This window comes from Reinekea blandensis MED297 (genome assembly GCF_000153185.1).
Classification (GTDB): Bacteria; Pseudomonadota; Gammaproteobacteria; order Pseudomonadales; family Natronospirillaceae; genus Reinekea; species Reinekea blandensis.
In genome coordinates, this window is record NZ_CH724152.1 from 250566 (window position 1) to 307154 (window position 56589).

A 56589-nucleotide genomic window follows, 5' to 3' on the forward strand; every position below is an offset into this window, starting at 1 on the left:
GGTGTTGGATACACCGGGGATGCGTGAACTGCGGCTCAATGATGATGCCGAAGGGGTGTCGGAGCTGTTTGACGACATCGAAGCCGTGATGTTGAACTGCAAGTTCAGTAACTGTCACCATGCTGGTGATAAAGGCTGCGCCGTCGAGGCGGCCATTCAGGACGGTCAGTTGGACGAGCGCCGTTGGCGGAACTATCAGAAGCTGATCCGGGAAGCCGAACAGGCCTCATTGACGAAGGCGCAACGTAAAAAAGCGCGCGAGCAATGGGGTAAGGACATCGCGAAGTATTCCCGGGAAATTAAAAAAGGACGAGCCGGTGTATAGCCGGCCAAACCAAGCGGGGGCGTTCATTGCCCCCGCTTTTGCTTAGGAGAGATACTGTCTACTAGTGTCTGAAGAACAGGCTGAAAAATCGGTGATCGCCCCCATCAAGGGATGAAACCCGATGGAGACGCGTTAAATGCATTTGAAATTCAACGATCTGGATAAAGCTTCCGCTTATCGTTTACTAACCCACACGGTGACGCCCCGGCCGATTGCCTGGGTGCTTACGGAAAACGAAAACGGGTCCTATAACGTGGCACCCTTTTCCTACTTCACCGTCATCAGCAGCGACCCGGCATTACTCATGATCTCGGCGGGCCACAAAGCGGACGGCAGTAAAAAAGATACCTGGCGTAACATCGAGCGGACGGAACAGGCGGTCATCCACATCGCTGACCTGTCGCTGATTGATGCACTGAATGAAACCGCTCGTCCGTTACCGGCCGATGTGTCTGAACTGACCAATGTCGACTTACCGCTGTGCGACGAAGCCGGTTTCGAGTTGCCGCGAATTCAGGCTGCGCCGGTGGCCTTTCAAACCCGTCTGTACGACATTCATCTGGTTGGCAACGGCCCTCAGGGAGTGATCTACACCGAAGTGACCCACGCTTACGTGAACGATGAGCTTTGGTTACCGGACGAAAACCGGGTCGATGAAACCCGACTGAACCCGCTGTCACGTCTAGGGGGCGAACGTTACAGTGGGTTGGGACCCGTGCATTCGCGAGCCCGTCCAAACTGAGGCTGTTGTTATGTATATCGGTGAGTTCTGTAAGCAAACTCAGACGACGCCGAAAACCATTCGGTATTACGAATCGCTCGGGCTGTTGCCGCCGGCGAAGCGGCTCGGCAGCTACCGCGTGTATGACGATACCTATGTCGAAACGGTCCGGCGGATCAAGCAGGCACAGTCGTATGGGTTCACCCTGACTGAGCTGAAAAAGATCTTCACCGGTGTCGATATCCGGCGTGGCTTGCCGGCCGACGTGATGCGCCGGGCCATACAGGAAAAACGCCGGGCCATCGCGGCCCAGATTACTGAGTTACAACAAACCGATGCCGCGCTCGTCGACCTGGAAGGTTTTTTGAAACAGTCCGGGTGCGCGGTTGACTCTGACCTTAAGGGCAAGGTTTAAGGTTCGTTCTCCAAATAACCGGAGAACGACCATGACTCACTTTACAATGCTGGTGCGTGCCAGTGCCCTTTACGATCTTGTCTTAACCAGCGCCTTTGCGATTCCGATTGTCGCGGGGTTTAAAATTGATCTGTTACGATCGATTCACGTTGCCCTGTCATTGAGTGGCGACTTCCCCACTTTCACCGCTATGCATCTTTTATTTTTAAACCTGTTGGGCAGTGTTGTGATTGTCTGGTCGGTACTGAGAATCCGACGACCGGAACCGCTTTACGGGTTTTACGATGGCCTGTGCCGGCTGATGTTCAGCAGCGCCATGGGGTTTGCGCTGTTTGCCGGTAACGGGTCGGCCATTATCTGGGCGTTTTTAATCCCGGAAATGTGCTGGGGCGTTGTTCAGTTGCTGGGGTATGTCCGGCTGCGTTCGACAATGGCCCAGGCCTGAATAACAGGCTTTACTCGGTTGCGGAAGAGGATGACAATAATACATCAGGTGTGTCAGCAGCTGAGGAGAGAGCGTTATGGACAGCGCGTTAACACTGAGGATGGCAGTCGATCGGGGGGACGTTATTTCACCGGAACAGGCCCTGTCCTTGCTGAATCGTTCGGCACTGGTTCAAACCCTGACACAGTCTCTGGTGGATAAGCCGCTGTTTTATGTCTGGCGCCTCATTGCCTTAAGCGAACTTCCCTTTGCCCGACAGCTGCCCTATACCCAGGCGTTGATCGACCGAGTGTATGACCGCTTAGCCACGCCCTTTGGGTTTTCACTGAGCGGCGATCGGTCGCAGTTTCTGCCTTGTTACAACGCCATGATCATTACGGCCCTTTGCCGCTTGGGTGAAGCGAATACCGATGCCGTACGGCAGGGTGTCGAGTGGATTATTACCCACCAACCCATGAAACGAGGCGTTCCGGTATCGGCCCCCGGGTTCCGGTTTGATCGTTTCGGCGGCTGCTTCAACGACTCCCCCTGTTACATTGGATTGGCGAAGTCGGTGTTTGCCTTGTTGCATTACCAAAGGGCGACCGGCGATGCATCGGTGCAGGAAAAACTGAACGAAGGCACTGAGTATCTGTTGAATCATCATCTGATCTATCGGTTATCGACGCCCACACCAATCACCAATCATATCTTAGATCTGTCCTTTCCGGAGTCTTACCACTTAAATGCAGTTGAGTTGATTCGCTTTGTGGCGCTCGCCAACCGGATGCATGACTCTCGTACAGAGCCCTTAAAACAGGCGCTGTTGACTAAGAAGAACAACGACCATGGCTGGTACTGCAATTTCAGATACCGGGGTGACGGCTACGTGCCGTTTGACCAGGGCCGGAAATCCGGCGCCTGGGTCACGTATGTTATCCAGCAGGCGCTTGCGTCGTCTTTAGTTAATGACGGCAGCGCATCACACGCTCATTGAGCAAATGAGCATCACGTTCAGGGGCCGTTGACGCCGTCACAGCACTGACCACCGCGACCATGTCGACGTTCGTGTCCAGCACGTCTGCAAGGTTTTGGACATTGATGCCGCCAATGGCCACAACCGGTGTGCCTTTGGATAACCGCACATAGCGTCGCAACCGCCCGATGCCCTGTATCTGGCCGCTCATGTCTTTGGTTTGCGTTGGGAAAACCGCGCCCACGGCCAGATAACTGGGTTTGAGCGCCAGTGCGCGCAACAGCTCCGTATCGCCATGAGTGCTGATCCCCAATCGCAACCCGGCGTTGGCAATGGCAGCGAGGTCGGCCGTGTCGAGATCTTCCTGTCCGAGGTGCACACCGTAAGCGCCGAGCTCAATGGCCTGTTGCCAGTGATCGTTGATAAACAACTGAAGTTGATGGGCGTTGGCGATCTCAATGGCCTGACGGATCTGGTCACTGAGCACATCGGAACGGGCATGTTTGATGCGCAGTTGCAGGGTACGTATACCGGTGTTGGCGAGTCGTTGGACCCACTGTGCCGAGTCGACAACCGGATACAGCCCACTCGGCCAGTCGAGTGCGGGAAAGGTACGATCAGGCGATGTTGGATGCGTATCGGTACTGACAACCGGGTAGTCCGACAGCGTATCCGGCCAGCCCGGTGCAGTGGGTTTTGGCGCGAGTCGCCAGTATCGATGTAATACGGCACTACCCAGCACGCAGGCATCGGTCAGCGCATAGCCATCCGTTAATGCGCAGGCGATGGCCGTGCTCAATCGGCATCCGGTGCCGCGCAGCTTTGACAGACGCTTGGGTTGTTGCAGCTGCCAGCGGCGCGGATCATCCGGGACGAGCAGTTCGTCGGTCACCACGTCATCCTGTTCAGAGACCGAATGCCCACCTTTCAGTAACAGGGTGCCGCGGAAATCGTACTGAGCTTGCAGGACGCGCAAGATTTGCACGGACTCTGTTGTGCCTGCCAGTGCTTTAGCCTCGTCGGTATTGGGCGTGAGCAAACTGACCCAGGGCAGTAATGGGGCCAGCCGTTCTCCCAGGGTCATTGTGGATAAGGGCCGATGGTCACCGGAGCTGAGCCCGACCGGGTCCAGCACTACGGTGGGTCGATGAGGTAAGGTGCTTAACCAGTTCGCGATTACCTGCGCGGTTGCAACATCAAACACCGCGCCGATTTTTATCACCGACGGTGGTTGGTTCAGGCTGCTCAGTTGTTGCTGCATTACGTTCGGATCGGTCGCCGATGCATGCATCAGCGCACTTGCGGTTTGGGCCGTCTGACCGGTGGCGATCGCGGCGGCAGGGATGTTCAACCCGTTGGCGAGCCGGTCGTCCGCCAACAGTCCGGCCATGCCGTTGGCTTCAAAGCCGGACAAAATCAGCAGGCTCATGAGGTTCTCCGAAAGGGCATACCCAGCACCGGTGTACTGGGGTTGGCATGGTCTTGGGCCAGCATCGGTCCGGCTTGTGCGCCCAGCAGGCCGGCTTCGGTGGCCAGACGACAGGCTTGCGCCATCGCGACCGGGTCGTGCGCTTTGGCGATGGCGGTGTTGAGCAGTACCGCATCGGCGCCCAGTTCCATGGCCTCAGTGACATGAGACGGTTTGCCGAGACCGGCGTCCACAATCAAGGTCACGTCCGGCAAACGTTCCCGCAGCGTTCTGAGCCGATACGGATCACTGAGGCCACGTCCGGTGCCGATGGGGGCACCCCACGGCATAATCACCTCGCAGCCGGCTTCAACCAGAGCCCGGCAAAACATCAGGTCATCGGTGCAGTAAGGCAGCACCTGAAACCCGTCATCGAGTAACCGGCGGGCGCACGCCAGGGTTTGAACCATATCCGGTTGCAGCGTTTGATCGTCGCCGATCACTTCCAGTTTGATAAGCGGTGTGTCAAACAGCTCACGGCTCATCTGGGCCAGCGTAAAGGCTTCATCGGCTGTTCGGCAGCCGGCGGTGTTGGGCAGCAGGTCGACGTTTAGTTTTCTCAACAGCGTCCAGAACGGTTGGGCGCTTTCCGGTGCCGACTGTTGCCGACGTAACGAGACGGTGACCAGCTCGGCGCCGGAGCCGGTGACCGCCTGCTGCAGAATCGCCGGCGATGGGTAGCGGGCCGTGCCGAGCAGTAATCGTGTTTGGTAGGTTCGGTCATAGATGCGAAATGGGGTCATATCAGCCTCCCTGTATGGGGGTCAGTACTTCGATGACGTCACCCGCAGTCAGTTGATGGTGTGAATGGTGATGCCTTGGGATAAACACCTGGTTAACGGCCACCGTCATCGGCGGTTTTGCACCCCATTCGCTGAGCACTTCACTTAAGATGTCGTGCGTGCTTTGGTAAGGACTATCGTTGATGATCAGTTCCACCTCAGGCCACCTCCAGCCGTCGCAGGGTCTGTTCGGCCAGCGCCGGACCGGTCAGCCAACCGTGCCGGTACGCACCGTTTACCTGAATCAGATTGTCGTGCTGAGACACTTTGGGTTGGTTGTCGGCGTAGGCGCTGCGAATGCCAACGCGGGCTTCCAGAATGCTGGCTTCGGCAAAACCGGGGTGTACGCAGTAGAGGGTGCTGAGCAACTCCAACGTGCTTTGCACAGTAATGGGATGCTCGCTGTGACTCTCAATTTCCGTCGCGCCAACCACAAACTCATGGTTGGGCTTCGGGACAATGTAAATGGATGCCTGTGGATGCAGCACGCGCACCGGACGTTGCAACGTCACCTCGTTGCAGCGAACACGAATGACCTCGCCGCGAACGCCGCGTAAATCCACCGACGATTCAGGCCAGTCCGAGCCGATGGCGCCGGCGCCGCGACAATCGATGACCCAATCGAAGTGTGTTTGTAAGTCATCGAGATGGGCGCGGGTGACGTCCTGTTCAACGATCGTCGCCTGCCGCCGGAGTTTGTCCGCGGACGCGAGTATAAAACTTCGGTTACACAACTGGCCTTCGGCTTTTAATAGAGCGGCCTGACGGAAACCGGACAACGCCGGCTCTTGGTTGTGGACCGCTTCGCTTTGCAGCCATGCGACCTGATCGGCCGACACATGCGGATTGTTCAGAAACTGCTGTTGCCATTGGGCGAAGCATTGGCGGTCCTGATCAAACGCGACGACCCAGGAACCGTTCTGCTGAAAGTAAACATCCGCTTCATCGGACAGACCCGCGAGAATGTCCGGCCACAATGACAGGCTGTGCCAACCCATCTGCACCACCTCGCGCGGAGCATGAATGATTTCGCCGAGCGGGCACAGCATGCCTGCGGAAACCCAGGCGGCGTTATCCGGTTGATGCAGTGGCTGACGATCAATCAGTGTGACCTGGTGAGGCTGCTCGGTGAGACGCAGTGCAATTAACCGACCGAGCACGCCCGCACCGATAATCGCGATCTTCATTCCAGCTCCTCTTCTTTGATGTACAGTCGGGAGCCGAGTTCGCGGAACTTGTCGGACATCGCCTGCATATCTTTACGGGTGTCGTCTTTGCGGAACTGTCGTTGTACATCCTGACTGATTTTCATCGAACAGAATTTCGGACCGCACATGGAGCAGAAGTGCGCTTTTTTGGCGGCAGCTTTCGGTAGCGTCTGGTCATGAAACGCTCGTGCGGTTTCCGGGTCCAGCGACAGGTTGAACTGGTCTTCCCAGCGGAACTCAAAGCGCGCTTTCGACAACGCATTGTCGCGCACCTGTGCCCCGGGATGTCCCTTCGCAAGGTCGGCCGCATGCGCCGCAATCTTGTAAGTGATCAAGCCGGTTTTTACATCGTTTTTGTCCGGCAGACCCAGATGTTCTTTCGGCGTGACATAACAGAGCATGGCACAGCCGTACCAACCGATGTTGGTCGCCCCAATGCCCGAAGTAATGTGATCGTAGCCGGGAGCAATGTCGGTGGTCAGCGGGCCCAGCGTGTAAAATGGCGCTTCGTAACAGTGCTGCAGTTCCTGCTCCATATTTTCTTTGATCAGGTGCAGGGGGACGTGCCCCGGGCCTTCGATCATCACCTGAACATCATGTGCCCAGGCAATCTTGGTCAGTTCACCAAGTGTACGCAGTTCGGCAAACTGAGCATCGTCGTTGGCGTCGTAAACGGAGCCCGGGCGTAAGCCATCGCCAAGCGAAATTGACACATCGTATTGTTTGAGAATCTCGCACAGCTCATCGAAATGCGTGTAGATGAAGTTTTCCTGATGGTGCGCCAGGCACCAGCCAGCCATGATCGACCCGCCGCGTGAGACAATGCCAGTCAGACGTTCAGCGGCGAGCGGTACATAACGCAGCAGCACGCCAGCGTGCAGGGTCATGTAATCCACACCCTGTTCGGCCTGCTCGATGATGGTGTCGCGGAACAGTTCCCAGGTCAGATCTTCCGCGACACCGTTTACTTTTTCCAACGCCTGATAAATCGGCACGGTACCAACCGGTACCGGCGCATTGCGCAGTATCCATTCCCGGGTTTGATGGATGTTATCGCCCGTCGATAAATCCATGATGGTATCCGCCCCCCAGCGTGTCGCCCAAACCAGTTTTTCAACTTCGGTTTGAATATCGGAACAGACGGGGGAGTTACCGATGTTGGCATTAACCTTCACCAGAAAGTTGCGCCCGATGATCATCGGTTCGCTTTCCGGATGGTTGATGTTAGCCGGAATGATGGCACGACCTTCGGCCACTTCCTGCCGGACAAACTCCGGTGTGATGGTGTCCGGAAGGTTGGCGCCAAAGTGTTGCCCGGGGTGTTGACGTTTCAGCAGCTCGCTTTTTATCGCGTCACGATTCATGTTTTCCCGGATCGCAATAAATTCCATTTCCGGCGTAATGATACCGGCGCGGGCATAGTGCATTTGCGTGACGTTTCTTCCGGGTTGGCTACGTCGGCACTCGGTGCGAGCCAAGCTTGGGGTGTCCGTTTTCAGTGCTCGGAACTGCTCGTTTTGCGGGATGGTTTCGGTATCGCCCCGTTCGTCGATCCAGGTCTGACGAAGCGCCGTTAAGCCTTTTTCGATGTCGACCGGCTGATTCGTATCGGTAAAAGGGCCGGAGGTGTCATAAACAAAAATGGGTTCATTGGTTTCGGTGCGGGTATCACCATCGTCTTCGGCCAACAGGGTGTCGCTTTGCGTGATTTTACGCATGGGCACTCGCACGTCGTATCGTTCACCGGGCACAAAGACTTTCTCAGAGGCTGGGTACGGCTGGCGATTAAACTCTTCGGTCAGGTTGCGTTCAAACGGAACGGCTTGGATGCGCTGTTGTGATGGGGTTTCTTGCGTTGACATGATTTCTCTCCAGTGATGAATCGAAATCTTGTCGGGTATCAGGACACGAAACGGCCGTGTCTGATCAGAGAAAAGCACACCCTGAATGGGGGCTGAGCAGAATCTTGATTCCTACGCCAGTATTAACCGGATCAGGTTCTGCGGATTTCGCAATTGCGATCTCAGCCGTGGGTCGATGACCGTTGGCACTCCGACAAGATGAATAACGCGGCGGAGTATAGTCAGGTCAAAATCGAAAATGCAACTGCTTTTGACAATTCGCACGGCCTGTTAAGGGTTGGCCGAATGGTCGAAAACCACTAAGTGCGGGCTTCTTCAATCACCGCATCCAGCTTCTGAAAAAACGCATTCATGGCGCGGCGTTGAGGTGTGTCGATGCGGTAAGTGTTGTGAAACATAACCGTCAATGAGGTTTCATCGTCACTGACGACTACGGTATAGCCATCGGCATCGGTCTGAACTTTCAAACCACGATAGCGATACGCACCATCGCTGTGGTCGCCTTTTTGTGTGATCAGACTGACCGCCAGCAGGACATCGGTCACGTTCACTTTTCCATCATCCATACTTGGCTCCGATTGGTTTTCAGCAGAGGATTTGTGGGGTGCCCTCTAATTACGCGACCATGGCTGAATCAGACGACTGTTTTCAACCTTGGCGCGTCATCAAACCGATTTTAGTGAAGACCCAGGGCGCTCCGGCGGTTAACCAGAATCCAATCAGACCGTAGCGTATTAAATCGCCCCACGGCAAGGGCAGCGGCATTACCGCTTTGACCAGAATGCGAATGGCCATCAGAATTACCAGACCGAGTACAAAGCGGCCGATTTTCTGTGGCCAGGTGCCTGTCACAGATACGTTGAGCCAGCGCTGTTCAACCTGCATACCGGCAAGAAAGCCCACGGCGGCGCCGGCCACAATGACCAGATCTTTGTAGTCAGGGTAAATGAAAACCGCGATTAAAAATGGCGTCACCAGTAACCACAGCCAGCCGAGTTGCTTACGCCGCTCACACCAGCCAATAAAGGCATTGGCGGCGAGAACCCAGATCAGCGCAAAGCCGATACCGGCGATGACATCTACGGGCCAGTGTACGCCCAGGTACAGCCGAGACAACCCGACCGACAGGATCATAAACAAACCCAATGCCCATACACCGGGTCGACGAACCTGTAGCATGAGCGCCAACCAGAAAGACGCCGCGCCCTGAGTATGGCCGGATGGAAAAGAATGCCCGGTGGCCGTATCCAGGCGTTGCGATTCTATGCCGTCAACGCCAATCGGACGGCTCATGGCAAACAGGTTTTTCAGAACTCCGTTGAAGGCCGTTCCCGTCAGAAAAATTAACCCGACGCGGTAGCTCAGCCGCTTGTTGTAACACCACAGCAACCAGGCGGCGATCAGGATGTAAACGGTTTCTTCGCCCGCCCACGACGCGAAGTTAAAAAAGGCATCGAGAACCGGGTGGTGTATCTGCTGTAGGGTTTTTAGGAAATTGGTTTGCCAGTCCATGGTCGGCCTCTGTTTGACGGAAGCGCGCTAGTATTGCGCAGTCGAATGGGGCTGTACAGGTTGAGCCCCAGAGCTCGCGCTCCATCGTTCTTGTTTGATCCGTTTCCGATCAAATGGTCACGGACAGGCCCCGGTTTGTTCCCCGTTGAGAATCTTAGGGTGACGTGATTCTTATGATGCCAAACGGGGATGAGTTCAAGCCAGTATTGGTGTGAGTTTCTCAACCAGCGCCGGTGCCGTCATCCACCCCTGGCGACTTAAGCCGTTGATGCTGATGATGTTTTCGTTTACCAGTATTTCAGGTTTGCGATGCTCATAAGTAGCACGCTGTCCGGCAATGGCTTCCACAATTTCGGCGTCGGCAAACCCCGGATGCAATGCGTAAACGGCGGCTAATAAATCAAGCGAGCTGCGCACGGTCACGGCATGTGAGTCGCTCTTGTCGAGATCGGTTGCGCCGATGACAAAGATGTTGTTTTTTTTCGGTGCAATAAAGATGGTGCAGCGTTTCTGAATGATTCGGATTGGGCGCGTGAGCGGTACGGCATCGGTGCGTATGCGAATGGCTTCACCGCGCACGGAAAACAGACGCTGATCGGAGTCGTTCGCATGGGTGGGGTTCTGCACGGCACCAGGTCCGCGACAGTCGATGACCCAGTTGTACTCTTTGGACAGTTCCGAACCATCGCCTTTCATGGCCCAATGGTCAATGATGGAGGCGTGTCGGCGAAGGGCTCGCGAACTGGCGGCCAGAAACTCGGCGTTGCACAGGTTGCCTTCATTGTGTATGTGCAGAGCGGTTTCGAAGCGCATCAGTTCCGGTTCGAGTTCGGTGACTTCATCGTTATACAGCATTCGGATGCTATCACGATGCTCGGGAACTGCGCGGTACAGTGCGTCGCGATGCGCCAGCAGACAGTCCTGTTCACCGGTAAACGACAATACAACGGTGCCTCGGGTTTCGTAGGAGACGGACTGATGTTGTGGATCAATGTCGCTGAGCGAGGTCAGGATGTCCGGCCACAACGACTGGCTGGTTAAACCGAGTTTTACGACTTCAGGGCAGGTGTGTACCGATTCGGACAGCGGGGCAATCAAGGCCGCTGAAATGGCGGCGGCGTTATGCGGGTGATCGAAGGAGTGGGCTTCCAGCAAGGTGACCTTATGGCCCAGTTGAATCAGACGCAGTGCCGCCAGACGTCCGAGCAGGCCGGCACCGATGATTGCTGTTTTCATGGTGCATTTCCTCTGTGCTTGCCGACAGCCAACTGGCAGGTTGGAATGGTAGACAGTGTAGCAGGGCAAATCGTCACCATCGGTTTAGTATCGATGCGCGCCCTGAATCTGTGAGCCAGATCAATTGCGCCGGTTCTGTCCCCTGCCCATAATGAAAGTTCAACACAACCCATGGATCGACATGACAGCATTGCTCAAGCATTTGTTTGGCAGCCTGCGGGATCTGTTGCCCATTGTACTGGTGATTCTTTTCTTTCAGTTTCTGGTACTGCGTCAGCCATTGCCGGATGTACTGGATATTCTCATCGGCACCCTGCTTGTGGTGCTTGGCCTGACCTTGTTTATTCAGGGACTTGAGTTGGGCCTGTTCCCGATTGGCGAGTCGATGGCTTACGCCTTTGCTAACAAAGGCAGCCTGTTCTGGCTGCTCGTATTTGCGTTCTCACTGGGTTTCAGCACCACCGTGGCGGAACCCGCGCTCATCGCGGTGGCCGCCGAGGCGGCTCAGGTAGCGGGCATCGGCGGGATGATTGAAAATAACACAGCGGCGCGCGATAGCTACGCGTTTGGGTTACGTTTGACGGTCGCCATCAGCGTGGGCATTGCTTTGGTCATTGGTGTGTTACGCATCCTGAAAGGCTGGCCGATTCACGTCATCATTATTGGTGGTTATGTGCTGGTGGTCCTGGTGACGCTGATCGCGCCGGAAGAAATCATCGGGATTGCCTATGACAGTGGTGGTGTGACCACGTCAACCATAACGGTGCCGCTGGTAACGGCTCTGGGGATCGGGCTGGCGTCCGCGATTAAAGGTCGCAACCCGATGATCGATGGCTTTGGCCTGATCGCCTTGGCCTCATTAACACCGATGATTTTTGTCATGCTGTACGGCATTGCCTTAAACGGAGGTCCGGCATGACGTTGCTTGTCGATCTTTGGCAGACCCTGCTCTCGACTATCACCGATGTCGTTCCCATCGCGGTTATTATTTTCGGCTTTCAACTGTTCGTCATACGCAAGCGCATTCCCAAGCTCAGTCGGGTACTTGCAGGCTTTGTGCTGGTACTGATTGGCCTGAGTTTGTTTCTGGCGGGCCTGGAACGAGCGCTGTTCCCGATTGGCCGATTGATGGCCGAACAATTGACTGATCCGGCGTTTATCGGTGCAGTGGGCGATGCGGTGCACTGGCAGGACTATATCTGGGTCTATCTTTTTGCGTTTGCCATTGGTGCCAGCACCACCGTTGCCGAACCGTCGTTGATCGCGGTCGCCATTAAAGCCCAACAGGTGTCTGGTGGTGCCATTGGCGTCTGGGGGTTGCGTTTGGCTGTTGCGCTGGGCGTTGCGGTTGGCATCTCATTGGGCAGTTGGCGGATTGTGATGGGCTACCCCATTCACTGGTTCATCATTGCCGGCTATGTGGTGGTGATCATCCAGACGTTAACGTCGCCGAAACTGATCATCCCACTGGCCTATGATTCCGGAGGCGTGACCACCTCAACGGTGACCGTTCCGCTGGTTGCGGCGTTGGGGCTTGGGTTGGCCGAAACCATCCCCGGACGAAATCCGCTCATCGACGGCTTTGGCCTGATAGCCTTTGCCAGTCTGTTCCCGATGATGACGGTCATGGCTTATGCACAGATTTCTGAATGGCGGGCAAAACGCGGCCACGCCAAATCACTGCAGGAAGGATAAAACCTATGCGATTCAAACTGCTGATTGCTTTTGTTGAAGACTCAAAAACCGACGCGGTGATGAAAGCCGCCCGCGAAGCCGGCGCCACCGGTGCCACCATCATTAACAATGCCCGCGGGGAAGGCATCAAAGCCAAGAAGACCTTTCTCGGGCTGTCACTGGAGACGCAACGCGATGTGCTGTTGTTTCTGGTTGAACAGAACCTGTCCAGAACCATTCTGGAAAAGGTCGCCGATGTTGGGGAGTTTGATACCAGCCCCGGCACCGGGATTGTGTTTCAGGTGGATGTGGAAGACGCCCTCGGCGTTACTCACCAGATGAAAGAACTGGCTGTCACCGTGGAGGAAAAAATATGAGCGCACACCGATTAACTTGCCGCGATGTTATGAACCAGCGTTATGAAATCGTCGATGGTCTGATGACCGTGGCCGATGCGCTGAAACTGATGAAACAGAAAGAGCACCGGAAGGTCATCATTAAAAAACGTGATGACCATGATGAGTACGGTATGGTTCAGCTGTCCGACATTTCACAGCAGGTCATCGCGAAAAACCGGGCACCGGAGCGGGTGAACCTGTATGAAATTATGATCAAACCGTTCATCTGCGTGCGTCCGGAAATGGACATCAAATACTGCGCGCGTCTGTTTGAACGTTACGGGCTGATATCCGCACCGGTGGTTGAGCACGATGAGGTGATTGGCGTGGTCAGTCATAACGACATCGTGTTGAACTGGCCGGATTCAGAGTAGTCTGTAGCAGACTTTCAAAAGTTTGACCTGCGTCCGGGTGATCTTCGCAGGCAGCTTGGTATGATGAAGATCTTCTGAACGTGGATAACTCGAATGCTTGTACGGCTTAACCTGACAACCCGCTGGCTGGTAGCACTCCTGATGAGTGTAGCGGTGCTGTGGTTGCCGGTCGCCGCTCAAACGATGTCTTTATCTGCGCCGATGTCGGATTCGGGTTGTGCGATGATGCTCGACGTCGACACCCATGACGGTTCGCATGAGACGATATGCCTGCCGGATACTGCCAGCCATACCGACTGTGCCGACTGCGACACCGGCAGTTGTCCGTGTCCACAACTGACCCTGGTTCAATCTTCTGAGTTCCCCGGTGCGATCGACTGGTCGCCTGGTTTTTCTCAGCCGGTTCCCGGCTTCCTCCCCCAACCGCTGCTCAGCGGCCTGGAACGTCCACCCCGATTCTGATTGCAGTTCCGTGATGACCGCCAATCGTGCGGTGTTCGAACCAATCTTCTGAATCTGTGGAGTTCTTATGAAACTGTTTAAATCGTTAGCGTTAGTTATTGTCTCATTGTCTGGCTTTGTCTGGGCCGAATCCATTGCGGTCTATAAATCTCCGACCTGTGGCTGTTGTACTGAATGGGTCAAGATCATGGAAAAAGCCGGTCACACGGTCGATGTGTATCATCCGGCGGATCTGATGTCGCTGAAACAAGAGTTGGGTGTTCCGCGACAGCTCGGGTCCTGTCATACCGCGGTCATTAACGACTTTGTTTTTGAGGGTCACATTCCGGAAGCTGACATTCTGGCGTTCCTGGAAAACCCACCGGAAGGCGCAAAAGGTCTGGCGGTACCGGGTATGCCAGGGCAATCACCGGGTATGGCGCGACCGGGTGAAACCTATTCCGGTTTTAACGTCATTGAGTTCAATGACCAGCATCAGTTGAAACTGTTTAACCGGTACTGATGATGAGACGCACATTGTTGTTGTGCCTCGCGCTGGTCTCGATGGCCAGTGCGGACGTTTGGGTGGACATCAGCGAAGGCGAGCGTCTCTATCGCGAAGCGGGTGGCTACGGCTGCGCCGTCTGTCATGGACAGGTCGGTGATGGCGGTGGTCAGGCCGGTGGTTACATCCGTGGCGCCGGTCTGGATCAGCTCAATGAAAGCCTGCTGACGAATGCCCCGATGCAGCCGTTGAGCACGGTGTTGAGTGAGCAGGATCGCCTCAATATCAGCGCGTATCTGGCGGATCTGGCCGAACGGCCGTTAATCACAGCCCGGTTCGAAAACGGGCAGTGGGTGGGGCAAGCCGAACCGGTCTCGGCCGGTCAGACCGTGGATTTGGTGCTCTATAACGCCACCTTCGAGCCGCTCGCCGTGGATTTTCCGGTGCTGAAACAGCCATTGACGCTGCCGGCGCTGGGAACAGACGTCTGGACCGGTGTGATTCAGGATCCGACCTTGGATTTACCGGGCTTGACCTTAGAGAGACTCTAAACTCTATAGTAAGCTCGAATGTTAAATCAGGAGCGACTCATGGCTACAGAACAGAACGCGCATGTCATTGTCCCGGTCACCGGGATGACCTGTGCTTCCTGTGTGTCTCGGTTGGAAAAGGCAATGTCCAAGCGCTCGCCCGTGCAACGGGCCAGCGTGAACCTCGCGCTGGAAACGCTGGACATTGCCGTTGACGACCCTAAAGCGCTGGCTGATCTGCCGGCTTGGGTGGATGCGGCCGGCTTTGGCGTCGAATCCGCCAGCGCCACGCTGACCGTGCAGAACATTACCTGTGCGTCTTGTGTGAACCGCATTGAAAAGGTGCTCGGCAAGGTACCCGGGATTCAGGAAGCGTCCGTCAACCTGGCGACGTCGCAACTGCGGGTGACATGGGTTCGCGGACTGGTGACGTTGAACGATATTCGTCGTCGATTGGATCAGATCGGCTATCCGGTCGCGGACGACAGCGCCGAAGACGAAGACGGAGCCGAAGATGATCAACATAAACTGTTGCGTCAGTCGTTGATCGGTCTTGGCCTGTCCGCGCCGATGGTACTGACCATGTTTGCCAGTCTGTTCGGATTAAACTGGATGCTGCCGGGCTGGGTGCAGTTTCTGCTGACAACCCCCATTCAGCTTTGGCTCGGGTTGCGGTTTTACCGGGGTGCCTGGCACGCCCTGCGTGGCGGGTCAGCAAACATGGATGTCCTGGTCGCGCTTGGCACCAGTGCGGCCTATATCTACAGTCTTTATCTGTGGCTGGTCAGTGGTTCGTCACATTTGTATTTCGAAGCCGCTGCAGTGGTCATCAGTCTGGTCATGCTCGGTAAATGGATGGAAGCGCGGGCGAAAAACCTCACCGGTGACGCCATTCGCAAACTGATGAATCTACAGCCACCAACCGCCAAGCAATGGCAGGGCGACGAGTTGGTGACCGTGAATGTTGCCGACCTGAAAGTTGGCGATGAGTTGCAGATTCAACCGGGCGATACCGTCCCGGCGGATGCCATCGTCTTGCGCGGCGAATCGACCATCAACGAAGCCATGCTGACCGGGGAAAGTGAGCCGGTGGCGAAAACCATTGATGATGCCGTGATGGCGGGCACGCAGAATGCCAATGGCAGCTTGCGGGTGAGTGTGCACCGCGCTCCGGATGATTTCCGGCTGAAGCAGATCGTTGAACTGGTCAACGACGCGCAAATGCAGAAGCCGGACATTCAGAAGCTGGTGGATAAAATTTCCTCGGTGTTTGTACCGGCGGTCATTGCGATCGCGTTGCTGACTTTAGGGTTGCAGTGGTGGCTGAATGGCTTTGAGCCGGCACTGGTGGCGGCCGTCAGTGTGCTGGTGATTGCCTGTCCTTGCGCGCTGGGACTGGCCACGCCAACCGCGATTATGGCGGCCAGTGGTGTCGGGGCGCGTCGTGGTGTGCTGATTCGTGACATCAACCAGCTGCATCAGTTAGCCAACGCCAAAACGATTGCCTTCGACAAAACCGGAACGCTGACGCAAGGGGCGCCGGAAGTGGTGCAGCGGGAACTGTGGAGCGATGACGCGTCATTGCTCGGCTGGATTAAGAGTGTGCAGCAACAGAGTCAGCACCCGCTGGCCGAAGCCATGGTGCGTTCATTGGAAGACGCTCAAGCTTCGGATACCGATTTTCAGGTCGAGAACCGTTCTGGTCGCGGCGTGGTGGCGCAGGCGGGTCAAGACCGGTTGCTGATCGGCAATGCCCGGCTGCTCGATGAGTTTGAACTTACGATTGATGACCAATACCAGGCGTCCGTAACCGAAGGTGCCAGTACCGTCTGGGTGGCACTGAACGACACCATCGTGGCCCGCTTTGATCTGACCGATCCGGTTCGTGAAGAGGCAGCCTGGACCATCCAATGGCTGAAAAAGCGTGGCTGGCAGACCTGGCTGTTAACCGGTGACCACGCGGCGGCGGCGAAAACGGTGCAGGACAAGCTGGGCTTGGATGATGTCTTTGCCGACCTGTTACCGGAACATAAATCCCAGACCATTGAACAGCTGAAGAAAAAGTCAGGGTCCGTGGTTATGGTCGGCGACGGCATCAACGATGCCCCGGCCCTGGCCCTGGCGGATGTCAGCGTGGCCATGGGCAGCGGCACCGATGTCGCGATGGAAGCCGCCGGACTGACGCTGATGCGACCGCAGATTTCACTGGTGGTTGAGGCGATTCAGATCGCCGAAAAAACTCAGAGTAAGATTCGTCAGAACCTGTTCTGGGCGTTTATTTATAACTGCATCGGTATTCCGCTGGCGGCGTTTGGTCTGCTCAGTCCGGTCATTGCCGGTGCGGCCATGGCGTTTTCCAGCGTCAGTGTGGTGACCAGTTCGCTGTTGTTGCTGCGCTGGAATCCCGATCAATCCCATTCCTGAAGGAGATAAACATGTTAACGTTAAAAGTCGACGGAGCCACCTGTGGCGGTTGCGTAAAATCAATTGAAAAAGCCGTGTCTCAAGTGGCCGGTGTCGAGTCTGTGTCGTTTGATCTGGACACCAAACTGGCACAGGTTGACGGTCAGGCCGATAAAGCTCAGGTGGTGGATGCCATCGAAATGGCCGGTTTTGATGTCGTTGGAGACGGCGACGAATGAGAGCGATACTCCTTGGTCTTGGCGTGTTAGCCGTCACGGCCTGTTCGGATGCAGAACGCGCAGCCGAGACGGCGGAGCCGGCCGTTTCGCCTTCGGAAATATCTTTGGCAGCGAACGATCAGACCGGACGTTGGTACACCGAAGCTCAGGTTGAAACGGGGCGGGAGCTGTATGGGCGATTCTGCGCGGCCTGTCATGGTGCTGAGGCCGAGGCCACCGCCGATTGGAAAACTCCGGATCGCTTCGGAAACTACCCACCGCCACCGCTGAATGGCAGTGCGCATGCCTGGCACCATCCGCTGGTGGTGCTCGATCAGGTGATTCGCGATGGTACTGGGGATCTGGGTGGCAACATGCCGCCCTGGGGTCATGCGCTTAATGCGTCTCAGCGCCTTGAGGTTATTGCTGGCTTCCAGGCCTATTGGTCCGATGAGACCTATGATATCTGGCTGCAGCGGGAACAGGCGTCGCGTCAATAAGTGACCACCAGACCTCATGTTGTCTGGTCAGCCGCGGAGCGCTTCTTGGTACAGCGTTGTGATTTTTATCACATATTGAACGTCATTCGAAATGGTCGTAGACTCGAGGACTTTCTTCGACTAATTGAGAACTGATGTCAGTTAAATCGGGTTCATCGACGTCTTCTGTCACGCCGGCCTGGCGTGAACAGGCGATGAAGACCATTTTGTTGCATGGGCTGCTGCTGTGTTTGCTGGTGGGAGCCCTGGCGTTGCTCTGGCACTTTCTGTTCCAGGCGCCGTTGTTTCATGCGCTGATGGCCTTTGCTTTTGCCGGTACGGTTTTGGTCGCCCGACGGGTTCTGATGCGCAATGTTCAGATCAGTGTGGTGCTGTTCCTGCTGTTGATGTACTTAGGTGCACTGGCCATTAAGTTACTGGCCAGCCCGGTCCACCTGAGTAATCTCGGTGTGATTTTTCTCTACAGTATTCCGCTGATGGCGATGGCGCTGCACAGTTTGGCGCTGTCACGCTGGCTGATGTATTTCAACCTCATCCCCTTCGGCGCCATTATTTTCGGTGAGCTGATCGCGATGCTGGACACCCGCAACTACAGCAATGTGAACTTCCTGTACCTGCATCTGACCGTCTTTGTGTTTTTTAACTTTATAGTGCCTTTTGCGATGCGCGGCATGATTCTCGATGCTTGGAGGATGCCCGAAGTTCGTCAATCCATGAATAAGGATCGGTCGTCGAGAAAACGGCTGTATCGCATGTTGTTTGAGCACTCGACGCAACCCTACCTGATCGTTCGTCATGCCGAGCAACGGGTGATTGATATGAATGAGGCCTTGCGTCGTCTCTTGCCTGCCAATGCCCTGTCTCAGTTGCAGGCCACCATTCTGAATGCGCCCGTTCCGATCACGCGTGCACAGCGGCTCGAGTTCGATGGCCGTACTTTTATTATCCGGGGTCAGGCCATTGAACAGTCGCAGAATCATCTGTATGTGGTTGAGGATGTTTCCCACGTGCAACGGTTGCAACGTGACGTCGATGAAATGAATGATCGCTTCAACCGCCAGATGTTTTTGGATCCGCACTCCGGGTTACCGAATCGACAGGCCTTTGTGCAAGCCATGGAACGGCTGAAAAACACCGACGCTCCGATTTATCTGGTGTGTGTTAAGCAGGAAATGTCTGAATACATTGCCGAACGACTCGGCCCGACAGAGCACGCCCGGAAACAAAAGACATTTGCCCGGGACCTGAAAGCGCGGTTAAACGCTCAGCACGTTGGTAAACTTTCGCAGCATCATTTTGGTTTGTTGGTGACGGGGTTAAGCGAAGCGGAATTGCGTCAGAAGCTGACCGATCTTTATTTGCATCTGAGCCACGCAAAATACGACAACGTGGAAAACGTCAGCCTGTTGAGCAAGTTTGTGTTTGCCCCGATCGACGGGCAAATCAGCAGCATGTCGTACCTGCTGGATCAGACTGAAAAAAGTCTGGTTTTGATCCAATCCGGGGAGTTCGTGGTGGCATTCCGGCCAGACACTGAGGAAAGCCGGATTGAACAGATGAACATACGCAGCCAGTTGGAGCTGGCCGTGGATCGGGACGAGCTGTCTTTTGTCTTGCAACCGAAGGTCAATGCGCAGGGTGAGTTAATCGAGTTTGAGGCTCTGATGCGTTGGGAACACCGAGATGGCCATGTCTCGCCCGCGAGTTTCATCCCGATGGCGGAAGAGTTTGGTCTGGTCACCCAGTTAACCGATTGGTTGTTGGATGCCGTTGCTGAATTTCAGTCGCAACCACTGCGTCCGGGACAGTCGATTGTCCCGGTGTCGGTCAATGTGTCCGCGCGCGATCTGGAACGAGGCGACCTGGTTGAGCGGGTGTTGAAAGCGCTGAGCCGACATGGTGTACAGCCCGACTGCCTGGGTATTGAGTTGACGGAAACCGCATTGCTCGGTGACTGGGATGGCGCCATGGAGCAACTGCATCAGTTACGTTTCTGGGGCATCCGGGTGTCGGTGGATGACTTCGGTATCGGCCATTCCTCACTCAGCCGAATGGTTGATCTGCCGGTAGATTGCTTAAAGCTGGATCGCAGTTTCATGCAGGGCGTCACCTCGGATCGGCGCCGGTTAATGTTGGTGCGCGCCATGGTGGATCTGTGTCGATCGCTCAACATGCAGGTGGTGGCTGAAGGCGTTGAAACGGAAGCGGAGGTTACCCGGCTCAGCGAGTTCGATGGCCTGTTGTTTCAGGGGTTTTACTTCTCGCAGCCGCTGAGCCGTATTGCCTGTCGTCGTTTGCTGGGCTCTGCGGCTTCCTCGTCACTGCGTTTCCCGCTCGACGGCTGACTCCCGGGCGTAATAAACATGGTGTATTGGCTACTCAGCCCCTATACTGCGCGCCTTCATTCTGATGGACGCGTAATTTTTGATGCAATTTTCCGAACTGGCACTGGCCGACCCGATTCTGAAAGCGGTCACTGAACAGGGCTACACCACCCCCACGCCAATTCAGGCGCAAGGCATCCCGGCGGTACTTTCCGGCCGCGATCTGCTGGCCGCTGCCCAGACTGGTACCGGTAAAACTGCTGGATTTACGCTGCCCATCATTCAACACCTGATTACCGAGAACCGACCGGTTAAAGCCAACCGTTGCCGGGTGTTGGTTCTGACACCGACCCGGGAGCTGGCTGCGCAGGTGGAGGACAATGTCACCGCCTATGCCAAGTACACTGATGTTCGCTCTGAAGTCGTGTTCGGCGGGGTAAAAATTAACCCGCAAATGCAGAAACTGCGTCGCGGTGTGGACATTCTGGTGGCAACGCCGGGCCGTTTGCTGGACCTGCACAGTCAGAACGCCATCGATTTCCGGGATCTGGAAGTCCTGGTTCTGGACGAAGCCGACCGTATGTTGGACATGGGGTTCATCCATGACATCCGCCGCATCATGCGTCTGTTGCCAACCCAGCGTCAGAACCTGATGTTTTCAGCGACGTTCTCTGATGAGATCCGCGCGCTGGCAAAAACCATTGTCGAGAACCCGGTTGAAGTGTCGGTAACACCGAAAAACACCACAGCCGAGCGGGTACGGCAACAGGTGATTCCGGTCGACAAAGCGAAGAAAACCGCCTTATTGATCGATCTGCTTAAAAAAGAGACCTGGCATCAGGTGCTGGTGTTTAGCCGCACGAAGCATGGCGCCAACCGCATTGCGGAAAAGCTGAATAAAGCCAAAATCCCTGCGGCCGCGATTCATGGCAATAAGAGTCAGGGTGCTCGAACCCGCGCGCTGAGTGAGTTCAAAAGCAATGACATCCGCGTTCTGGTCGCCACAGACATCGCCGCCCGCGGCATCGACATTGACCAGCTTCCGCACGTTATTAACTTCGATCTGCCCAATGTGGCTGAAGATTACGTACATCGCATCGGAAGAACCGGCCGGGCCGGCAGCGATGGCGATGCCATTTCATTTGCCTCACGCGATGAGGCCGATCTGCTGGCGGCCGTGCAGAACTTTATCGGTCAGGTGATTGAGCGGGTGGACTATCCGGGTTTTAAACCACAGGAAGCGCTGCCGGAACTGCCGCTGAATGTGAAACCAAAGAAACCCAAAAAGCCGAAAAAACCAAAGCCAGCGCCAGCGGCCGGGTCGGAGCACCGCGACGGTCAGAAACCGCCCGCGCGTCGCCGTCGGCGACGTCGTTCCGGTGGCCAGGGCGCAGCAAAAAGCTGAGCCCTGTTCAGCGTCTGGCCTATTCACTGCATGTTCTCACTGGCAATTAATGGTGTTGTCGACACGCCAAAATGCCTCATCGCCGCTCAGCCCAGAAAAAACTGACCGGCGTCAAATGACAAACCACGAAAAAACGCCACACTGAAGACGTTCCTTGCGACACAGGAAGTCTGCTTATGTCAGCTTCCCCGCACGTTTACAGCGCATCCGCGGCTCCATGGCGAGCTAACTGTACCGTGCGGCCGTTTTACGGGCGAAAACACGGTTGGCCCTGACCTCACTCCTCTCCTCAGACTGTCTGCATCAGACATCCGGTAAGACAACAATAAATACCAACAGGAGATGACATTATGTCTGTGAACAACATTCGCAACATAGCCTTTGCAGGGCAAGCCGGCGCCGGAAAAACCACCCTAATTGAGCGCCTGCTGTTTCACACCGGCCAGATTCCACAGATGGGCGAGATAAATCGGGGCAGCACCGTCTGTGATTACGATACTCAATCGAAAGACCGACAGCATTCACTGAACCCGACCGTCGTTAACTTCACCTGGCAGGACCATCAGGTCAATGTCATCGACACCCCCGGAATGCCGGACTTTATCGGCCGGTCCATCAGTGTGTTACCCGCTGTTGAATCGGTCGCGATGGTGATCGATGCCGCCGACGGTCCCGGCATTGTCTCTGAACGGCTCTTTAAAATGGCCAGCAAGCGGCAAAAATGCCGCCTCATCGTCGTCAACCGAATGGACGCCGATGAACTGGATCTGCCAGCCCTGTTAACCGAATTGCAGGATGAGTTTGGCACGGAAGTGCTGCCTATTAATCTGCCCGATGATCTGGGTGAGAGCGTAGTGGACTGCTATTTCGAACCGGACTATCAACAACCCACGCTGTTCAGTTCGGTTCAGGACGCGCACGATGCTCTGATCGATCAGGTGGTTGAAGTCGATGAAGCGTTGATGGAGGTGTATCTGGAGCAGGGGCAGGAGCTGGATCCGGAGCAGTTACACGACCCGTTCGAGCAGGCTCTGCGCAGTGAACACCTGATCCCGTTGTGCTTTGTTTCAGCCCGCACCGGTGCCGGTATCGATCAGTTGTTACGGGTAATCACCGAACTGATGCCAACGCCGTTGGAAGGCAATCCTCCACTGTTCATGAATCACGATCAGCCGGTGACACTGCAGCCCGCCGAAGACGCCCACGTGTTGGCTCATGTGTTTAAGGTGGAAGTCGATCCGTTCATGGGACGTCTGGCTTTTCTGAGGGTGCATCAGGGGGTGCTGACAGCGGACAGCGCGCTTTACATCGGCGAAGAGAAAAAACCGGTTCGGGCCGCTCATCTGTTTCGCATTCAGGGCAAAGAACGTGAAGAGATCCCGCGTGCCGTTGCCGGTGATATCTGCGCCATCGCCAAGTTGGAGGAACTGGATTTCGATTGTGTGCTGCACGACTCACACGACGAAGATCATTTCCATCTGCAGTCGCTCGAACTGCCACCGCCGATGTTCAGCGTAGCGATTCAACCAACGCGTCGCGGTGATGAACAGAAGTTGTCTGACACGTTGCGCAAAATCACCGCCGAAGATCCGAGTCTGGTCATCAGCCATCGGGTTAACCTCAATGAAACCTTGCTGACCGGTGTTGGCGAGTTGCATCTGCAGGTTGCGATCGATCGTATGGAGGAGCAGTTTAAGTTGTCGGTGAAAACCTCCGAGCCTTCGATCGATTACCGCGAAACCATCACCAAGGCGGCTGAAGGCCACTATCGGCATAAAAAGCAGACCGGTGGTGCCGGGCAGTTTGGCGAAGTCTATCTGCGCATTCGCCCGTTAGGCCGTGGTGAAGGCTTCCGCTTTGTCGATAAGGTCGTTGGCGGTGCTATTCCTGGTGGCTTTATCCCGGCGGTTGAAAAGGGTGTGCGTCAGATAATGAACGAAGGCGCCATTGCCGGCTTTACCATGCAGGACATTGAAGTCGAAGTGTACGATGGCAAGCATCACGCCGTGGACTCGAAAGAAATTGCGTTCGTTCAAGCCGGGCGAAAGGCGTTTCTGGAGGCAGTCGGTAAGGCGTCGCCGATCATTCTTGAGCCGGTTGTCGACGTTCAGGTGGCGATTCCCAGCGATTGCATGGGCGATGTTTCCGGCGATATGGCAAGTCACCGGGGCGTCATCACCGACACTCGCATCGAAGGCAAAAACAAGACACTGCTGCGCTGTAAAGCGCCGTTGTCCGAGATGAGCGATTACTCACATCGGTTGAAGTCGCTCGCCAGTGGCGATGGCAGTTTTACGATGGAGCTGTCGCACTTTGATCCGGTGCCGGCTAAAACTCAGGAGTCCTTGTCTCAGGGTTATCAGGTGAAAGAACTGGCCTGATGTCATCGGCCGCCATCCTTCGCATAAGTGACAGGATGGCGGCGTCTGTGCCGGTCAAAGGTCACAAATCCAGACTTCGTCCATGACAATTGGCGTGAAGCATCATACATTGGCCTCAGAATCGTTCGCCGGGTCATGCAGATATGCGCATTTTTCAAACCATAGGAATAGGCTTTAGCCTCTTACTGAGCTGTGCCGGTTTTGCCGACGAGCACAGCGATTTTCAACGTCTGGTTGAAACCACAGTGATCGACTATCGGGCGCAGGGTGACCTGGTGGGGCTCGGTGCGGTAGTCGTTCATCAGGGTGACATTCAGGCGATGGCCGTCGATGGTGAACGTAAGGTGCGCAGTGGTGTTGCCCTGTCGGTGAACGATTACTGGCACATCGGTTCGGTGACCAAGTCTTTCACCGCGACCATGATTGCGCGTCTGGTCGAGCAGGGGCGACTGGATTGGCAAATGAGCGTCGGCGATGTGTTTGCTGACGTCACCGAGGTGCATCCCGGCTGGCAAAACGTCACGCTCTATCAACTGTTGACACACACCTCAGGTGCCGACACGAACTTCTCTCTCTTTGTTCACGCACAATCGCCTGCGCCTGGTTTGGAGCGAATGGCCGCCCGGGAACGGGCCGTGGTCAGCGAAATTCGAAAAGCGCCGGCCAAAACACCCGGTCGCCAGTTTGCCTATTCCAATGTTGGCTATACCGTGGCCGGCGTGATGGCCGAGAAAGTCACCGGCCAGCCCTGGGAAGCGCTGATGAAACAGGAGCTGCTGCGGCCGCTTGGGTTGAACAGCGCGGGCTTTGGCGCACCTGCGGACAATGGCACGCCGCTCAGTCAGCCACGCGGGCACCGTTCTGTGTTTGGTGTACGTATCGCCTCGGCGATGGATGCCGACAACACGCCCATCATCGGACCAGCCGGAACGCTGCACATGTCGATGACCGATCTGGCCACTTACGCCACGGAGCATTTAAAGGGTCGTAAGGGTGAGGGCGTCTTACTGCCGGCGCCGGTATACGATCAACTGCACCAGCCGCATCTGGATAACTACGCAATGGGGTGGCTCGTAAACAGCGATGACCCATACGGGCTTGGTGACATGATCTGGCACAATGGCTCCAACACCCGTTGGTACACGTTGCTTGTGCTGTTTCCCGAACAGGATCTGGCCATTGCTGTGGTGGCGAATGACGGGCGCATCAGTCATGTGCAGTCGTACGCCTGGCAGGTGATTGAGTCCATCGCTGAGGCTTGGTCGTCATCATAAAACGGTCACCGCGCCGACACGGTTTTGTCATTCCTAAGCGGTTCAATAGCGCCGGAATTTCTGAACAAGGTGCAGCACCGTGATCGAAGAATATCGAGTATTACAGGACGATGGCGTTAACCGTCAGCGACATTATCGTGTCGGTTCGCCGGGCCTTGTCGTTCCGGGCGAGATTCGTCAGCTGATCGGCCAGCGCATGCGTCAGTTCCTGCGCCCGACACAACGTTGGAGCCGCTCACGCCGCATTCGCTGAGGCTCGTTAAGGGGTGTTACACTGCCGCTTCTGTTTGCATCATAGAGCCGGACCGACATGTACATCCCAAAACATTTTCGTGCGACCGATCGTGCTGTCATCGAGGCGTTTATCCAGCAGCATGCCTTTGGTCAATTGGTCAGTCAGGTGAATGATCGACCCTATGTGACCCATCTGCCCTTTCTGCTCAGCGACGATGGCCAAACGCTATATGCTCATTTGGCGCGTCAGAATCCACAGTTGGATAATCTCGGTGAACAGACAGTGATGGTTACTTTTCAGGGCCCTCACGATTACATCTCACCCAGCTGGTACGAACAGCCGGGTGTACCGACCTGGAATTATCAGGCGGTGCATGTATACGGCACTGTTCGTCGTATCGAAGACGCGGCGGAGTTGTCCGCGTTGGTGAACCAGTTGTCGGTGCAGTACGAGCAGGCACAACCGGTGCCCTGGTCACCACAATACAAAGCGGCGATGCTCAACGCCATTGTCGGTATCGCGATCGACATTAACGACATTGAGGCCAAGTTTAAGCTGAGTCAGAACCGTTCCGATGCGGATCGTCAGGCGGTCATCGCCAGGCTTCAGGAACGATCGTCGTCGGCTTTGGCAGAGGCTATGCAACAGTCGTTGAACGCAGAAAGGGATTTGTCATGACGTATTTTTCGACCGATCAGGCGGCGGTTCGTTATGCCCGGTTTCGCCCAAAGGTTCACGATGTTGTCCGTGAGTGGTTAGCCGGTTTTATTGACCTGCCGGTGCCTCGTGCATTGGATGTTGCCTGCGGCACGGGCGACTCGACTCAGGCGCTGATCCCGATCGTCGATGACGTCATTGGTATTGACCAATCGAACGACATGCTGGCCCAAGCACGCGCGCAAAATCTGACCGTGCATTGCTTACCTTATCAGCAGGCCTCTTCGCTTGGTCGCTTTCAATTGATTACCACCTGCATGGCATTTCACTGGTTTGATCGGGACGAAGCCATTGAAGCCTACAAACAGGCATCAGAGCCGGGGGCATTGTGGCTGAACTACAACTTCGCGTTTGCCGGCAGTGAGCATTGTGAGGCTTTTAACCGATGGTTCGAGCAGACCTATTTAACGATGTTCCCGACACCAAAACGTAACCCACCGATGGCCGCCATCGACCAGGACGCAGAACTGGAAAAGCTGTCCGAAGGTGAGGGCGAACTACCGATACGTTTAAGTCGTGATGCCCTGGTTGGCTATCTGACCACGCAATCGAACATCGAGGCTGCCGTTGTCGCCGGGCAAACCTATGAACAGATCGAAAGCACCTTGCATCAGGCGTTTGCCGAGATGCCGATGGATGAACACTTTCGCTACCGGTTTCACTATGAACTGTATCGGTACCAGCCATGTTAAATCTGTCCTTTCGCGAGGCGCAGCCGGCGGACAAAGCCTGGGCTTTTGATATTAAAAGTGAAGCGGAATACCCCTATGTTCAGGCGGTTTTTGGCTGGGAACCGAAGGTTCAGCAAACCTTACACGAACAGGAATGGCAACGAACGACGCCCACTGTGATTGAGGCCGACGGCGAACGAATTGGCTTTTTTTCTCTGGAAACCGAAGGTGAGCGATGTTATCTGCGACGGTTTTTTCTGGATGCACGTTATCGACAACGCGGTGTGGGTGGCTGGGTGCTGCAGCAGATACGCAACGCTGAGTCCATCCGGCAGTCAGGGTTGTGGGTGGTCGTGTTTAGTGCAAACCCGGCGGTGATGTTTTACGAGCGCCTGGGCTTTCAGCGGGTGGACGGTGATGAACGGTTTGTCACTTTGTATTGGTCTGCACCAGACCCTCAATACGATTGAGAATGGCCACTAAGGCGTCCGCTTGCGGGTGCGAACTGTTGACGTACATGACCAGTGGATCAAACGTCTGCATAGGAACCGGGGCCGGTGTGAGTTCATCGGCGACACCTAAACGTCGGGCGGCATCCATGACGGCCTCTTCGACGCCCAACACAAAGTCCACCCGTTCGGCCACCAACATCCGCACGGCCGATTCAAAATTCGGCACTGAAATCGGGATGCCCCCTAAAATGACGGTCGTGTCGTTTTCAGCGTTCTGAAATAAAAACCCGAGCCGGGCCACGGTCGCGCCATCGATCGCTGAAAACGCCCGGGTACTGTTGACGTGTCGGAACAGTCGGCGATAGATGGGCTCCCCCACAAAACGGAACTCGAGAATGGCTTCATCGACGTATTCCGGTGATACCAGAGATGCCAGAAACTCATGGCGGTTGAGCGTGGCTTGCAAGCGTGCTGGCGGGAGCAGGTTCATGTCAGCCTCGGCGTCGAAGTCCTCGAGCAACCTGTTCAGGAACGCAACGGTAACCCCGGGCCGCGATGAGTCCTCAGTGACAAAGGGCGGGTAGGCGATGCCATGGACCGGATATGACGTCTTCCCCCAGACCGACTGAGCGAAAAGCAGGAGTATGGCGGGTACGGCAATCCTGAGGTTTAACACCAACTTGTTCATGCCCAATCTATAGTACAGGCCGGTTTGCATTGCCAACTTGAATAGGTAAATATGGCCCGATCACTGTATGAGTCATGGGTAGGGACCGATCAATGTTACAGCTTCAAATGGATGCATTAACTGACGGAGCGGTGATTGCATTGCTCAATGAACATCGACAGCAGATGCAGCGTTACTCACCTGCCGAGAGTATTCACGCGTTGGATGAAGCGGCCATCCGGCAACCGGAGGTGACCTTCTGGTCGGTTCGTGATGGCGACACCATTGCCGGCTGCGGCGCCCTGAAAGCGCTGAACGACAAGCACGGCGAAATTAAATCCATGAAAACCTCCGAGCACTTTCTGCGTCAGGGCGTGGCCGCGCAGATACTGGATGCCATCATCGCAGAGGCCCGGCAACGGGGGTATCAACGGCTCAGTCTGGAAACCGGCACGCATGAGGCCTTTTTACCGGCGATTCGGCTCTATCAGCGAGCCGGTTTTATCGACTGTGAGCCCTTTGCGGACTATCAACCGGACCCTCACAGTCGCTTTCTCTCCCTGACGCTGTCATGACGGCCGCGCAGCGTTCATCAGTATCGGTGCCCGAGCGTATTGTTATCGTCGGTTCCAGTTGCGCGGGGAAAACCACCTTTGCCGCGCGGGTCGGTAGCGGCCTGGGGCTGCAACATACCCAACTGGATGAACTGCACTGGCTACCCGATTGGGTCGCGCGGGACCCGGACGACTTTCTGGCCCGCGTCATCGACGCTGCGGCCGAAGAACGCTGGGTGATGGATGGCAATTACCAGAAAGTTCGCCCGCATCTGTGGTCTCGCGCCACCACCATTATCTGGCTCAACTACTCATTTCCCCGTGTGCTGTGGCGCTGCCTGAAGCGATCGGTTTGGCGCAGCCTGACCGGGGAAACACTCTATGCCGGCAATGTCGAATCGTTTCGGCGCACCTTCCTGTCTAAGGACTCGATCCTGTTGTGGGTGATGACGAACTTCGGTGAAAAACGCCGGCGCTACGAAACGCTGCTGTCGTCTGAGCTGACCAACCATTGCACGGTCATTGAATGTCGTCGGCCTGCAGATGCCGAACAATGGTTGAAGCAGCAGACCCTTAATGATGTGTTGCCCGCGTCATAGCCGGGATCAATGGTATAGTTAAATAAATATGTGTATTTATTTAACTGCGGAGTCCTTATCATGCTGGCTGTGATTCAATTTTCGCGGGAGCTGCCATCATGCCATCAACAAGCCTTACTCACCCCGAGCTGCGCAACGGCCTGTCCAACCACGAACCGATGGTGATCAGCGCCCTGCGTGAACTGGGTGCGACCAAGGCACACCTGCAGCGTTATCAGGCGCTGATGGCCCCAAAGATACGTCCGATGGATGCCCCCGAATGCCCGATTGCCAATGATGCCCAGCTGTTGGACTGGCGGGGTCGGCGGGAAAACTACGGTGGTGTGTTTGAGTACCTGTCCGGACAATATCAGACGTTAGGATTGCAACCGTTTCTGAATCATTATCTGCCAATGCTGGCAGAAGGCATCAGCGGTGGCGCGTTCCATCCGTTGATTCGTCTTGGGCACGCAGTTCACGATCGCAATGACCGCGAAGTCGTGGCAGCCACAGCCTATTGGGTTTGGGCTTATCAGGCATTGGCGTACCCATCGTCCGATAAGCCGATAGCTGCGGATCCAGGCGATGTGCTGGAGAGCTTGCTGAATGATCAGAACTGGCCCGAGCACCCGTTTGAGATGCCGACCATTACCGAAGCGTTTGAGCAGGTGGTGAATCATCCGGACTACGCAGCACTGCGCTTTCAGATCACCCCCGACTCATTAAGTTTTCAGCGCTTAAACCAACTCGCGATAGACCTGTTCTGGATGCACGATGACTTTACCCTGTTGCATGGCGTGACCGGCATGTTGGCCATTGGGCGAGTGCGGCGCTGGTTAGCGGACGAGCGTTTATTGCTCGAGCCGATGTGGCGGGCGCTGGTGGTGGCGTGGTTATCGACCGGGTTGCGCTGGCAGCCTGCCGAGGAACCTTCCAGCTTACCTTCGCTATCGCTGATGCAGTTAAGAACTCTGGCGGCGCATGGCACTCGGGATCACACCGTGAAGCTTGTGGCGGCTTGCCTGGCGAATTTTCGGAAGACCGAACGCGCGCTGTACTTACATGCCGCCGAACGCGAAGTGCTGAACGACACGCAGTTGCAGGCGATGATCTGAACCTGGCGGATCCTGGGTTAGCGGGTCAGTTGCAGGACCCAGTCTGCCAACGGTGAGACCGGTAGGATAAACGCGCTGAACACACCGGTCAGGCTCATGGCCAAGCCGGCAAAGGCACCGCAGGTGACGGATTTTTCAAACGCTTGGGCAGTGCCGAAGCCGTGGGCGGTCAAGCCGAGCACAAACCCATGAATCGCATCGTCCTGAACGCGCAGCAACTTGAGCGTATATGGGATCAGCAAGCATCCAACCGCACCGGTAATCAGTACAATGCCCGCTGTCAGTGAGGGGCTGCCGCCGGAAACGGCCGAGATGTCCATGGCAATGGGCGTGGTAATCGACTTGGCGATCAGACTGAGGCTGAGCACACTGTCACCGGTCCAGACGGCGCTCAGCAGTGCCGCACTGAAGGCCGCAATAATCGCCCCAACCAAACAGGACACCAGCAGCGGAAACGCCATTTTGCGGATCAGGCTCATCTGCTCATAGAGGGGAATGGCCAACGCCACGGTGGCGGGCCCGAGCAGGAAATGAATGAAGGCCGTGTCTTGCTGATAGGTTGGATAATCCCAGCCGAGCAGTGTCATGATGCCCATCAACGTGAAAATGCTCACCAACACCGGGTGCACCAGAGGGGATCGCTTCAGTCGAATATAGAGTTGTTCGGCAAGCAGATAGACACCCATCGTCAGTGCGATGGCCGAGAGCATGCGGATGCTGAACGTCATGAGCCCCTCTGCGTGATTTTGAAGATGCCCACCATGGCAACAGCGGCCAGCAGGGTGCTGACGGCAATGATCGCAACCATCGCCAGACCAGAGGTCATCAGCCGATCCCAGTGATTGATCAGACCGACTCCTGCCGGCACGAATAACAAGGTCAGGTAACGAATCAGCAGGTTAGCCGGTGGTTTCAGCCATTGTGGAACGCCCCGGTTGATCACCAGCACCAACCACAAGCCGAGCAGGCCAACCACACTCCCGGGAATCGGCCAGCCGAGCCAATCCACCAGAACGGTGCCGCCCAACCAAAATGCAATGAGTACAAACAGTCCTAACAAAAACAGATCCACCGGAAGGAGTCACAGACGCGGCGGTCAGAGTAATGCGCGTCCATGAACAATTCAAACAGGCGCCCAGAATACTGGAAATCGTTCTTCCTGATAGCCCTTCATTCGTCGCAACCGGCTATCTCTGACATTTGTTCGAAAATAAGTTAACAGCCCCGGCCACGCTGGGTATAATCGCGCGCCATGAGCAAATCAAAGAAAAAGCACACCTCGACTGCCGGTGGCAGCATCGCCCAGAACAAAAAAGCCCGTCACGATTATCACATTGTTGATAAATACGAGGCCGGTTTGTCCCTGCTTGGCTGGGAAGTGAAAAGCCTGCGCGCAGGCAAGCTTCAGTTGGTCGACAGCTACATCATTTTTAAAGATGGCGAAGCCTATTTGATCGGGGCGCACATCACACCCTTGAACACGGCCTCGACGCACGTCATTGCTGACCCGTCCCGCAGCCGCAAGTTGCTGCTGCATCGCAATGAAATTGATCGCATCGAACGTCAGGCTCAGCAAACCGGGTACACCTCGGTGTGTTTGGCGGTTTACTGGAAAGGCAATAAAATCAAAGCCGAAGTGGCGTTGGTGAAAGGCAAACAGCTGCACGACAAACGCGCCGCCTCGAAAGAAAAAGACTGGGGCCGTGAGAAGCAGCGCGTCCTGAAACAATTCAACCGCTGATCAACCCGGCCGGGCGGTAATGACGCATCGCCTGGCCTTAATGCACCGAAATGTCCCCAAGCCCGGCCGCTGCGCCGCTCTCGCTTTAAATCCTTACCGAAAATTTTACCGCTGCTCAGATTGCAAACCTGCCAACCCTGTGCCAAGGTGAAGTCATGATTGGAATCGGTCATTGTCATCTCGCAAAGGCACGGGTCTTGCGTGTATGACTGCAGACTGACCCGATGTCGACTGACGACTTACTCGAGCCACGTCTCCCAGAAAAAGCAGTGAACTGCTTTAACGAAGGAGGATCAGACAATGATGACAACGCACTGGACTCAGGTCTATCTCGCCCCTCATGGCGGCCTCGTCAGCGGCAGCAACCCCTCGTTTATGTCTCCGCATTACAACGGCAACTGACCGTTCGTAACGTCGGTACCACCACCGACGCTCTCTGAAATTCTATGGCTCACCATTAAGGTCTGAGCCCGAATTATTCTCTCTTACGATTGGAGTAACGCGCTTCATGGCTTTGCATCAGCAATGGCAGGATACGTTGTCCTTTACAGAGACGTTGCGTCGTCAACTGCATGCTCATCCTGAGCTGACCTGGCAGGAAGAACAGACGGCACAACGGGTACGCGAAACCTTGTCGGAACTTGGTTTCGAATGGCGCCCCTGTGCGCGCTACGGCACGCTGGTGACGTTAAATAAAAATGCCAGCGGAAAGCACATTGCCCTGCGCGCGGACATGGATGCCTTACCCATTGAAGAACAGTCCGGTGCGTCCTGGACGTCGGAAAACCCGGGCGTCATGCACGCTTGCGGTCACGACGGCCATACCGCTGCGCTGTTGGGCACAGCGCGGTGGCTCAAGCTGCATGAAGATCAGCTTTCACACCCGGTGACCTTACTGTTCCAGCCTGCGGAAGAGGGCGGCCACGGTGCCCGCGAAATGATTGCCGATGGCGCCTTGGAAGGCATTGACGAAATTTACGGTTGGCATAACTGGCCGGCCATTCCGTTCGGCAAGCTGCTCTGTCCTGCGGGTACGGTCATGGCAGGCAATGGCACCTTCGCCATTACGCTGACCGGTAAAGGTGGTCACGCCAGTCAGCCGGACCAGTGTCGGGACCCGGTACTGGCGGCGGCGGCCTTAACCCTGAACCTTCAACAGGTGATTGCACGGCGTTTGCCGCCCCAGTCTTCCGCAGTGCTCAGTGTTACGTCCATCGAAGCGCCCAGCGGCCTGACGGTGATTCCGGAAACCGCCAAACTGGCCGGATCAATCCGGATCTCAGACATGGCCGACAAAGATGTGATCGAAAGCCTGATTGTGCAGATCAGCGAAGATACGGCACGAACCTATGGCGTTGAATGTGAGGTGGAGCTGCACCCGCGTTATCAACCCACCGTTAATCATCCTGCCCAGGCCGAGAACGCCCGGCGTTGCTGGCAGCGGGTTGCCGGTGACGATGCACTCGATCAGGCCAGTGCTTTACCCATCATGGCCTCAGAAGATTTCAGCTATTACCTGCAGGAAATTCCCGGGGCCTTCGCCCTCATCGGGGCCGATGACGGTCCGGATAACCAACACCCCTGCCACAGTGCCTTTTACGATTTTAATGACCGGCTGCTGAGCCAGGTCATCCGCTGGTACAGCGAGCTGGTGGGTATCCAGGTGCCGGATACCTCCTAGGAGCCCACTCCTTTTTGCTGTACGGCCAAACCATAACAACAACGAAAACAATGTGTATTTAGATATGCCAGGAGTTGAATCATGAGCATTTTTGAACAGAGAGAATCCAACATTCGCGGCTACAGCCGTGTTTACCCAACGGTTTTTGACAAAGCCCTGAACGCCAAACAGATCGATGAAAATGGTAAAGAATATCTCGACTTCTTTGCCGGTGCCGGCGTTCTGAACTTTGGACATAACAACGAAAACATGACCAAAGCGGTCATCGAATACATCCAGAGCAATGGTGTGCTGCACAGCCTGGACATGAGTACGACCATTAAACGCAAGTTCATGCAGAAGTTCGTCGATACGGTGTTGGAACCACGCAACATGCCGCATCGGTTGCAGTTCATTGGCCCAACCGGCACCAATGCGGTTGAAGCCGCCATGAAACTGGCGCGCCGCGTTACCGGTCGACAGAGCATTGTTGCCTTTAACCATGCGTTCCATGGGATGACGTTGGGCTCGTTGGCGGCGACGGCCAACTCCTATTTCCGAGGCGCTGCCGGTGTCCCCCTGAACCATGTCCGTCATCAGTCTTTCGGTTGCGAAACACCGTGCATGGGTTGTGAGTTGGGCTGTGGTGAAAACAGCCTTCAGCAGTTGCGGGCGCAGTATCTGGATTCGTCTTCCGGCCTTGAAAAACCGGCCGCGTTTTTAGTCGAAGTGATTCAGGCCGAAGGCGGCGTTAATGTGGCGGATAAAGCCTGGTTAAAAGGCGTCGAACAGCTCGCCAAAGAACTGGGTGCGTTGTTTATTGTGGACGACATTCAGGTCGGCATGGGCCGAACCGGTTCGTTCTTCAGCTTCGATGACTACAACATCGATCCGGACATCGTCTGCCTGGCCAAAGGGCTTGGCGGTCTGGGTACCCCCATCGCCATGAACCTGATCAAACCGGAACACGACGATCATTGGTCGCCAGGCGAACACACCGGCACGTTCCGGGGCCAGAGTGTGTCGTTTGTTGCCGGTATTGAAGCGTTGAAATACTTCGACGATACCGTGTTGATGAAAGACGTTGCCCGCAAAGGCAATGAGATGCGCGAAATGCTCAGCGATCTTGACGCCCGATCCGACGTGCAGATTCGCGGTAAAGGCATGATCCTCGGCATCGACGTCGGCGATGGCGACGTTGCGAAAAAGATTGTCGCCACCTGTTTCGAAAACGGCGTACTGCTCGGTGCCTGTGGTACTGGTGGTCGGGTGATTAAACTGATTCCGCCGCTGACCATCGACGATGACGATCTGAACAAAGGCATGAGCATTGTGATTAAAGCCACCCAAGACGCATTGGAGGCTGGATGAAACGACGTGAGGACATGACCTTTCCACCGGAAGAGTACGAGAACCGGATTGCCGCATTGCGCAGTCGGATTCAGGAACGCTGCATGGACGCGGTGGTTATTACCGACCCCGAGAACATCATGTACCTGACCGATTATCAGACCACCGGGTACTCGTTTTTCCAGGCACTGATTGTGCCGTTGGAACAGGAACCGTTCATGATCACCCGGGCAATGGAGGAGTCGAATGTCATCGAACGGACCTGGGTGGAACGCACCCGGCCGTACCCGGACACCGGCGATGCGATTCAGATGCTGGTGGAAACACTGCGCGAGTTTAACCTGGCGGATAAACGCATTGGTTATGAACGTAACAGCTATTTCTTTCCGGCGTATCAGCAGGACTTCATTCACACCACGTTGACCGGTGCCAAGTTGCTCGACTGTTTCGGCATTGTTGAAGAAGGTCGCATCTGTAAATCGGCGGCGGAAATTGAGCTGATGAAACGCGCGGCTCAAGCGACGCAGGCCGGCATGAAAGCCGGCTTGGACGCGGCCGTTGCCGGTGTCAGTGAAAACGAAATTGGTGCCGAAATCAGTTCGGCCATGTTCAAAGCCGGTGGCGAACCGCCGGCCGTGATGCCATACGTAACGTCGGGCCCGCGCTCGATGATCGGCCACGCCACCTGGGAAGGTCGCATTGTGGAACCGAACGATCATGTGTTCCTGGAAGTGGGTGGCTGTTATCGACGCTACCACACCGCCATGATGCGCACGGCCGTGAATGGCGAACTGACCGACTCGATGTTCAAAGCGCAGGAACTGATGAAAACCGCGCTGGATACGCTGCACAGTTACGTGCAGCCCGGCATGACGGTATCGGATGTCGATAACCTGGTGCGTAACATTATTTCCAACAACGATGTTGGCGCGCGACTGGTCACGCGTTCAGGCTACTCCATCGGCATTGCCTTTCCGCCAAGCTGGGACGAAGGCTACATTTGTAGTCTGAAACAGGGTGACTCAGCCACGCTGCGCGAAGGCATGACCTTTCACATCATTCCGTGGATGTGGGGTGTCGATGGCAATAAGACCTGTGGCATATCCGACACGATCTACGTGACGGACACCGGTATTAAATCCTTTTTCGATCTCGATCGGGACTTCGTGGTGCACCCTCACAAGGCCAACCACTCCGTGCGAGATCTGAAAGTGGAAACCAAAAAAGATAAGTCGCTGGTGCAGGTCAAAGAAAAAGCCAAAGCAAAAAAATCGGTGGCCAACATGGCTGAACAGTAAGACGATTCGCAGGAGAGCATGTGTATGTTGAAATCCATTAACCCAACCACCGGTGAAGACATCAAAAGCTGGCCGGTGCTGAATGAAAGTGACATTGATGCGGCGATTTCCCGAGCGCAGGCCGCATACCAGAAATGGAAACAGTTCAGTTACAGCGAGCGCGCAACGGTACTGCAGAATGTCGCCCGTCAACTGCGGGCTGATAAAGACAAACTCGGCAAGTTGATGACCGATGAGATGGGCAAACCGGTCAAAGAAGCCGGCCCCGAAGTCGAAAAGGCCGCCTGGTGTTCGGACCATTACGCCGAACATGCACAAAGCTATCTGGCCGATGAAGTGCTGGAGTCCGACGCGTCTCGCAGCTATGTACGGCATGAACCGCTTGGCGTTTTGCTGGGCGTTTTACCCTGGAATGCGCCGCTGTGGATTGCCTTTCGGTACCTGGCACCGGCGCTGATGGCCGGGAATACCTGTGTGATGAAACATGACCCGCACGTGGCCGGCTGCGCTGAAGGGATTGCGCAAGCGTTTGTCGATGCCGGTGCGCCAGCCGACATTGTGGTGAACCTGCCGATCGAAACCGAGCAGGTGGCCCATGCCATTCGCCATCCGGCGGTGCAGGCGGTGTCCTTCACCGGCTCTGCGAAAGCGGGCGGCATCGTGGCTTCTGTTGCAGCGGCAGAAATCAAACACGCGGTCTTGGAACTGGGCGGCTCTGACCCGTTTATCGTATTGGCCGATGCCGATCTGGATACCGCAGCCGATGTCGCCACGTTGTCGAGGATCATCAATGCCGGACAGTCGTGCATTGCCGCCAAACGCATCATCGTCGAAGACCCTGTGTACGATACTTTTGTGCAGAAGTTGCATGAGCGGTTATCGAAACTGAAAGTGGGCGACCCGAACGACCCGGGTACCGATGTCGGTCCGATCGCCCGTGCTGACCTGCGCGAAAATCTGCATCGACAGATTACCGATACGGTAAAGCAGGGCGCGAAGTGTTTGATGGGCGGTGATATGCCCGCAGGCGAAGGTTTTTTCTATCCGGTCACCTTGCTGGTGGATGTGGAGCCGGGCATGTGTGGCGTCAGCGAAGAAACCTTTGGTCCGGTTGCAGTGGTTACGCGTGCGCGTGATGAAGCCCATGCCATTGCCATAGCCAACGACACCGAATACGGATTGGGGGCCGGTGTTTGGACCGGTGATACCGCACGAGGGGTTCGCATTGCCGAACAGATTGAGTCCGGACAGGTGGCCGTGAATGGCATTGTGAAAACCGATCCGCGCTTGCCGAGTGGCGGTATTAAAAAGTCCGGTTACGGTCGGGAGCTCGGTCCGCATGGCATCAAAGAGTTTGTGAACGCCAAGCAGATTTGGGTGAAGTAAAAAACAAACGCCCTTCGGAATGACCGAAGGGCGTTTGCCTCGCTGCTAACGACTTTTCGCTGATGAATTTAACTCAGCGTGGTACGGGGAAGTAGAGCCCCTGTTCCGTTTGGATTTCTACTGTGCCTTCAAAGGTGCCGTCAGTTAGATGGAAACTATGCGTGTTTGCAAGGAGCGGATCATTGACAAAAATACCGGTGCGATTTGGCCCTGAGCTTAGGTCTGTTACTTCTTTTTGAGTATAAAAAAGTTCAAGATCATTGGGCTCGCCTTGACTCAACCACAGTCCTTTCTCTCCATTAGTGATTGCAGAAATAACAAGTCCATTGTCTGTTGACATCATGCCTCCCCAGCTTAGGTAATCGGCAATCTCGATTGTACCTTCAGATGTACCATCGGTTTTCCAAAGAATATCATTTGCCTTCTCTGCAAAATAGATCTCACCCTGCCACTCCACGACCGAGTCTAGACCATACCCATTCCCCTCATTGAGCTCGGTAATCATGACCGTACCTTCGGCCGTCCCATCGCTGATCCAGGGTTGAGTACCATGCTCGCCATCATCGGCAGTAAAGAAAAGACGACCATTGAACGCGAGCATATCGTCAACGTTGAGGTCGTGTCTTCCTTTGGCAGCGTTATCCACATCGCTCACAAGAGTGATGGTCTCACCATCGGTTTTGAACAGAGCGTCACCGTTTTCATCGTCGGTGGCTTGGAAAAAGAGTTGATCGCCGACAAGTTGGAAAGGACCCGGTGCAGAGCCTTCAGCGCCTTCGTTTAAATCGTCCAACATGGTTGCGCCTTCATCCGTCAGGACATACAGCTCAACACCCGTTGCCTCTTCATAGGCGGAAAACACCAGGTGACCATTAACGACATTCAGGTTTCTGAGTTCACTGTACTCAACAACGGCCTCGAGGTTATCAGCTGAACCATTGGTCTTCCACAGAGTGTTAATACCTTCGGATTGGGTAGTAAAGAAAAGAAGATCATCGTGAACGGTGAAATTCTCTGGCTTACTGCTGATGGGGCCTTCAACGATGTCGGCAAACAGTTTGGTGTAGCTTGGTGTTCCATCGGTCACCCAAACTTCCCGGCCTTCGGCATCGGTCTCGGCGCTGAAGTAGTACAGGTCTTTGTATCGTACGGTTGGAACGGATGGGTCGCTGCTGTCCGTTGGGTGGATATCCGCAACCTGAAAAGCCTTACCGTCTTCACCCCACGCCCACAGTTCCGTGTCGCAGTCTGCTTCAACACATTGTTCCGTGGTAGAACGAAATACGGTTTGATAATCGTGATTGGTGGTAAAAGTCCAATCCTGCGCGGGCAGCAGTGATTTCTGCTCGTCGGTTAACCCGGCCGCAAACTGAACCTGATATTCTGTATCGCTGGCCAGAATAAAATCGGGTGTGAACGTCAGGGTTCGTGAGTCGGCGTCGTAGGTCAGTAAACCCGGAATCTCTTTACCGGTGACGCTTGAAAGCAGTTGGATATGATCGTCGAGCAGTGTGTCGGTATCGATGTCCTGTGAAAACTGTACCGAGAGTTCCGCTCGAACATCAACGTCCGTAGAGTCTTGTGCGGGTGAAATGGATTGAATGGTGAGGTCTGTGGTGTTGTCCTTGTCGTCAGTCGGGCCACAGCCGACTGCAATCGCCGCCAATGTCAGTGCCGCGAATCCTGCAGGTTTCATGATAGCGTCCTTTGGTTTCAATGAAATTTTTCGTTTCTGATCCATGCCGTCGAACGAGGCCGTTCTCCTTTGGCAACGCATTAGTGACGACAGACAGAAAACTCAGGGCGGGACTGTAACGGAATGTTTGAATGGTAGAAACGCACTCATGGCTGGTTCATCGAAGTGATTTCAATTTATGTGAGCGATGCCACTGTTTGAATGACGACTGTGCATCAGCAAGTTAACGGTGGTGCCGAAAAGGTTGGAGCAGCATTTGGTCTAATCGTTGGTCTTTCGTTGTCCGAAACTCATGCAAGCCGATGAGAAACTTGAGTTGCCCGGCACGGGTTTCAGCCCGATAAGTTTTAAACAGCCGGTCCCACCACGACACACTAAAACCAAAGTTGCTGTTGGTTTCTTCCGGTTCGGCAGAATGATGCACCCGGTGCATGTCGGGCGTCACCAATACCCAGCGCAGGCGGCGATCCAGCCAATCGGGTAAGCGTACATTGCCGTGATTAAACAACGCGGTACCATTCAGCACAATTTCAAAAATTATGACGGCCGCGACGGGGGCACCCAACAGAGCCACGGCCGACAGCTTAATCACCATCGACAGCAGAATCTCAATGGGATGAAAGCGCAGACCCGTCGTGACGTCGAACTCCTGATCGGCATGATGCATGCGGTGCAGTCGCCACAGCCAGGGAACATGATGAAACACACGGTGTTGAAAATAGATGAGCAAATCCAGTAGCAACACTGAGAGTACCAGCGCTATTGCCGGTGGCGTATTCAGGTAATGAAATAAACCAAATTGGTGTTGCTCAGCGAAGACCGCCGCACCGACGGCGGCCAAAGGGAACAGCAGACGAAGCAGCACCGTGTTCAGCACCACCAGCCCCACGTTATTGGCCCAACGTAACGCTCGACTGACTTGCTGGATTCGCCTTGGCGCGAGTCGTTCCCAGACGACCATCAACAGCAAAATACTGATAAAGGCGATGAGTCGAATGCTTGCCTCGTGCATTGTGAGGGTGTCAGCCATGTCGGGTTCTCCGGGTTACAACAGCAGGGCGGAGAATCCATTCTCTATTCAATATTAGAGTATTCTAATGTTTGGCCGTCGTGATGGCAACCCTGCTAATCGCTGACCGACATCTGTTCCCGCAACCGGTTCACCGCCACAAAAAACTCTCGCATTAAGACCAGGCCCAGGTACTGCCCAAGGGGTGTTACCTCAAACCCCTGATCGCTTGGTTGTATGGCGCGCATGGTTTTCAGGGCCGAGAGTTCCGATTGCCACAGCCGGTGCTGCCAGCCATCGGCCTGGGGTGCATCCGATACGTGAAGCGCAAACAACTGCATCATTAACCGATATTGCATCCACTCCAGATCGGAAAACGTCTGTTGGGCATTCATCGTCAATGGCCGGGTTTGCATGTGCCCGATGTATTCCGGAATGTGAAATGAACTGGCGTACAACGTCCGGTCAATAAAGCTGAACGACCCGCTGCCGAGGCCCAGATAATCCGGACTGTTCACAAAGTATTCGTCGCTTTGCGGTTGGTGGCCCAGGTTGTAACACCAGGCACTGCTTGGCTGATACTGCGCGCTGAGTGCCCGGCGGATAGCCTTAAAGCCCTTCCATTCGGTTTTACGTTGCCAACGCCCCAGCGAAGCTTCCAGCGTGCCCTGCACGGAATCGTTCGGCATCAGCGGATACCAACTGACCTGGCTCAGTTGCAGTGCATTAACGATGGCAAGATCGCGCCGGAGTGACCGCTCACTTTGCCCGGGTAGATTGAAAATCAGGTCTACATTCACTGTCGGGAAACGCCGGTTGACCCAAGCCAGGCGTTCCTGAATGGCCTCACTGTCGCCGTAGGCCAGGCGGCGGTTCATCTTCTGAAGCAGATCGTCGTCGAAACTCTGCACCCCGATGGACAACCGCGAGACGTCCCGGGCGCTGAGCATTTCGATGACGTCGGTGGTCAGATGATTCGGGTTGGTTTCAACAGAAATCGGCACCAAACCGAAATGCTCCGTGAGCAACGACAAGGTGCTGGCCAGCTCCTGTGGCAAAACCGTTGGCGTTCCGCCCCCGATATACACCTGTGACACCTGCCAGCCGGCCTCGGCAACGGCCGTAATCTGCTGTCGCAACGCCTGGAAATAGGCTTTCGCAAGCGCCGGGTCCAGCAACTGCCGATGAAACGAGCAGTAGGTGCAAAGCGATTCGCAAAAAGGAATGTGCAGATACAACGCCACCGGGGTCGGCAACACAGACGGGAGCCTTACCGGTTGAGGATCCAGATGCAGACGGGAGCGAAACAGGCGATGCGTCGCCCATTGTGTCAGCGGATAACGAGCCAGTGCTTGCATGATCAGACTCCGTCCTGATTCCCAATGGCAAAGTCAGTATACCTGCCCACAAAACCGGGTGACTGATGCAGAACAACGCAGCCGCTGGCGAGTCAAAAAGCCATCGACTGGCCGGTTTTTTAGACACAACGTCAATTAATGGGCAAAAAATAGGCGATACGCCCTATAAAATGTTAACTAGATCACATAAATTATGCGAATTAGAGCCCGTTGCTGCATTGTGCTACCGACCCGTTAAGGTGGCCTTAAGACATTGATTGCACGACATTCCATCCCCTGAACTCAGGAAAGTAGTTGTTAGCCACCTTACCGGTGGCTTTTTTTTGAACAATTTTTGCGTTTTAACGAATCCGTGCTTGAGACCCTGTCGTAAGAATTACCATGCGAACGATTTTCGCATACCCCTAGAGTTGGGGGAGGCGCGCATCGCCCCATCGGTGCCTCGTCTCCCTGGCATAGAGCAGCGTTGGCCACCCGTAATGGGTGGCTTTTTTTATGGCCGTTTGACGACCCGGATGACCCCGGACTATTGGGTCTTCAGATCGTTGGTATTGAGCAGCTCTGTAAACAGACCCAGCTCAGCCAACGCCGTTTTATGGACCGTGGCGGCGGGAATAACCTCATCAAAATAGGGCAGTTCACGCGTCGCACACGCATCGGCGACCACTTGTACTTTGAACCCTCGCTCCATCGCGGCTCGCGCGGTCGTGCTGACGCACATATGCGTCATCATGCCGGCAATGACCACCGTATCGACCTTTAAATCGTTTAGCCTGGCCTCGAGGTCGGTTTGCCAAAACGAGTTAGGCACATGCTTGGTCAGCACCACTTCATCGGACAGTGGAGCGGTTCCCGAATGTAACTCTTGGCCTTTCGAACCCTTCAGCAGAAACCCCATCTCCGGTTGCAGCGTTTCGTGTTGAATGTGAATGACCGGCAGGTCGGCCCCACGGAACTGGCTCAGCAGGCTGGCGGCGTTTGCCGAGGCCGCCTCGGGTTGATCCAGCGGTAATGCTCCGCCGGGGAAATAGTCGTTTTGAATATCGATCAGGATCAGGGCTTGAGACGACATGGTTGTGCTCCTTTGTGAATGTGGCACTCAGAATAAACAACACAACAAAAGAACGTTATGTCATAAAATGACATATATATGTTATTTTAAGACAATCGACTGTTAACGTGGAGAACAACCGGTGACCATCAACCTACAGCTCTGGCATTACCAAGGTGCGTTGCCCGCCGCGATTGCCGGAACCGAAGACCTGTTTCGGCTGGCGAACCGGTTCACCGCCGGACCCGGGTTCGAATTGCAGGTAGTGGACCCTAGCGGAGCGTCGTCACTTCCACACGCGCAGGTTGTCATCTTACCGCCCTTCATCGACGACCGTTGGGAGCAGGCAGACGCGCAGGTCATTGCCCGGCTTCAAGCGCTGCAAGGCACCGGAACCCTGATTGCCGCCTGCTGTGCGTCTGTGTTCTGGCTGGCTGAAGCGGGCTTACTCACGGGGCGAACGGTGACCACCCACTGGGCGCTGTTCGATCGGCTACGTCAGTTCCCGGGGATAAAAACTGTCGATCAGCGGAACCTGGTGGTGGATCAGGGTGATATTGTGACCGGTGGCGGGCTGTTCGCCTTCCAGGATTTAGTTCTGCATCTGGTCAGCCGTTTCGACCGCTACGCCACGGCGAAACGCATTGCCGATTTCGCCATGATCGACCTCAGCAGCCGACTGCAAAGCCATTACCAGCGCTTTTACCCGGATTACAGCCACGGAGACGCCCAGGTACTGGCAGCTCAGCGCCTGTGTGAACAACAAACCGAGCAAGCGTGGAGTGTGAGCCGACTGGCCGATGCCGTCGCGCTCAGCGAGCGGACCCTGGCGCGTCGCTTTCAACAGGCCCTGAACCTGTCACCAGGCGAGTATTTGCGACAGTGGCGCATTGAACAGGCCAAACAGCGACTTGAAAACACCCGACAAAGCATCGAAGCCATTGCCGCCGACGTTGGTTATTCCGATGTAAGTAACTTTGTCCGCGCCTTTCGCCAAAATGCGGGGCTCAGCCCCGCCGAGTTTCGGGACCGAAAACGGCCGAGCCACCTGGCTGACGGTTAGCTCGCGTTCAGTTCAACAATCGGCCAATGCTCTTCCGGGGTCGACCGGGTTTGGCCGGCCTGAGGGTACGACAACGTCGCGATCTCATTCAGCGGCACCAACTCAATACCGCGCTGAGACTGTAATTGGAGCGACTCCAGTCCTTGGACGACTCGCAGCGTGTCCGCCGTACCGGCAAGCCGAGTGCCATTGGTCAGGCGCACCCGCACCGGAAGCTGCAACACGCACACATGTTCAAAGTGGTCCTGCAGGTCGCACCGCAGCGTGGAACCCGTCATCGTCAGTCTCCCAAGGTAAAAACGTTTAGAGTCGCCGCACCGCGAAAGGTTCCCAGAATGAGGCACCGAAAGGTCTACCTCACAATAAATGAACCTGTTATACTCGCTCGCCCTTGAAAATCAGGCGTTTACGCCAATATTCAAGGGAGTAACGTGGTAGTGGTGTAACACACGCCAGCCCCGAATTATGAAATCGGCGCAGCGAACGGGCAACCGGTCTTGCGACGAACGAGTTAACGGGGGCGATCTGGCTTCGACGTGGATTACAAAGCTCCAGGTGCATGTCGTGTTGGTAGCGAAACACGTAAAACCAAAGCTGCAAACTTATAGTTGCAAACGATGACAACTACGAAGGTTACGCACTAGCTGCATAATCCTTCATAACTGGGTCAATAGCACCCGGCGGTCACTGAGCTGAGCCTGATCGGCTCTACTGACTGTCAAATAATTCAGGATACGCATGAAGGTCGTCAGGGCCGGATTGCCGACAATTTGAATCCCTGACTCCCCGAGTCGCACCTGTCCTTCGGTAACGGCAAGGGTAAATCAAAGAAGTGACTAAACATGTAGGACCGCGAGTGGCGGATTTGCGGACGCGGGTTCGATTCCCGCCGCCTCCACCAATAAATAACCCCGGGCAGAAATGCTCGGGGTTTTTTATTGGTCGAACGATGGGACATCGTTCGCTTTACCGCGTCCCGGGTTCGACTGCGCGTATGGAACGCGCAGTGCCAACCTCGATAGAGGTTGCCGCGAAGCGGGCGTTGCCAAGGATGGCAACGAGTACTTCCCGCCGCCGTGCCGAGTCTCTAGCAATTGGTTTTTCAAAAACTGACTTTTACTATAATCGAAGTCTCTGATCTCTTTGTTTACCTTGTGATAAAAAGAAGTGAATCTAACATTCGTTAGCCCTATATTTTTAAAGTGTTTCTTATTACAGCTTGTAGTTCTTCAACGCAATCTTGTGGCTTTTCCTTATCCCAAACGAGTGTGTAGTGGTGGGCGGTGTCAAAGTGGACACCATTGAATGCACTTTTCTCGCACATGTAGATAACAGGCTTACCGAGTCCTGTAGCGTAGCCAGCTTCCCAGTAAGCACCATTGTTGGCATGGGTGAGGTCCGCGATAACAACGCTAGAGTTTTGAATTTCAACTAGCATCCTAGCATCTATTAGACCTGCTTCAGTAGACTCTCTAAGATCTCTGACTTCGAGATTAAGATTAGAACATCCAGGTTTCAGTGTATTCGATACAAAGTGTTCGAGCACAGGTTCATTGAACTTCATTGCTAAGAATGCATAACTGAAGTCTTCAGAGCCTGTTTTTGATTTTTCAAATATATCCCAACCATCTAGAGTAAGCACGAGCTTAACCTCGTCATTGAGATCGCTGCTATCGAGGTTTGTATAGTCTGATTGAATTATGCCCCTATTCAATGCTTCACTTAAAATGTAAATCATGCCTTGCTGGTCAACTGCGCCAATTACTGGATAGTCAAATGAAGCATCAATACCAACATAATCAGCGGGGTGTTGTTGTTTGTGCCCCAAGTAACGCACTAGTAGGTTCAACTGCTCAAATGGGTTTGGAAGTTTGGTTTCATCAATGTTTTGAATGTCGTATGTAGAGATCCTATATTCGACTATTTGATTGTCATCAAAAAGTCGGGTTTTAAAACTAAGTTTTGCTCTATCAACGACCGTCAGGTCTTTTTGTTCTAGAACTGCTTTTACTGTCCCAGAAACAATATATTGGCCGCATATTGGGCATTCTATACCCTCGTTATCACCAGCAATGGGCTTTGATTTTGCATTTGAGTCCAAGCAAATGGGGCATGACATTTAGAGCTCTCTGACTTAAGTCTAGAAGTGAACAAATTATGGTCTTTCAAAGTTATTGTCAATATGGTTAATATGAAGCGTAAATCTAATGGTGGCGGTGCGAGTCTATGGCTCTTCAGACAATTCCATTCGGTCTTAAGAAATCTGAGCATGGTGAATCCCTTATTCATGTCGATGATGCAGAAAGAGGGCTTGCTTGTAATTGTGTATGTCCTGAGTGTGGAATGCCTTTAGTAGCAGCAAAAAGTGGAAATACTGTTAACTACTTTAGACATCACAGCCTTTCTAGCGCACAAGACATCAAAACTAATTATATCGAGTGTCGAGAATCTGCTATCCACAAAGCAGCTAAACAGGTTGTTTATACAGCATCGTCAATTATGTTAAAGGGTTATTCAATTAAAGAAGATTTTAGAATCGAAAAATTCTCAGATATTGAGCATATCGAGCATATTGTAGAAGATAGGGAATACCATATTAGTTATTCTCAAGTAGAAAAATTTCTAACGCCAGATTTAAAGCCTGATGTTACCCTCAGCTTTGTAGATTCTGACTATCCATTAGGAGTTGAGATATATGTATCTCACAAAAGCGATAAGCGAAAGATTAAAAAAGGTAATGACCAAAATGCTTGGCTAGTAGAGATCGATATTTCTTCATTCATAAAAAATAAAGGATGGACTAATGAAGACTTTGAAAAGGCAGTACTAAGAGAAACAGAACGTCAAACATATTTGTCACACCCCGAAAAAGAGAAGATCGCTGCGGAGCTAAGAAAAAGAGCAAAAGAAAACCTTATTAAAGAGAGGCTTAGGCGCAAAGAAAGAGCGAAAGATTCACTATCCAGTTTCTATCCGTTGAATGAAAAATATAAAATCAATTCGCCGGGACAAAACCAAAAATCTATCTTTGAGGGAAAAGAGAAAAAGGCAAAGGGTGTAATATCGAGTTCTCGTGACATTGTATTTGTGATTAATCATATGACTGGTAAACGTACAATCTACAGAAACTCCAACCCAAAAATTCGTGACCCAGCTGTCGAAAATTGGAAAAAGGCACTCATCGACTATAACCGACCTCTAGATGTTTTAACTCGACTAGGTTTTGAGGATATAAGTCATTGTTTTCGCTATTGGGGTTCGCCTCCATTCTACACAATCGTAACAATGGTTTATCTCGTCTATAAGCGTGAACTTTTATCTGTAGATGAGTTCAATCAAGCTTGGGAAGATATGCTAATGAAAAATGACCTAGTGGTTCCTGATTTTTCCAAATTTGACGAGTTTAAAATGCTGTCATCAAAAATTCAGGTTGAAGTTTTGGAGTTAGAAGAAGCTCCGCTTATTGTATTTGATAGACTAATGAAAAATTGGGATCGAATTAATCAAGAGCTTAAACTGCGTGGCGTCATTAGTGATGAAACTTGAAGTTTAGCGTTAAAGTTTGGATCAAATGTAGGGCTAACTTTATTGATCTATGAGTCTCTGGTAGCGTTCTTTGTAGTGTGTTCTGATACGTCTGCGAGCGTTGAATGCCCGTAACTCCTTCGATAGAGGTTGCAGCGAATCGGGCGATATCAGGAATGGCTATGAGTAATTCCCGCCGCGGTTCTGAGTCGCAACTCATAGTAATCCAAGAAACAGACTTTGTAGAAAAATTGATGATCCTGGCTCAGTTGATTTCTATTTTACCTTCAATGTATGGCTTTAGAATTATCGTAAACTAATATAGTGTAAGATTTAACATAGCCTATGCCATGCTACAAACTACTTGTTGGGGTTAAGTGTTGACTGAAACCAAGGTTTATTCAAATAAAGATATTATTAAAGCGGGAAAGATTCTTTCTAAAATGAAGGATTACTCTACCGAGGAGATAGACTTTGCGTTCTCAGCATTGTCTTACTGGAGATATAGTCATAATACTGCGCTGTTAAAAGCATATAACTTTGTCGGAGAGTCCTCAAAAGAAATTGATAAATACTCTATTGTTGCAAAGAGGCTTAAACGTAAAGAATCTATTATCTACAAGCTAGTTCGTTTTAAAGGCATGAGCTTAAGGTCAATGAACGATATCGCTGGTTGTAGGGTAATAATATCTGATTTAAAAAAAGCAAGAAGGCTTCTTCGTGGCTTGAAAAAAGATGAGCACTTTCAACGAGAAATAGGATATAAAATTAATGACTACATTGAAAAACCACAAGAGGATGGATACAGAGGAGTACATATAATATCGAAGTTCGAAAACGATGAAGGTAAGCTTTTAAATGTCGAGATACAAATAAGAACATTGCTCCAACACTATTGGGCTACTTCCGTAGAAATAATTGATATCCTGACAGGTCAAAATCTGAAGCAAAAGAAAGGTGAAAGAAAGTGGTCTCATTTTTTTCAATTAGTTTCTGATCAGTTTTCGAACATGGATGATATTCAAAGCTTTGTTCAGTTAGAAGAAGTAGAGCAGAAGAAGCGATATAGTGAGTTCTTAGCAAATTTAAGTCCGCCTTATATAGAAAAAAACTGGGATGGTTTAGTCAGAATAAGACAACTTTCAAGAGATCTTGATGTATCAAGACGATTAAGGGCATTTGCTGCATCTGTTAAGGTTATAGAGGAGCATTTGAAATCTGATGAGCGTACAGGTTATGTGCTTGTTGAGTTGGATGTTAAGAAAAATATTCTAAAGACTCGAACTTTTTTAGAAAGTGAAAGTAGGGCTGCAGAGGCTAAATTGACAGAAATAGAGAGAAGAGAGTTTTCGAGAAAAGACTTTATATGCGCATTGGTATCTACAAACTCAATAAGTGGTTTGAAAGAGGCATTTCCAAACTACTTTGCTGACTCAACGAACTTTATAACGTTTTTAAAGCTTATCGAAGAGGCTGCCATGTTTGTAAAACCTAATCGATTCGTGAAGTTTATGTCATGGTTGAAATTACCCTAATGATACTCCCTTTGTGCTTGGCAAAAAGCTACTTTTGATTAGTTTAACTAGTTCTTAATTATTTTACTTAGTTAGTTCGGCAGTGTAGATGTATAACTATGTTAAACTCCCCCAAAACAAAACCACACGAGTAACCCATGCTAAAACCCCTAATCGCCAGCGCCGCCATAGCTACCCTCGCCAGCTGCGCCAGCCTCCAATCCGAACCCAGCACTGCGCAAAACCTAGCCTCGCCGTCACCGCTCACCTTTAAACGCGATTTACGGCTCATCGAAGCCCGTGAAGTGATGCGCATTGCCGATCTCGACGTCGATCTGCGCGATGACGCCTGGATCGCCGAGTGGCAGGGCTATGAGTTCGATGCGGAGACGTTAACGCCAGAAGAAGCGCAGCGCATTAAAGACGCCTTATATGACTTTCCACTCCGTCGGGTGGATCTCGCCGGGAACAGTGAAGCGGCGGAGTTTAAAGATTCGCTAGGCGATACTTTTGGTGTGTCGATTCGGTTAATGATGACGGCCGATGCCAATACCGAAGAAACAGAGTTGGTTGAGCAGTACGCGAATGCCGCCCAAACCTTTTATGACACCCTGAACTCGCAAGCTGAATTGACGGTGTCGTCTCGGGATGTCGATACCGTCACCGGAACCGATGTGGAGCGGGCGGTTAAGCTGGAAGAAAACTTTCTCAACATGAATCAGTACAACAAAGGTGAGCAAGTTTCGTCGGTTGTCGTCGATGACAAACGCTATGTCAGTGGTTTTTACTTCGTGCCGAAGATGTCGATGATGGATGCGTTCATGGCGAAGCCGCGTAAATCCTATGAACGTCAGGTAGATGCCGCCGTCATGGCCTTTTTAGCGTTAGACATCCCGAACCTGTACTTGGTGATTGGTCAGAACGCGCAGAACTACTTGCCCCCGGGTGTTGTTGATAATGACGGGCAGTTTCATATCGCATACCGGTATCGCGATGGAGGCAGCTTAACGCTGCCTGCTGAGCTGGTGCTGTATCAGACCAAACTGGTTGTCGACGATCTGCTCGACTGAGTGAGTAGTGTGTTACTAAGCCAGCCATGTGCTGGCTTTTTTGTTTTTTAAGACCTTTTCTTTTACGACAGGAATCTACCCAGCAAGCCCAACCCACATAGCCAAGTCATGTGTCCGGCCCCTCAAGGCACAATCCCCGTCGCCATCCCGGCATCGGTTAATATTTCGGTATAGTCACCACTCGCTTTCAGGCGTTGTAACCCCTGGTTAAATAACGCCTGCAGTTCCCGGCCACGGTCGCTCATATTGAAAATCACTGCGGTGGTTTCTTCATGAATCGGGCGAGGGTCGTGCGTCAATATTTGGCTCTGCTGCGGTTCGAGTTCATTACGCATAAGCCAGTACGCGACATTCACTTCTGAAGGGAACAACTGCACCCGCTGGGCCGCCAGCATCCTCAGTGCGTAGATATCAAAATCGACAATGGTGGTCATCAGTTGGTTCTGCTCTACGGCATCGTCAAACCGCTCGCCATAGCTGTAGCCGGCCACCTGGGCGATGAGGTATGGCTTCAGGTCACTGACGTCGGTCCACGTCAGGTCCAGCGTTTTATGATGAAACAGCATGAAATGGTGCTGCAGGACCGGGTCGCTGAACAGCACTTCCTGTAAGCGTTTAGGGGTCTGTTGCCAGGTAAAGGAGCCATCGTAATGGTCATTGACCACATACTCGTACGAGCGGGCCCAGGGGAAATAGTCGATTTCAACGTCCATGCCGACTTCGGCAAAGGCCTTGCGAACCAGCTCTGTTGATGGGCCGCCATTGGGGAGCGATTCAGACGTATAGGGGGGCCATTCGCCACTGGCCAGGTGAACGGTTTCGGCCTGCGCGAGTGCGGCCAAACTCAACCAGCCGGTGAATAACAGGGAGCCACACGAAAGTAACACGGATCGAAGGCGTTTCGTCCAGGACGCTGCGTGCATGTAATCGGTTTCCTGAGGTCTTTTTTTGAGTGTAGTTCGAACTTTTCATTTTGACAGGTCGGTATGTGGATTCGTGTGAAGAAATTTCTGGCGTGGAGCAAAACCCGATTTGATTTTGGACGGTTCAGCCTTCCTTTCTGCCTAATCAACGGATAAAACCCGTTCGACAGGAATGTAACGGTGGCTACAGAAAGAGAAGCCATACTCTGGGGCGCGCTGGCTGGCGCCCCCAGGGAGCTCATGGAACCAGGCGAACTTCTGACTCAGGACACTAGCTCGACCGAGCGCTGTTCACGTACCTGCGCACGACCGCCGGCCATCAGATGGTCAATGTGGCCGTCTGACGCTAACGACAAACGTACATCGATCACGCTCGGTGACGGTTCGGCCATCAAGCGTCCTTGTTCAATCAGAAAGTGTTGTTGCGTCATGCCGGCCACTTCATACAGATAACAGGCCAGCGGCCCGGCCGCCATACCGGTGGCGGCCTCTTCTAAGATGCCATAGCGTGGCGCAAACATGCGGGCCGAGGCGTGACGTTGTGGGTCTGCGGTCTCGGTGGTGTATACGTAAACACCGATCAGATCGAGCGCTTCGCTCAATTGGGCGATGCCTGCCTGATCGACCGCGAGTCGGGCCAGGGTGTCCATGTTGTTGACGGCCAGTATCACAAAGGCGTTGCCGGTGTTGACCACGCTGGGAATAAGCTCCGTTGGACGATCGGCGTCCGTCAATCCAAGGCTTTCCAGTAACTGGTGGTGCTGGTGTTCATTGAGTGCTTGAAAGCTCGGTGCCGTTTGCGCCATGTACGCGTAATCGCCCTCCAAAGCAATGGCGCGGCAACCGTCGATGGTTTCTTTAGAACTCTGCTTCGCACTCAGCCGACCCTGTTGTTGCAGGTAGCTGAAGGTGGCTACGGTGGCATGGCCGCAGTGTGCAATCTGTCGTGCAGGGGTGAAGAACTCCAGTTTGACGTCGGCACAGACAGACCTGGACACAAAGGCGGTTTCTGAGAGCCCGATTTGGCGGGCAATGGTTTGTTTCTGTTCCGTCGTAAAACGGTCCGCGTCCAACACAACGCCGGCGGGGTTGCCACCCTGGTTGCCATCAATAAAGGCGTGAACAATCGGGACAGTTAAGGTCATGTTGTTTACTCCAAAGTCGGTTATTTCCAAAAGGGCTTGCGGGCTTCAGTGAGCGACTGGCCTCGGGTTAGGCCAAGGTCCCGCAGGGTGTGATCGGACAGTTGCGCCAGCGCTTTGCGGCTTCGATGGCGATGTACCCAGCGTTGAATACGCAGGCTTAGGGTTGCCGTCCAGGGGTCACGGCGGGTATTGCATGAGTAAGTGATGTGGGTGTTTGCGGTTTGGGTGCACATGGTTTGCTCTCGTCGGTCAGGCTGTGAAGCGCACTTTGCCGCGGAGCAATGTCTGCGACAAACGAGATTTTTACCGTTATGATTAACTTAAACTTAACCATGAGATAGCGGCGATGGCACAGGGCCCCAGTTTGAAGGCGTTGCAGGCGTTTCGGGTTGCCGGCGAAACGCAAAGTTTTAAACAGGCGGCGGAGCGGCTTTTTGTCTCGCAGGCAGCCATCAGCCAGCAGATTAAAACGTTGGAAGCGTACCTTGGCGTTCGCCTCTTTCATCGACGAACCCGGGAGGTCGCCTTAACGCCGGAAGGTCAGCAGCTTTACCTGGCGGTTCAGCAGGGCTTTGACCAGATCGACCGGGGCGTTCGCGTGTTGATGTCCGATTCGCACCCGTCCCGGTTGAACATCAGCACCACGCCTTCGTTTGCCAGTCGTTGGCTGGTGCCCCGTCTGGGGACGTTGCAGGCACTTTCCCCGGAGCTGACGATTAATGTGTCGCTGTCGCAATCACTCGTTACGTTTGACGACTCCAGCGTGGATGTCGCCATTCGCTTTGGCACCGGTCAGTACCCGGAGCTGGAATCGGTAAAACTGTTTGACGAAGTGCTGGTGCCGGTCTGCCATCCGTCATTGTTGAACCGTTCGGCATCCGTGTCGGCACAGGTGAGTGCCATGCCGCTGCTGATGGATGAAGCGCCCGACATGTTGACGGCATGGGCGAGGCTCAGCGACGCCGCTGGACTGAATCTTGACCCCGCATCGTCGAAGTTCACCGTCACCGATGCCAACATGCTGGTGGAAGCCGTATTGGCCGGGCAGGGGTTAAGCCTGTTGCCCTTTGGTTTGATTCACCCGCTGATCGAACGACAGCAACTGGTGTGTCCATTGCCGGTCTGGGTGAAGTCGACCTTCGACTATTATCTGGTGGCACCGGCGGCGAGTTTTAAGCGGCAGAAAGTGAAAATGCTCAACTCGTTTCTGCAAACCGCGTTTGAAGAGACACAGGCACGCTGGAACGCGTTTGAGCGCGATGTCGCAGGACGATCAAGGGGTTAGCGTTGACCTTTTAGGGCCTGTGTTACAGGCCGTCATGGTCAGCGTCTTCTTTGAACTGGGCTTTATCCAGGCCGTGCTTTTTCATCTTGTCGTAGAGCGTTTTCCGCGCCAGGCCGAGGTATTCCATGGTGTCTTTGATGCTGCCTTGGCACATCTGCAGGGCATTCTGAATCATGGAGCGTTCAAAGGCATCGACCATATCGGACAGGCTCTGTGGTGTTGGGGTGTCGACCGAGGCCGCCGACTGAATCTCATCCAGGGCGACCGGCCCCATCAGCACATATCGCTCAGCACGGTTGCGCAGCTCCCGCACGTTGCCGGGCCAGTCGTGTTGCAGTAACAGGCCGATTTGCTGTTTGTTCAGCGGGATGCTTTCGCGGCCATAGCGGGCGGCGGCAATCAACGCAAAATGGTGGAACAGCAGGTGGATGTCTTCGCGCCGTTCGCGCAATGGTGGAATGTCGATCTGGATGACATTGAGCCGGTAATACAGATCCTCCCGAAACTCGCCGCGTTCACTTTTGCTTTTCAAATCGGACTTGGTTGCGGCGATGATCCGCACATCCAGCCCGATGCTGACATTGCTGCCCAGCCGTTCGACTTTGCGCTCTTCCAGAACCCGCAGCAGACGAACCTGCAAAGCCAACGGCATACTTTCCAGTTCATCGAGAAAGATGGTGCCTTTGTTGGCGTGCTCGAACTTACCGATGCGTTTTTTCTCCGCGCCGGTGAAGGCACCGGCTTCGTGCCCGAACAGTTCACTTTCAATCAGATTCTCCGGTACCGCGCCGCAGTTGATGGCAACAAAGTTATGTTGGCTGCGCTCGCTGGTTTCATGAATGTAGCGGGCAATGGCGTCCTTACCGGCGCCGGTTTCACCGCTGAGTAAAATGTCCGCCGAGGTATCGACCAGATTTTCCAGCATCGACAAAACGCGCTTCATCTTCGGCGATTCACCGCCAAGCAAACGCGGGCCGGGCCGGGCGAAAATTCTCAGCTGGGCTTTGAGTACCCGGTTTTCCAGAGCGAGGTGGCGTTTTTCCAACGCATGTTTCAACAGTTCAATGAGCTCGTCCTGGTTAAAGGGTTTTTCAATGAAGTCATAAGCGCCGAGTTGCATGGCGGTGACGGCCGTACCGATGTCACCCTGACCGGTCAGGATGATGACCGGTATCGACTCATCAATCTGCTGGACGGCCTTGAGCAAATCGAGCCCGTTGATGCCGGGCATGTGAAAGTCGCACAGCACAACGCCCTGAAAATCCGGTCGCAGAATCTTCAGGGCGCTGGCGGCATTGTCGAAGGTCTCGGTGGTGAGCTCTTCCAGCTGCAGCGTTTGCTGGATAGCCTGGCGGATGGCAGCATCATCGTCGATAAACAGTACATCGGTTGCGGTCATTCGGTTTGTTCCCGTCGGGTCAGTTCCAGATTAAATTCGGCACCGGTAGCGTTCGGCCGATTACGGCAGGTGAGTTGGCCGCCGAGCGCATCGACAATCTGCCGGGAAATGGACAGCCCCAACCCCAGCCCCTGTTTGCGTGATTTGGTGGTATAGAAGGGTTCGAACAGCTGCTCGGTATTGGCCGGCAACCCCGGGCCATTGTCCCGCACCCGGGTGTAGATCCGGTGGTCGTCTTTCTCGATGTCGATGGTCACCGTCGGGTTATCGACATCGGCCACGGCATGGAGTGCATTGGTAATCAGGTTGATCAGCACCTGTTCGATGCGAATAAGATCTCCGTGGACGTAACTGGGTTGTTCTGGCCGGTTCCACTGAATCTGCGCCGGTTTGCGGAGTTCTTGTGCGGTCAGGATTTTCAGTGCCGCGTCGATGGCCAGGCGCAGGTCTACGGCGGTCGGTGGCCCTTCCGATTTGCGGGCAAAAATTTTGAACTGCCGCGTCATATCGGCCATTTTCTCGCACAGATCGATAATCTCGGACAGGTTCATCCGGGTGGTTTCCAGATCACCCCGTTCCAGAAACCGCTGACTGTTGCGGGCATAAGCCTGAATGGCGGTCAGGGGTTGATTGATCTCATGGTTCAGTCCGGCAGACATCTGTCCGAGTACGGCTAACTTGGCGGCCTGAATCAGTTCCTGCTGAGTTTCTTTGAGTTCTTGTTCGGCCTGTTCGCGCTCCTTGATTTCGGACTTTAACAGCCGGTTGGAGGTTTCGAGATCGGCCGTGCGTTCGGTCACTTTGAGTTCGAGCAGCTGACCGCGTTCGGCCAGTTCTTTTTCCCGGCGCAGACGTTCATGGACATACAGCCAGGCGAGAAAGGTGGCGACAAACAGGCTGACGCCGGTGAGCAGAAACTGCATCTGAATCCACAGGATGTGCTGGGTGTCGATCAGGATTCTTAACGTCCAGTCGAAGTGGGGAACCGGGGTATCGACACTGATGTAGCGCGCACTGGTCGAGTCCTGCTGGATGCTGAGTCGCTCTGTCCGGTCGCTGAACCCCCAGGGGCGGTTCAGTCGTTCAATGGTCATTGGCGTCAGTGGTCGGTCAAAGTAGCGGCGCTGCGCCTGAATTTCTCGGCGGCGATCATCGGTAATCGGTTCAAACGCGCGAAAAAGCCAGTCGGGGCGGCTGGCCAGAAAAGCAATGCCGTCGGCATCGAGCACAACCATCTCGGCACCGGAACGTCTTTCCGGCTGAAGCCACTGGGTTTCCAGATCGGTGACCAGCGCTTTAATGGTCAATACCCCGAGCACCCGTTCCGGGTCTTCCTGGGCCGTTACTACGTGTGAGAAATACAACCCGCGGGCATTGGTGGTAATACCCAGCGCAAAGTATTTGGCGCTGCCACCGGTGGCCACAGCGTTGGAGAAGTACGGGCGGAACGCAAAGTTACGGCCAATGAAGCTGGTGTCCAGATCGTAGTTGCTCGCAGCAATGGTCTGGCCTCTGAGGTTCATCAGGTAAACATCGGAACTGTCGGTGACGTTCGCCATCCTTGCCAGCTCCTGATTGGCCGATGCGATCAGCGACTCGGACTGAGGGTTAGTCAGTGCGTCAATCAGCAGCGGGTGCTGAGCAATCAGTTCGGCGAGCGGACCAAATCGATTCAACTTGTTCGAGACCAGCTGAGAATAACGATACGATTCTTCAAGGCTTTGCTGCTCAATCTGGCGGTAGCCCACCTGTGAGCCCAGTACCCAACTGA

57 protein-coding genes, 1 other RNA gene, 1 pseudogene and 1 riboswitch (1 of these 60 cut by a window edge) are annotated in these 56589 nt (G+C 54.1%); of the genes and pseudogenes, 37 read left to right on the top strand and 22 right to left on the bottom strand.

The window, feature by feature from the left end; translation table 11 throughout:
* From MED297_RS12830 to MED297_RS12850, 5 genes and pseudogenes are all read left to right on the top strand, one after another.
* Positions 1-325 (top strand): annotated as a pseudogene (locus MED297_RS12830) (ribosome small subunit-dependent GTPase A); the annotation flags it as partial.
* 136 nt (positions 326-461) lie between these two features.
* Positions 462-1067, top strand: a complete 606-nt coding sequence (locus MED297_RS12835; protein ID WP_008045554.1) for a flavin reductase family protein — start codon at positions 462-464, stop codon at positions 1065-1067.
* Positions 1068-1077: 10 nt separating this feature from the next.
* Positions 1078-1461 carry a MerR family transcriptional regulator gene (locus MED297_RS12840; RefSeq protein ID WP_008045556.1) on the top strand — a complete coding sequence of 128 codons (384 nt, stop codon included), beginning with the start codon at positions 1078-1080 and terminating at the stop codon, positions 1459-1461.
* A 31-nt stretch (positions 1462-1492) separates the two neighbouring features.
* Positions 1493-1906, top strand: a complete 414-nt coding sequence (locus MED297_RS12845; protein ID WP_040557216.1) for a hypothetical protein — start codon at positions 1493-1495, stop codon at positions 1904-1906.
* A gap of 76 nt (positions 1907-1982) precedes the next feature.
* On the top strand, positions 1983-2882 hold the full coding sequence (locus tag MED297_RS12850) for a hypothetical protein (protein ID WP_154650934.1): 900 nt from the start codon (positions 1983-1985) through the stop codon (positions 2880-2882).
* Here the strand turns inward: MED297_RS12850 and thiE are convergent.
* From thiE to MED297_RS12890, 8 genes are all read right to left on the bottom strand, one after another.
* A complete protein-coding gene (thiE, locus tag MED297_RS12855) occupies positions 2851-4290 on the bottom strand; it encodes a thiamine phosphate synthase (protein WP_008045561.1) in 1440 nt (479 codons plus the stop codon). The genes MED297_RS12850 and thiE overlap by 32 nt on opposite strands.
* A complete protein-coding gene (locus MED297_RS12860; RefSeq protein ID WP_008045563.1) occupies positions 4287-5072 on the bottom strand; it encodes a thiazole synthase in 786 nt (261 codons plus the stop codon). Before MED297_RS12860 ends, thiE begins: the two co-directional genes overlap by 4 nt.
* A gap of 1 nt (position 5073) precedes the next feature.
* Positions 5074-5268, bottom strand: a complete 195-nt coding sequence (gene thiS, locus MED297_RS12865; RefSeq protein WP_008045564.1) for a sulfur carrier protein ThiS — start codon at positions 5266-5268, stop codon at positions 5074-5076.
* A gap of 1 nt (position 5269) precedes the next feature.
* Positions 5270-6298 (bottom strand): FAD-dependent oxidoreductase, encoded by a 1029-nt coding sequence (locus MED297_RS12870; protein ID WP_008045565.1) that lies wholly within the window; start codon positions 6296-6298, stop codon positions 5270-5272.
* Positions 6295-8181 carry a phosphomethylpyrimidine synthase ThiC gene (thiC, locus tag MED297_RS12875; RefSeq protein WP_008045566.1) on the bottom strand — a complete coding sequence of 629 codons (1887 nt, stop codon included), beginning with the start codon at positions 8179-8181 and terminating at the stop codon, positions 6295-6297. Before thiC ends, MED297_RS12870 begins: the two co-directional genes overlap by 4 nt.
* Positions 8182-8272: 91 nt before the next feature.
* Positions 8273-8384: riboswitch (TPP riboswitch) on the bottom strand.
* A 96-nt stretch (positions 8385-8480) separates the two neighbouring features.
* Complete coding sequence (locus MED297_RS12880) at positions 8481-8747, bottom strand: DUF3081 family protein (protein ID WP_008045567.1); 267 nt, start codon at positions 8745-8747, stop codon at positions 8481-8483.
* 82 nt (positions 8748-8829) lie between these two features.
* Positions 8830-9693: a phosphatase PAP2 family protein gene (locus MED297_RS21365; protein ID WP_008045568.1), complete on the bottom strand. Its 864-nt coding sequence runs from the start codon at positions 9691-9693 to the stop codon at positions 8830-8832.
* Between the two features lie 195 nt (positions 9694-9888).
* Positions 9889-10929: an FAD-dependent oxidoreductase gene (locus tag MED297_RS12890; RefSeq protein ID WP_008045569.1), complete on the bottom strand. Its 1041-nt coding sequence runs from the start codon at positions 10927-10929 to the stop codon at positions 9889-9891.
* A 181-nt stretch (positions 10930-11110) separates the two neighbouring features.
* Between MED297_RS12890 and MED297_RS12895 the strand changes: the two genes are divergently transcribed.
* The 18 genes from MED297_RS12895 (at position 11111) to MED297_RS21370 (ending at position 27449) form a co-directional block, all read left to right on the top strand.
* Positions 11111-11848: a DUF1538 domain-containing protein gene (locus tag MED297_RS12895; protein ID WP_040557217.1), complete on the top strand. Its 738-nt coding sequence runs from the start codon at positions 11111-11113 to the stop codon at positions 11846-11848.
* On the top strand, positions 11845-12624 hold the full coding sequence (locus MED297_RS12900) for a DUF1538 domain-containing protein (protein WP_008045580.1): 780 nt from the start codon (positions 11845-11847) through the stop codon (positions 12622-12624). Before MED297_RS12895 ends, MED297_RS12900 begins: the two co-directional genes overlap by 4 nt.
* Before the next feature lie 5 nt (positions 12625-12629).
* Complete coding sequence (locus MED297_RS12905; protein ID WP_008045581.1) at positions 12630-12980, top strand: P-II family nitrogen regulator; 351 nt, start codon at positions 12630-12632, stop codon at positions 12978-12980.
* Entirely contained in the window at positions 12977-13375 is a 399-nt protein-coding gene (locus tag MED297_RS12910) for a CBS domain-containing protein (protein WP_008045582.1), read from the top strand. Before MED297_RS12905 ends, MED297_RS12910 begins: the two co-directional genes overlap by 4 nt.
* A 93-nt stretch (positions 13376-13468) precedes the next feature.
* Positions 13469-13837: a hypothetical protein gene (locus MED297_RS12915; RefSeq protein WP_008045583.1), complete on the top strand. Its 369-nt coding sequence runs from the start codon at positions 13469-13471 to the stop codon at positions 13835-13837.
* Between the two features lie 67 nt (positions 13838-13904).
* On the top strand, positions 13905-14339 hold the full coding sequence (locus tag MED297_RS12920; RefSeq protein ID WP_008045584.1) for a DUF411 domain-containing protein: 435 nt from the start codon (positions 13905-13907) through the stop codon (positions 14337-14339).
* The gene (locus MED297_RS12925; protein WP_008045585.1) at positions 14339-14872 is read left to right on the top strand and encodes a c-type cytochrome; all 534 of its coding nucleotides are present in this window, start codon (positions 14339-14341) and stop codon (positions 14870-14872) included. The genes MED297_RS12920 and MED297_RS12925 overlap by 1 nt, the downstream gene beginning before the upstream one ends.
* A gap of 39 nt (positions 14873-14911) precedes the next feature.
* The gene (locus MED297_RS12930) at positions 14912-17275 is read left to right on the top strand and encodes a heavy metal translocating P-type ATPase (protein WP_040557221.1); all 2364 of its coding nucleotides are present in this window, start codon (positions 14912-14914) and stop codon (positions 17273-17275) included.
* 11 nt (positions 17276-17286) lie between these two features.
* Positions 17287-17493, top strand: coding sequence for a heavy-metal-associated domain-containing protein (locus MED297_RS12935; RefSeq protein WP_008045587.1), 207 nt, complete (start codon positions 17287-17289; stop codon positions 17491-17493).
* Positions 17490-17972, top strand: coding sequence for a c-type cytochrome (locus MED297_RS12940; protein ID WP_008045588.1), 483 nt, complete (start codon positions 17490-17492; stop codon positions 17970-17972). Before MED297_RS12935 ends, MED297_RS12940 begins: the two co-directional genes overlap by 4 nt.
* A gap of 134 nt (positions 17973-18106) precedes the next feature.
* Positions 18107-20317, top strand: a complete 2211-nt coding sequence (locus tag MED297_RS12945; RefSeq protein WP_008045589.1) for an EAL domain-containing protein — start codon at positions 18107-18109, stop codon at positions 20315-20317.
* Between the two features lie 82 nt (positions 20318-20399).
* Positions 20400-21701 carry a DEAD/DEAH box helicase gene (locus MED297_RS12950; RefSeq protein ID WP_008045590.1) on the top strand — a complete coding sequence of 434 codons (1302 nt, stop codon included), beginning with the start codon at positions 20400-20402 and terminating at the stop codon, positions 21699-21701.
* 350 nt (positions 21702-22051) lie between these two features.
* On the top strand, positions 22052-24082 hold the full coding sequence (gene fusA, locus MED297_RS12955; RefSeq protein WP_008045591.1) for an elongation factor G: 2031 nt from the start codon (positions 22052-22054) through the stop codon (positions 24080-24082).
* 143 nt (positions 24083-24225) lie between these two features.
* Positions 24226-25356 carry a serine hydrolase domain-containing protein gene (locus MED297_RS12960; protein ID WP_008045594.1) on the top strand — a complete coding sequence of 377 codons (1131 nt, stop codon included), beginning with the start codon at positions 24226-24228 and terminating at the stop codon, positions 25354-25356.
* Positions 25357-25435: 79 nt separating this feature from the next.
* Complete coding sequence (locus MED297_RS22100; RefSeq protein WP_008045596.1) at positions 25436-25609, top strand: hypothetical protein; 174 nt, start codon at positions 25436-25438, stop codon at positions 25607-25609.
* A 57-nt stretch (positions 25610-25666) separates the two neighbouring features.
* The gene (locus tag MED297_RS12965) at positions 25667-26269 is read left to right on the top strand and encodes an FMN-binding negative transcriptional regulator (protein ID WP_008045599.1); all 603 of its coding nucleotides are present in this window, start codon (positions 25667-25669) and stop codon (positions 26267-26269) included.
* Positions 26266-27000 carry a class I SAM-dependent methyltransferase gene (locus tag MED297_RS12970; protein ID WP_008045601.1) on the top strand — a complete coding sequence of 245 codons (735 nt, stop codon included), beginning with the start codon at positions 26266-26268 and terminating at the stop codon, positions 26998-27000. Before MED297_RS12965 ends, MED297_RS12970 begins: the two co-directional genes overlap by 4 nt.
* Positions 26994-27449 carry a GNAT family N-acetyltransferase gene (locus tag MED297_RS21370; protein ID WP_008045606.1) on the top strand — a complete coding sequence of 152 codons (456 nt, stop codon included), beginning with the start codon at positions 26994-26996 and terminating at the stop codon, positions 27447-27449. The genes MED297_RS12970 and MED297_RS21370 overlap by 7 nt, the downstream gene beginning before the upstream one ends.
* On the opposite strand, the gene MED297_RS12980 is transcribed toward MED297_RS21370, so the two are convergent.
* Positions 27409-28119 (bottom strand): hypothetical protein, encoded by a 711-nt coding sequence (locus tag MED297_RS12980; RefSeq protein WP_008045608.1) that lies wholly within the window; start codon positions 28117-28119, stop codon positions 27409-27411. The genes MED297_RS21370 and MED297_RS12980 overlap by 41 nt on opposite strands.
* Before the next feature lie 92 nt (positions 28120-28211).
* Here MED297_RS12980 and MED297_RS12985 point away from each other — a divergent pair, with 92 nt between their 5' ends.
* The 3 genes from MED297_RS12985 to MED297_RS12995 all read left to right on the top strand — a co-directional run bounded on the left by MED297_RS12985 (position 28212) and on the right by MED297_RS12995 (position 30345).
* Positions 28212-28673 carry a GNAT family N-acetyltransferase gene (locus tag MED297_RS12985; RefSeq protein ID WP_008045610.1) on the top strand — a complete coding sequence of 154 codons (462 nt, stop codon included), beginning with the start codon at positions 28212-28214 and terminating at the stop codon, positions 28671-28673.
* Positions 28670-29251 (top strand): P-loop NTPase family protein, encoded by a 582-nt coding sequence (locus tag MED297_RS12990; protein ID WP_008045612.1) that lies wholly within the window; start codon positions 28670-28672, stop codon positions 29249-29251. The genes MED297_RS12985 and MED297_RS12990 overlap by 4 nt, the downstream gene beginning before the upstream one ends.
* Positions 29252-29349: 98 nt before the next feature.
* Positions 29350-30345, top strand: coding sequence for a questin oxidase family protein (locus MED297_RS12995; protein ID WP_083779428.1), 996 nt, complete (start codon positions 29350-29352; stop codon positions 30343-30345).
* Positions 30346-30362: 17 nt separating this feature from the next.
* Here MED297_RS12995 and MED297_RS13000 read toward each other — a convergent pair whose 3' ends face one another.
* Together MED297_RS13000 and MED297_RS13005 are read right to left on the bottom strand one after the other, a co-directional pair.
* Positions 30363-31073: an LrgB family protein gene (locus MED297_RS13000; RefSeq protein WP_008045615.1), complete on the bottom strand. Its 711-nt coding sequence runs from the start codon at positions 31071-31073 to the stop codon at positions 30363-30365.
* Positions 31070-31405: a CidA/LrgA family protein gene (locus MED297_RS13005; protein WP_161599303.1), complete on the bottom strand. Its 336-nt coding sequence runs from the start codon at positions 31403-31405 to the stop codon at positions 31070-31072. Before MED297_RS13005 ends, MED297_RS13000 begins: the two co-directional genes overlap by 4 nt.
* Positions 31406-31597: 192 nt before the next feature.
* Here MED297_RS13005 and smpB point away from each other — a divergent pair, with 192 nt between their 5' ends.
* The 5 genes from smpB (at position 31598) to MED297_RS13030 (ending at position 37780) form a co-directional block, all read left to right on the top strand.
* Positions 31598-32086: an SsrA-binding protein SmpB gene (gene smpB / locus MED297_RS13010; protein WP_008045617.1), complete on the top strand. Its 489-nt coding sequence runs from the start codon at positions 31598-31600 to the stop codon at positions 32084-32086.
* Between the two features lie 508 nt (positions 32087-32594).
* Positions 32595-33767 carry a N(2)-acetyl-L-2,4-diaminobutanoate deacetylase DoeB2 gene (gene doeB2 / locus MED297_RS13015; RefSeq protein WP_008045618.1) on the top strand — a complete coding sequence of 391 codons (1173 nt, stop codon included), beginning with the start codon at positions 32595-32597 and terminating at the stop codon, positions 33765-33767.
* Positions 33768-33848: 81 nt separating this feature from the next.
* The gene (locus MED297_RS13020; RefSeq protein ID WP_008045619.1) at positions 33849-35117 is read left to right on the top strand and encodes an aspartate aminotransferase family protein; all 1269 of its coding nucleotides are present in this window, start codon (positions 33849-33851) and stop codon (positions 35115-35117) included.
* Positions 35114-36394 (top strand): ectoine hydrolase, encoded by a 1281-nt coding sequence (gene doeA, locus MED297_RS13025; protein ID WP_008045620.1) that lies wholly within the window; start codon positions 35114-35116, stop codon positions 36392-36394. Before MED297_RS13020 ends, doeA begins: the two co-directional genes overlap by 4 nt.
* 24 nt (positions 36395-36418) lie before the next feature.
* Positions 36419-37780, top strand: a complete 1362-nt coding sequence (locus tag MED297_RS13030) for an NAD-dependent succinate-semialdehyde dehydrogenase (RefSeq protein ID WP_040557223.1) — start codon at positions 36419-36421, stop codon at positions 37778-37780.
* Positions 37781-37853: 73 nt separating this feature from the next.
* Here MED297_RS13030 and MED297_RS13035 read toward each other — a convergent pair whose 3' ends face one another.
* The 4 genes from MED297_RS13035 to MED297_RS13050 all read right to left on the bottom strand — a co-directional run bounded on the left by MED297_RS13035 (position 37854) and on the right by MED297_RS13050 (position 42915).
* On the bottom strand, positions 37854-39476 hold the full coding sequence (locus MED297_RS13035) for an Ig-like domain-containing protein (protein ID WP_161599304.1): 1623 nt from the start codon (positions 39474-39476) through the stop codon (positions 37854-37856).
* Positions 39477-39699: 223 nt separating this feature from the next.
* Positions 39700-40506 carry a sterol desaturase family protein gene (locus MED297_RS13040; RefSeq protein WP_008045623.1) on the bottom strand — a complete coding sequence of 269 codons (807 nt, stop codon included), beginning with the start codon at positions 40504-40506 and terminating at the stop codon, positions 39700-39702.
* Positions 40507-40601: 95 nt separating this feature from the next.
* Positions 40602-41843 carry a coproporphyrinogen III oxidase family protein gene (locus MED297_RS13045; protein WP_008045624.1) on the bottom strand — a complete coding sequence of 414 codons (1242 nt, stop codon included), beginning with the start codon at positions 41841-41843 and terminating at the stop codon, positions 40602-40604.
* 526 nt (positions 41844-42369) lie between these two features.
* The gene (locus MED297_RS13050; RefSeq protein WP_008045625.1) at positions 42370-42915 is read right to left on the bottom strand and encodes a cysteine hydrolase family protein; all 546 of its coding nucleotides are present in this window, start codon (positions 42913-42915) and stop codon (positions 42370-42372) included.
* Positions 42916-43036: 121 nt separating this feature from the next.
* Between MED297_RS13050 and MED297_RS13055 the strand changes: the two genes are divergently transcribed.
* Positions 43037-43957, top strand: a complete 921-nt coding sequence (locus tag MED297_RS13055; protein ID WP_008045627.1) for a GlxA family transcriptional regulator — start codon at positions 43037-43039, stop codon at positions 43955-43957.
* Here MED297_RS13055 and MED297_RS13060 read toward each other — a convergent pair.
* Positions 43954-44235, bottom strand: a complete 282-nt coding sequence (locus tag MED297_RS13060) for a Rho-binding antiterminator (RefSeq protein WP_008045631.1) — start codon at positions 44233-44235, stop codon at positions 43954-43956. The genes MED297_RS13055 and MED297_RS13060 overlap by 4 nt on opposite strands.
* A 238-nt stretch (positions 44236-44473) precedes the next feature.
* On the opposite strand from MED297_RS13060, the gene ssrA reads away from it, so the two are divergent.
* Positions 44474-44858: a transfer-messenger RNA gene (gene ssrA / locus MED297_RS21900) on the top strand.
* A 288-nt stretch (positions 44859-45146) separates the two neighbouring features.
* Here the strand turns inward: ssrA and MED297_RS21375 are convergent.
* The gene (locus tag MED297_RS21375; RefSeq protein WP_008045633.1) at positions 45147-46076 is read right to left on the bottom strand and encodes a nucleoside 2-deoxyribosyltransferase; all 930 of its coding nucleotides are present in this window, start codon (positions 46074-46076) and stop codon (positions 45147-45149) included.
* Positions 46077-46183: 107 nt separating this feature from the next.
* Here MED297_RS21375 and MED297_RS13070 point away from each other — a divergent pair, with 107 nt between their 5' ends.
* The 3 genes from MED297_RS13070 to MED297_RS13080 all read left to right on the top strand — a co-directional run bounded on the left by MED297_RS13070 (position 46184) and on the right by MED297_RS13080 (position 50066).
* Entirely contained in the window at positions 46184-47503 is a 1320-nt protein-coding gene (locus MED297_RS13070) for a hypothetical protein (RefSeq protein ID WP_154650935.1), read from the top strand.
* A gap of 359 nt (positions 47504-47862) precedes the next feature.
* A complete protein-coding gene (locus tag MED297_RS13075; RefSeq protein ID WP_040557224.1) occupies positions 47863-49017 on the top strand; it encodes a RelA/SpoT domain-containing protein in 1155 nt (384 codons plus the stop codon).
* 137 nt (positions 49018-49154) lie between these two features.
* Positions 49155-50066, top strand: a complete 912-nt coding sequence (locus tag MED297_RS13080; protein WP_008045641.1) for a hypothetical protein — start codon at positions 49155-49157, stop codon at positions 50064-50066.
* Positions 50067-50188: 122 nt separating this feature from the next.
* On the opposite strand, the gene MED297_RS13085 is transcribed toward MED297_RS13080, so the two are convergent.
* The 3 genes from MED297_RS13085 to MED297_RS21905 all read right to left on the bottom strand — a co-directional run bounded on the left by MED297_RS13085 (position 50189) and on the right by MED297_RS21905 (position 52367).
* Entirely contained in the window at positions 50189-50989 is an 801-nt protein-coding gene (locus MED297_RS13085; RefSeq protein WP_008045643.1) for a substrate-binding periplasmic protein, read from the bottom strand.
* A gap of 263 nt (positions 50990-51252) precedes the next feature.
* On the bottom strand, positions 51253-52134 hold the full coding sequence (locus tag MED297_RS13090) for a PhzF family phenazine biosynthesis protein (protein ID WP_008045645.1): 882 nt from the start codon (positions 52132-52134) through the stop codon (positions 51253-51255).
* Between the two features lie 20 nt (positions 52135-52154).
* A complete protein-coding gene (locus MED297_RS21905; RefSeq protein WP_008045646.1) occupies positions 52155-52367 on the bottom strand; it encodes a DUF1127 domain-containing protein in 213 nt (70 codons plus the stop codon).
* Between the two features lie 113 nt (positions 52368-52480).
* Here MED297_RS21905 and MED297_RS13095 point away from each other — a divergent pair, with 113 nt between their 5' ends.
* The gene (locus tag MED297_RS13095; protein ID WP_008045648.1) at positions 52481-53419 is read left to right on the top strand and encodes a LysR substrate-binding domain-containing protein; all 939 of its coding nucleotides are present in this window, start codon (positions 52481-52483) and stop codon (positions 53417-53419) included.
* Positions 53420-53441: 22 nt separating this feature from the next.
* Here MED297_RS13095 and MED297_RS13100 read toward each other — a convergent pair whose 3' ends face one another.
* On the bottom strand, positions 53442-54818 hold the full coding sequence (locus MED297_RS13100; RefSeq protein ID WP_008045650.1) for a sigma-54-dependent transcriptional regulator: 1377 nt from the start codon (positions 54816-54818) through the stop codon (positions 53442-53444).
* Positions 54815-56589 carry the 3' portion of a sensor histidine kinase gene (locus tag MED297_RS13105; protein ID WP_008045652.1) on the bottom strand. It continues 52 nt past the right edge of the window, so 1775 of the gene's 1827 nt are visible here — the last part of the coding sequence; the start codon falls outside the window, past its right edge; the stop codon is at positions 54815-54817. Before MED297_RS13105 ends, MED297_RS13100 begins: the two co-directional genes overlap by 4 nt.

What these genes read in the sequence shown, in the direction of transcription:
- MED297_RS12835 (WP_008045554.1), top strand. Translation starts at nt 462, where the DNA reads ATGCATTTGAAATTCAACGATCTGGATAAAGCTTCCGCTTATCGTTTA.
- MED297_RS12840 (WP_008045556.1), top strand. Translation starts at nt 1,078, where the DNA reads ATGTATATCGGTGAGTTCTGTAAGCAAACTCAGACGACGCCGAAAACC.
- MED297_RS12845 (WP_040557216.1), top strand. Translation starts at nt 1,493, where the DNA reads ATGACTCACTTTACAATGCTGGTGCGTGCCAGTGCCCTTTACGATCTT.
- MED297_RS12850 (WP_154650934.1), top strand. Translation starts at nt 1,983, where the DNA reads ATGGACAGCGCGTTAACACTGAGGATGGCAGTCGATCGGGGGGACGTT.
- thiE (WP_008045561.1), bottom strand. Translation starts at nt 4,290, where the DNA reads ATGAGCCTGCTGATTTTGTCCGGCTTTGAAGCCAACGGCATGGCCGGA.
- MED297_RS12860 (WP_008045563.1), bottom strand. Translation starts at nt 5,072, where the DNA reads ATGACCCCATTTCGCATCTATGACCGAACCTACCAAACACGATTACTG.
- MED297_RS12870 (WP_008045565.1), bottom strand. Translation starts at nt 6,298, where the DNA reads ATGAAGATCGCGATTATCGGTGCGGGCGTGCTCGGTCGGTTAATTGCA.
- thiC (WP_008045566.1), bottom strand. Translation starts at nt 8,181, where the DNA reads ATGTCAACGCAAGAAACCCCATCACAACAGCGCATCCAAGCCGTTCCG.
- MED297_RS12880 (WP_008045567.1), bottom strand. Translation starts at nt 8,747, where the DNA reads ATGGATGATGGAAAAGTGAACGTGACCGATGTCCTGCTGGCGGTCAGT.
- MED297_RS21365 (WP_008045568.1), bottom strand. Translation starts at nt 9,693, where the DNA reads ATGGACTGGCAAACCAATTTCCTAAAAACCCTACAGCAGATACACCAC.
- MED297_RS12890 (WP_008045569.1), bottom strand. Translation starts at nt 10,929, where the DNA reads ATGAAAACAGCAATCATCGGTGCCGGCCTGCTCGGACGTCTGGCGGCA.
- MED297_RS12895 (WP_040557217.1), top strand. Translation starts at nt 11,111, where the DNA reads ATGACAGCATTGCTCAAGCATTTGTTTGGCAGCCTGCGGGATCTGTTG.
- MED297_RS12900 (WP_008045580.1), top strand. Translation starts at nt 11,845, where the DNA reads ATGACGTTGCTTGTCGATCTTTGGCAGACCCTGCTCTCGACTATCACC.
- MED297_RS12905 (WP_008045581.1), top strand. Translation starts at nt 12,630, where the DNA reads ATGCGATTCAAACTGCTGATTGCTTTTGTTGAAGACTCAAAAACCGAC.
- MED297_RS12910 (WP_008045582.1), top strand. Translation starts at nt 12,977, where the DNA reads ATGAGCGCACACCGATTAACTTGCCGCGATGTTATGAACCAGCGTTAT.
- MED297_RS12915 (WP_008045583.1), top strand. Translation starts at nt 13,469, where the DNA reads ATGCTTGTACGGCTTAACCTGACAACCCGCTGGCTGGTAGCACTCCTG.
- MED297_RS12920 (WP_008045584.1), top strand. Translation starts at nt 13,905, where the DNA reads ATGAAACTGTTTAAATCGTTAGCGTTAGTTATTGTCTCATTGTCTGGC.
- MED297_RS12925 (WP_008045585.1), top strand. Translation starts at nt 14,339, where the DNA reads ATGATGAGACGCACATTGTTGTTGTGCCTCGCGCTGGTCTCGATGGCC.
- MED297_RS12930 (WP_040557221.1), top strand. Translation starts at nt 14,912, where the DNA reads ATGGCTACAGAACAGAACGCGCATGTCATTGTCCCGGTCACCGGGATG.
- MED297_RS12935 (WP_008045587.1), top strand. Translation starts at nt 17,287, where the DNA reads ATGTTAACGTTAAAAGTCGACGGAGCCACCTGTGGCGGTTGCGTAAAA.
- MED297_RS12940 (WP_008045588.1), top strand. Translation starts at nt 17,490, where the DNA reads ATGAGAGCGATACTCCTTGGTCTTGGCGTGTTAGCCGTCACGGCCTGT.
- MED297_RS12945 (WP_008045589.1), top strand. Translation starts at nt 18,107, where the DNA reads ATGTCAGTTAAATCGGGTTCATCGACGTCTTCTGTCACGCCGGCCTGG.
- MED297_RS12950 (WP_008045590.1), top strand. Translation starts at nt 20,400, where the DNA reads ATGCAATTTTCCGAACTGGCACTGGCCGACCCGATTCTGAAAGCGGTC.
- fusA (WP_008045591.1), top strand. Translation starts at nt 22,052, where the DNA reads ATGTCTGTGAACAACATTCGCAACATAGCCTTTGCAGGGCAAGCCGGC.
- MED297_RS12960 (WP_008045594.1), top strand. Translation starts at nt 24,226, where the DNA reads ATGCGCATTTTTCAAACCATAGGAATAGGCTTTAGCCTCTTACTGAGC.
- MED297_RS12965 (WP_008045599.1), top strand. Translation starts at nt 25,667, where the DNA reads ATGTACATCCCAAAACATTTTCGTGCGACCGATCGTGCTGTCATCGAG.
- MED297_RS12970 (WP_008045601.1), top strand. Translation starts at nt 26,266, where the DNA reads ATGACGTATTTTTCGACCGATCAGGCGGCGGTTCGTTATGCCCGGTTT.
- MED297_RS21370 (WP_008045606.1), top strand. Translation starts at nt 26,994, where the DNA reads ATGTTAAATCTGTCCTTTCGCGAGGCGCAGCCGGCGGACAAAGCCTGG.
- MED297_RS12980 (WP_008045608.1), bottom strand. Translation starts at nt 28,119, where the DNA reads ATGAACAAGTTGGTGTTAAACCTCAGGATTGCCGTACCCGCCATACTC.
- MED297_RS12985 (WP_008045610.1), top strand. Translation starts at nt 28,212, where the DNA reads ATGTTACAGCTTCAAATGGATGCATTAACTGACGGAGCGGTGATTGCA.
- MED297_RS12990 (WP_008045612.1), top strand. Translation starts at nt 28,670, where the DNA reads ATGACGGCCGCGCAGCGTTCATCAGTATCGGTGCCCGAGCGTATTGTT.
- MED297_RS12995 (WP_083779428.1), top strand. Translation starts at nt 29,350, where the DNA reads ATGCCATCAACAAGCCTTACTCACCCCGAGCTGCGCAACGGCCTGTCC.
- MED297_RS13000 (WP_008045615.1), bottom strand. Translation starts at nt 31,073, where the DNA reads ATGACGTTCAGCATCCGCATGCTCTCGGCCATCGCACTGACGATGGGT.
- smpB (WP_008045617.1), top strand. Translation starts at nt 31,598, where the DNA reads ATGAGCAAATCAAAGAAAAAGCACACCTCGACTGCCGGTGGCAGCATC.
- doeB2 (WP_008045618.1), top strand. Translation starts at nt 32,595, where the DNA reads ATGGCTTTGCATCAGCAATGGCAGGATACGTTGTCCTTTACAGAGACG.
- MED297_RS13020 (WP_008045619.1), top strand. Translation starts at nt 33,849, where the DNA reads ATGAGCATTTTTGAACAGAGAGAATCCAACATTCGCGGCTACAGCCGT.
- doeA (WP_008045620.1), top strand. Translation starts at nt 35,114, where the DNA reads ATGAAACGACGTGAGGACATGACCTTTCCACCGGAAGAGTACGAGAAC.
- MED297_RS13030 (WP_040557223.1), top strand. Translation starts at nt 36,419, where the DNA reads ATGTTGAAATCCATTAACCCAACCACCGGTGAAGACATCAAAAGCTGG.
- MED297_RS13035 (WP_161599304.1), bottom strand. Translation starts at nt 39,476, where the DNA reads ATGAAACCTGCAGGATTCGCGGCACTGACATTGGCGGCGATTGCAGTC.
- MED297_RS13040 (WP_008045623.1), bottom strand. Translation starts at nt 40,506, where the DNA reads ATGGCTGACACCCTCACAATGCACGAGGCAAGCATTCGACTCATCGCC.
- MED297_RS13045 (WP_008045624.1), bottom strand. Translation starts at nt 41,843, where the DNA reads ATGCAAGCACTGGCTCGTTATCCGCTGACACAATGGGCGACGCATCGC.
- MED297_RS13050 (WP_008045625.1), bottom strand. Translation starts at nt 42,915, where the DNA reads ATGTCGTCTCAAGCCCTGATCCTGATCGATATTCAAAACGACTATTTC.
- MED297_RS13060 (WP_008045631.1), bottom strand. Translation starts at nt 44,235, where the DNA reads ATGACGGGTTCCACGCTGCGGTGCGACCTGCAGGACCACTTTGAACAT.
- MED297_RS21375 (WP_008045633.1), bottom strand. Translation starts at nt 46,076, where the DNA reads ATGTCATGCCCCATTTGCTTGGACTCAAATGCAAAATCAAAGCCCATT.
- MED297_RS13070 (WP_154650935.1), top strand. Translation starts at nt 46,184, where the DNA reads ATGGCTCTTCAGACAATTCCATTCGGTCTTAAGAAATCTGAGCATGGT.
- MED297_RS13080 (WP_008045641.1), top strand. Translation starts at nt 49,155, where the DNA reads ATGCTAAAACCCCTAATCGCCAGCGCCGCCATAGCTACCCTCGCCAGC.
- MED297_RS13085 (WP_008045643.1), bottom strand. Translation starts at nt 50,989, where the DNA reads ATGCACGCAGCGTCCTGGACGAAACGCCTTCGATCCGTGTTACTTTCG.
- MED297_RS13090 (WP_008045645.1), bottom strand. Translation starts at nt 52,134, where the DNA reads ATGACCTTAACTGTCCCGATTGTTCACGCCTTTATTGATGGCAACCAG.
- MED297_RS21905 (WP_008045646.1), bottom strand. Translation starts at nt 52,367, where the DNA reads ATGTGCACCCAAACCGCAAACACCCACATCACTTACTCATGCAATACC.
- MED297_RS13095 (WP_008045648.1), top strand. Translation starts at nt 52,481, where the DNA reads ATGGCACAGGGCCCCAGTTTGAAGGCGTTGCAGGCGTTTCGGGTTGCC.
- MED297_RS13100 (WP_008045650.1), bottom strand. Translation starts at nt 54,818, where the DNA reads ATGACCGCAACCGATGTACTGTTTATCGACGATGATGCTGCCATCCGC.